Origin of the sequence: Planosporangium mesophilum (assembly GCF_016863255.1) — a bacterium.
Taxonomy (GTDB): domain Bacteria; phylum Actinomycetota; class Actinomycetes; order Mycobacteriales; family Micromonosporaceae; genus Planosporangium; species Planosporangium mesophilum.
Genome location: NZ_BOON01000064.1, coordinates 1 through 48,865, shown reverse-complemented (window position 1 = coordinate 48,865; position 48,865 = coordinate 1). Strand labels below are relative to the sequence as shown.

46 protein-coding genes are annotated in these 48,865 nt (G+C 71.6%); 22 read left to right on the top strand and 24 right to left on the bottom strand.

Going from position 1 to position 48,865, the window contains the following annotated elements:
- On the top strand, window positions 1-681 hold a 681-nt coding region (locus tag Pme01_RS28025; RefSeq protein WP_444544229.1), incomplete at its 5' end, for a fascin domain-containing protein.
- A gap of 64 nt (window positions 682-745) precedes the next feature.
- On the opposite strand, the gene Pme01_RS28020 is transcribed toward Pme01_RS28025, so the two are convergent.
- The 7 genes from Pme01_RS28020 to Pme01_RS27990 form a co-directional block, all read right to left on the bottom strand.
- Window positions 746-1,687: a sensor histidine kinase gene (locus Pme01_RS28020; protein ID WP_168113858.1), complete on the bottom strand. Its 942-nt coding sequence runs from the start codon at window positions 1,685-1,687 to the stop codon at window positions 746-748.
- Window positions 1,677-2,423: a response regulator transcription factor gene (locus tag Pme01_RS28015; protein WP_168114091.1), complete on the bottom strand. Its 747-nt coding sequence runs from the start codon at window positions 2,421-2,423 to the stop codon at window positions 1,677-1,679. Before Pme01_RS28015 ends, Pme01_RS28020 begins: the two co-directional genes overlap by 11 nt.
- Window positions 2,424-2,518: 95 nt before the next feature.
- Window positions 2,519-3,928, bottom strand: a complete 1,410-nt coding sequence (locus Pme01_RS28010; RefSeq protein WP_168113859.1) for an NADP-dependent succinic semialdehyde dehydrogenase — start codon at window positions 3,926-3,928, stop codon at window positions 2,519-2,521.
- A 36-nt stretch (window positions 3,929-3,964) separates the two neighbouring features.
- Window positions 3,965-4,720 (bottom strand): NRDE family protein, encoded by a 756-nt coding sequence (locus tag Pme01_RS28005; RefSeq protein WP_168113860.1) that lies wholly within the window; start codon window positions 4,718-4,720, stop codon window positions 3,965-3,967.
- A gap of 76 nt (window positions 4,721-4,796) precedes the next feature.
- A complete protein-coding gene (locus tag Pme01_RS28000; protein WP_168113861.1) occupies window positions 4,797-6,002 on the bottom strand; it encodes an alanine racemase in 1,206 nt (401 codons plus the stop codon).
- Window positions 5,999-6,370 (bottom strand): RidA family protein, encoded by a 372-nt coding sequence (locus Pme01_RS27995; RefSeq protein ID WP_203935930.1) that lies wholly within the window; start codon window positions 6,368-6,370, stop codon window positions 5,999-6,001. The genes Pme01_RS28000 and Pme01_RS27995 overlap by 4 nt, the downstream gene beginning before the upstream one ends.
- 13 nt (window positions 6,371-6,383) lie before the next feature.
- Window positions 6,384-7,340, bottom strand: coding sequence for an acyl-CoA dehydrogenase family protein (locus Pme01_RS27990; protein WP_168113863.1), 957 nt, complete (start codon window positions 7,338-7,340; stop codon window positions 6,384-6,386).
- A gap of 129 nt (window positions 7,341-7,469) precedes the next feature.
- On the opposite strand from Pme01_RS27990, the gene Pme01_RS27985 reads away from it, so the two are divergent.
- Window positions 7,470-8,183, top strand: a complete 714-nt coding sequence (locus Pme01_RS27985) for a class I SAM-dependent methyltransferase (protein ID WP_168114092.1) — start codon at window positions 7,470-7,472, stop codon at window positions 8,181-8,183.
- A gap of 45 nt (window positions 8,184-8,228) precedes the next feature.
- Here Pme01_RS27985 and Pme01_RS27980 read toward each other — a convergent pair whose 3' ends face one another.
- Window positions 8,229-9,137, bottom strand: coding sequence for a GAF domain-containing protein (locus Pme01_RS27980; protein ID WP_239088508.1), 909 nt, complete (start codon window positions 9,135-9,137; stop codon window positions 8,229-8,231).
- A 97-nt stretch (window positions 9,138-9,234) separates the two neighbouring features.
- Entirely contained in the window at window positions 9,235-12,636 is a 3,402-nt protein-coding gene (locus tag Pme01_RS31285; protein WP_239088507.1) for an ATP-binding protein, read from the bottom strand.
- A 123-nt stretch (window positions 12,637-12,759) separates the two neighbouring features.
- Here Pme01_RS31285 and Pme01_RS27975 point away from each other — a divergent pair, with 123 nt between their 5' ends.
- The gene (locus Pme01_RS27975; RefSeq protein WP_168113865.1) at window positions 12,760-13,557 is read left to right on the top strand and encodes an SAM-dependent methyltransferase; all 798 of its coding nucleotides are present in this window, start codon (window positions 12,760-12,762) and stop codon (window positions 13,555-13,557) included.
- 100 nt (window positions 13,558-13,657) lie between these two features.
- Here Pme01_RS27975 and Pme01_RS27970 read toward each other — a convergent pair whose 3' ends face one another.
- A complete protein-coding gene (locus Pme01_RS27970) occupies window positions 13,658-14,326 on the bottom strand; it encodes a hypothetical protein (protein ID WP_168113866.1) in 669 nt (222 codons plus the stop codon).
- 148 nt (window positions 14,327-14,474) lie between these two features.
- Here Pme01_RS27970 and Pme01_RS27965 point away from each other — a divergent pair, with 148 nt between their 5' ends.
- Window positions 14,475-14,990 (top strand): DUF1360 domain-containing protein, encoded by a 516-nt coding sequence (locus tag Pme01_RS27965; RefSeq protein ID WP_168113867.1) that lies wholly within the window; start codon window positions 14,475-14,477, stop codon window positions 14,988-14,990.
- Window positions 14,991-15,127: 137 nt separating this feature from the next.
- The gene (locus Pme01_RS27960) at window positions 15,128-16,084 is read left to right on the top strand and encodes a threonine ammonia-lyase (RefSeq protein ID WP_168113868.1); all 957 of its coding nucleotides are present in this window, start codon (window positions 15,128-15,130) and stop codon (window positions 16,082-16,084) included.
- A 73-nt stretch (window positions 16,085-16,157) separates the two neighbouring features.
- Here the strand turns inward: Pme01_RS27960 and Pme01_RS27955 are convergent, their stop codons facing one another.
- The gene (locus Pme01_RS27955; RefSeq protein WP_168113869.1) at window positions 16,158-18,239 is read right to left on the bottom strand and encodes a S9 family peptidase; all 2,082 of its coding nucleotides are present in this window, start codon (window positions 18,237-18,239) and stop codon (window positions 16,158-16,160) included.
- A 38-nt stretch (window positions 18,240-18,277) separates the two neighbouring features.
- Window positions 18,278-19,288 carry an FAD-dependent oxidoreductase gene (locus Pme01_RS27950; RefSeq protein WP_168113870.1) on the bottom strand — a complete coding sequence of 337 codons (1,011 nt, stop codon included), beginning with the start codon at window positions 19,286-19,288 and terminating at the stop codon, window positions 18,278-18,280.
- Window positions 19,289-19,401: 113 nt separating this feature from the next.
- Between Pme01_RS27950 and Pme01_RS27945 the strand changes: the two genes are divergently transcribed.
- The gene (locus tag Pme01_RS27945) at window positions 19,402-19,842 is read left to right on the top strand and encodes a protease inhibitor I42 family protein (protein ID WP_168113871.1); all 441 of its coding nucleotides are present in this window, start codon (window positions 19,402-19,404) and stop codon (window positions 19,840-19,842) included.
- A gap of 49 nt (window positions 19,843-19,891) precedes the next feature.
- Here the strand turns inward: Pme01_RS27945 and Pme01_RS27940 are convergent, their stop codons facing one another.
- From Pme01_RS27940 to Pme01_RS27920, 5 genes are all read right to left on the bottom strand, one after another.
- Window positions 19,892-20,293: a hypothetical protein gene (locus tag Pme01_RS27940; protein ID WP_203935929.1), complete on the bottom strand. Its 402-nt coding sequence runs from the start codon at window positions 20,291-20,293 to the stop codon at window positions 19,892-19,894.
- A gap of 24 nt (window positions 20,294-20,317) precedes the next feature.
- Window positions 20,318-21,733, bottom strand: coding sequence for a hypothetical protein (locus Pme01_RS27935; RefSeq protein ID WP_168113873.1), 1,416 nt, complete (start codon window positions 21,731-21,733; stop codon window positions 20,318-20,320).
- A 182-nt stretch (window positions 21,734-21,915) separates the two neighbouring features.
- Window positions 21,916-22,221, bottom strand: a complete 306-nt coding sequence (locus tag Pme01_RS27930; RefSeq protein WP_168113874.1) for a hypothetical protein — start codon at window positions 22,219-22,221, stop codon at window positions 21,916-21,918.
- Window positions 22,222-22,290: 69 nt separating this feature from the next.
- On the bottom strand, window positions 22,291-23,172 hold the full coding sequence (locus Pme01_RS27925; protein ID WP_168113875.1) for a MaoC/PaaZ C-terminal domain-containing protein: 882 nt from the start codon (window positions 23,170-23,172) through the stop codon (window positions 22,291-22,293).
- A 1-nt stretch (window position 23,173) separates the two neighbouring features.
- Window positions 23,174-24,493, bottom strand: a complete 1,320-nt coding sequence (locus tag Pme01_RS27920; RefSeq protein WP_168113876.1) for a 3-oxoacyl-ACP reductase — start codon at window positions 24,491-24,493, stop codon at window positions 23,174-23,176.
- A gap of 77 nt (window positions 24,494-24,570) precedes the next feature.
- Between Pme01_RS27920 and Pme01_RS27915 the strand changes: the two genes are divergently transcribed.
- Entirely contained in the window at window positions 24,571-25,854 is a 1,284-nt protein-coding gene (locus Pme01_RS27915) for an acetyl-CoA C-acetyltransferase (protein ID WP_168113877.1), read from the top strand.
- 260 nt (window positions 25,855-26,114) lie between these two features.
- Window positions 26,115-27,548: an adenylosuccinate lyase gene (gene purB, locus Pme01_RS27910; protein WP_203935928.1), complete on the top strand. Its 1,434-nt coding sequence runs from the start codon at window positions 26,115-26,117 to the stop codon at window positions 27,546-27,548.
- Between the two features lie 61 nt (window positions 27,549-27,609).
- On the opposite strand, the gene Pme01_RS27905 is transcribed toward purB, so the two are convergent.
- Complete coding sequence (locus Pme01_RS27905) at window positions 27,610-28,287, bottom strand: S1 family peptidase (protein ID WP_168113878.1); 678 nt, start codon at window positions 28,285-28,287, stop codon at window positions 27,610-27,612.
- A 361-nt stretch (window positions 28,288-28,648) separates the two neighbouring features.
- Between Pme01_RS27905 and purS the strand changes: the two genes are divergently transcribed.
- The 3 genes from purS to purL are packed head-to-tail and all read left to right on the top strand — an operon-like array spanning window position 28,649 to window position 32,117.
- Complete coding sequence (gene purS / locus Pme01_RS27900) at window positions 28,649-28,903, top strand: phosphoribosylformylglycinamidine synthase subunit PurS (RefSeq protein ID WP_168113879.1); 255 nt, start codon at window positions 28,649-28,651, stop codon at window positions 28,901-28,903.
- Window positions 28,900-29,580 (top strand): phosphoribosylformylglycinamidine synthase subunit PurQ, encoded by a 681-nt coding sequence (purQ, locus tag Pme01_RS27895; RefSeq protein ID WP_168113880.1) that lies wholly within the window; start codon window positions 28,900-28,902, stop codon window positions 29,578-29,580. Before purS ends, purQ begins: the two co-directional genes overlap by 4 nt.
- Window positions 29,577-32,117 carry a phosphoribosylformylglycinamidine synthase subunit PurL gene (purL, locus tag Pme01_RS27890; RefSeq protein WP_168113881.1) on the top strand — a complete coding sequence of 847 codons (2,541 nt, stop codon included), beginning with the start codon at window positions 29,577-29,579 and terminating at the stop codon, window positions 32,115-32,117. Before purQ ends, purL begins: the two co-directional genes overlap by 4 nt.
- Window positions 32,118-32,197: 80 nt before the next feature.
- Here the strand turns inward: purL and Pme01_RS27885 are convergent, their stop codons facing one another.
- Window positions 32,198-34,048 carry a peptidase associated/transthyretin-like domain-containing protein gene (locus Pme01_RS27885; protein WP_168113882.1) on the bottom strand — a complete coding sequence of 617 codons (1,851 nt, stop codon included), beginning with the start codon at window positions 34,046-34,048 and terminating at the stop codon, window positions 32,198-32,200.
- A gap of 228 nt (window positions 34,049-34,276) precedes the next feature.
- Between Pme01_RS27885 and Pme01_RS27880 the strand changes: the two genes are divergently transcribed.
- The 5 genes from Pme01_RS27880 (at window position 34,277) to amcA (ending at window position 39,034) form a co-directional block, all read left to right on the top strand.
- Window positions 34,277-34,588, top strand: coding sequence for a sterol carrier family protein (locus Pme01_RS27880; protein WP_203935931.1), 312 nt, complete (start codon window positions 34,277-34,279; stop codon window positions 34,586-34,588).
- A gap of 155 nt (window positions 34,589-34,743) precedes the next feature.
- Window positions 34,744-36,372, top strand: coding sequence for an amidophosphoribosyltransferase (purF, locus tag Pme01_RS27875; RefSeq protein ID WP_168113884.1), 1,629 nt, complete (start codon window positions 34,744-34,746; stop codon window positions 36,370-36,372).
- A 165-nt stretch (window positions 36,373-36,537) separates the two neighbouring features.
- The gene (gene purM, locus Pme01_RS27870; protein ID WP_168114094.1) at window positions 36,538-37,662 is read left to right on the top strand and encodes a phosphoribosylformylglycinamidine cyclo-ligase; all 1,125 of its coding nucleotides are present in this window, start codon (window positions 36,538-36,540) and stop codon (window positions 37,660-37,662) included.
- Between the two features lie 99 nt (window positions 37,663-37,761).
- Complete coding sequence (gene amcB, locus Pme01_RS27865) at window positions 37,762-38,853, top strand: cyclophane-forming radical SAM peptide maturase AmcB (protein ID WP_168113885.1); 1,092 nt, start codon at window positions 37,762-37,764, stop codon at window positions 38,851-38,853.
- A complete protein-coding gene (amcA, locus tag Pme01_RS27860; RefSeq protein ID WP_168113886.1) occupies window positions 38,837-39,034 on the top strand; it encodes a multiple cyclophane-containing RiPP AmcA in 198 nt (65 codons plus the stop codon). The genes amcB and amcA overlap by 17 nt, the downstream gene beginning before the upstream one ends.
- Window positions 39,035-39,184: 150 nt before the next feature.
- Here amcA and Pme01_RS27855 read toward each other — a convergent pair whose 3' ends face one another.
- Both Pme01_RS27855 and Pme01_RS27850 read right to left on the bottom strand, forming a co-directional pair.
- Complete coding sequence (locus Pme01_RS27855; protein ID WP_168113887.1) at window positions 39,185-39,403, bottom strand: DUF3073 domain-containing protein; 219 nt, start codon at window positions 39,401-39,403, stop codon at window positions 39,185-39,187.
- A gap of 240 nt (window positions 39,404-39,643) precedes the next feature.
- Window positions 39,644-40,735 carry a Leu/Phe/Val dehydrogenase gene (locus Pme01_RS27850; RefSeq protein WP_168113888.1) on the bottom strand — a complete coding sequence of 364 codons (1,092 nt, stop codon included), beginning with the start codon at window positions 40,733-40,735 and terminating at the stop codon, window positions 39,644-39,646.
- A 195-nt stretch (window positions 40,736-40,930) separates the two neighbouring features.
- Between Pme01_RS27850 and Pme01_RS27845 the strand changes: the two genes are divergently transcribed.
- The 3 genes from Pme01_RS27845 to Pme01_RS27835 all read left to right on the top strand — a co-directional run bounded on the left by Pme01_RS27845 (window position 40,931) and on the right by Pme01_RS27835 (window position 43,385).
- On the top strand, window positions 40,931-41,770 hold the full coding sequence (locus Pme01_RS27845) for a DUF8083 family protein (protein ID WP_168113889.1): 840 nt from the start codon (window positions 40,931-40,933) through the stop codon (window positions 41,768-41,770).
- A gap of 319 nt (window positions 41,771-42,089) precedes the next feature.
- The gene (locus Pme01_RS27840) at window positions 42,090-42,299 is read left to right on the top strand and encodes a BldC family transcriptional regulator (RefSeq protein ID WP_167923941.1); all 210 of its coding nucleotides are present in this window, start codon (window positions 42,090-42,092) and stop codon (window positions 42,297-42,299) included.
- A gap of 159 nt (window positions 42,300-42,458) precedes the next feature.
- Window positions 42,459-43,385, top strand: coding sequence for a serine hydrolase (locus Pme01_RS27835; RefSeq protein ID WP_168113890.1), 927 nt, complete (start codon window positions 42,459-42,461; stop codon window positions 43,383-43,385).
- Here the strand turns inward: Pme01_RS27835 and Pme01_RS27830 are convergent.
- Together Pme01_RS27830 and Pme01_RS27825 are read right to left on the bottom strand one after the other, a co-directional pair.
- Entirely contained in the window at window positions 43,372-44,286 is a 915-nt protein-coding gene (locus Pme01_RS27830) for a transketolase family protein (RefSeq protein ID WP_168113891.1), read from the bottom strand. The genes Pme01_RS27835 and Pme01_RS27830 overlap by 14 nt on opposite strands.
- 2 nt (window positions 44,287-44,288) lie before the next feature.
- On the bottom strand, window positions 44,289-44,954 hold the full coding sequence (locus Pme01_RS27825) for a thiamine pyrophosphate-binding protein (protein ID WP_168114095.1): 666 nt from the start codon (window positions 44,952-44,954) through the stop codon (window positions 44,289-44,291).
- A gap of 91 nt (window positions 44,955-45,045) precedes the next feature.
- Here Pme01_RS27825 and soxR point away from each other — a divergent pair, with 91 nt between their 5' ends.
- Window positions 45,046-45,486: a redox-sensitive transcriptional activator SoxR gene (soxR, locus tag Pme01_RS27820; RefSeq protein WP_168113892.1), complete on the top strand. Its 441-nt coding sequence runs from the start codon at window positions 45,046-45,048 to the stop codon at window positions 45,484-45,486.
- 35 nt (window positions 45,487-45,521) lie between these two features.
- On the opposite strand, the gene Pme01_RS27815 is transcribed toward soxR, so the two are convergent.
- Window positions 45,522-46,502 carry an NAD(P)H-quinone oxidoreductase gene (locus tag Pme01_RS27815; RefSeq protein ID WP_168113893.1) on the bottom strand — a complete coding sequence of 327 codons (981 nt, stop codon included), beginning with the start codon at window positions 46,500-46,502 and terminating at the stop codon, window positions 45,522-45,524.
- Between the two features lie 176 nt (window positions 46,503-46,678).
- Here Pme01_RS27815 and Pme01_RS27810 point away from each other — a divergent pair, with 176 nt between their 5' ends.
- Together Pme01_RS27810 and Pme01_RS27805 are read left to right on the top strand one after the other, a co-directional pair.
- Window positions 46,679-47,137, top strand: a complete 459-nt coding sequence (locus Pme01_RS27810; protein ID WP_168113894.1) for a hypothetical protein — start codon at window positions 46,679-46,681, stop codon at window positions 47,135-47,137.
- Between the two features lie 537 nt (window positions 47,138-47,674).
- On the top strand, window positions 47,675-48,865 hold a 1,191-nt coding region (locus tag Pme01_RS27805), incomplete at its 3' end, for a methyl-accepting chemotaxis protein (protein ID WP_203935926.1).

Below are 48,865 nucleotides of genomic sequence, written 5' to 3'. Positions count from 1 at the left end.
GTCCCGTCCGGCGACGGCGACGGCTCGGTGGGCCTGCGGTCGCACGCCAACGGCAGGTACGTGACCGCCGAGAGCGGCGGCACCGCCCCGCTGGTCGCCCGCGGCACCCAGATCTCGCTCTGGGAGAAGTTCATCCTCAGCAACACCAACGGCGTGATCACGCTGAAGGCGGTCGTCAACGGCAAGTACGTCAGTGCCGAGAGCGCCGGCGGCCGGCCGCTGATCGCCAACCGCACCTCGGCCGGCGCGTGGGAGCAGTTCACGGTCGCGGCGGCGTCGTCGGTGGTCAGCATGGTCTCGTACGCCAACGGCCTCCTCGTCACGGCCGAGAGCGGCGGCGGCAGGCCGCTGATCGCCCGGGGCGGGGCGTTCGGCCCGTGGGAGAAGTACGACGCCGTCGACCTCGGTAACGGCTACATCGCCCTGCGCTCGTACGCCAACGGTCGCTACGTCACGGCCGAGAGCGCCGGCGGCTCGCCGCTGATCGCCAACCGCACGGGGGTCGGTGCCTGGGAGATGTTCAAGGTCGTCTACAACGACGACAACAGTGTGAGCCTGCTGGCCAACGCCAACGGCCGCTACGTCACCGCGGAGAGCGGCGGCGGCTCGCCGCTGATCGCCCGGGGCGCCGTGCCGGGGCTCTGGGAGCAGTACGAGTTCCTGAGCGACCCCGACGCCTGATCCATCGCACTCTCCTCCGGCCCCGGGTACGTGTCACGTACCCGGGGCCGGAGTCGTTTCCGGGTCAGTCGCCGGGCGGTTGCCACGCCGGCAGCAGGACCCGGAACCGGGCGCCCGCACCGGGTCTGGTGTACAGCTCCACCCGGCCGCCGTGCGCCCGCACGATGGCGGCCACGATCGCCAGGCCCAGGCCGGCGCCGCCGTCACGGCCCGACCGGCCGAGGTCGACGCGGTACAGCCGTTCGAAGACGTGCCGGGCTGCGTCGGTACCCATCCCCGGGCCGGTGTCAACGACCTCCACGACCGCGGCCGATCCGTCCATGACCGGGGCAGCGCCGACCGCGGCGACCGGATCGCCGTCGGCGGGCACGTCGCCCGACCGGCCCACCCGTACCGTCACCGCGGCGTGCTCCGGCGTGTACCGCAGCGCATTGGTGACGAGGTTGTTCACCACCTGCCGGATGCGTGGTTCGTCGCCGGAGACGGTGACCGGCTCGAAGGTGTCGCGGGCGTCGTCGAGCGCGGCGAGGTGGACGAACCGGCTGGGTACCCGTACGTGGGCGTCGCGGACCGCGTCGGCGGCGACGGCGAGCAGGTCGACGGGGTGGCGTTGCAGCGGGCGCTCCTCGTCCAGGCTGGCCAGGAGCAGCAGGTCGTTGACGAGCAGCCGCATCCGGCCGACCTCGGCTTCGATGCGCCTCATGGCCTCGTCGAGGACGGGCCCGGGCGGGGCGCCGCCGCGGCGGTACAGCTCGGCGAAGCCCTGGATGGAGGTGAGCGGGGTGCGCAGTTCGTGGGAGGCGTCGGCGAGGAGTTGGCGCAGGCGTCGTTCCGAGGCGGTGCGGTGGGCCAGGGCGGCGGCGAGCGCGATCAGCAGCAGGACCAGCCCGGTGATCGCCGCGTCGATGAGCAGCGTTCCGGTGGCCAACGCGGCCAGCGTGGCGAGCGTCAGCACCGTCCGGTGCCGCGGCGTCCACCACCGCCGGCCCCGGAGGCTACGAGTCATCGTCGCGCGGCAGGCGCAGGGCGTACCCGACGCCGCGGACGGTGTGCAGCAGCGGCGGCCCGGTTCGATCGATCTTGCGGCGGAGGTAGTAGACGTACGACTCGACGATCCGGCCGTCACCGCCGAAGTCGTAGTGCCACACGCGCTCCAGGATCTGCGCCTTGCTGACCACCCGTCCGGCGTTGCTGAGCAGGTACTTCAGCAGGTTGAACTCGGTGGGCGACAGGTCGACCAGCTTGCCGGCCCGGCGCACCTCGTGCGCCTCCTCGTCGAGTTGGAGGTCGGCGTAGCGCAGGACGCGGCGCGGCCGGCCGGTCTCGGGCGCCCGCTGCGCAGGGCTGCGCCGCAGGATCGCCCGGATCCGAAGGACGACCTCCTCCAGGCTGAACGGCTTCGTGACGTAGTCGTCGCCACCCATCGCGAGCCCCGAGATCCGGTCCTCCACCGCGCACCTCGCGGTCAGGAACAGCACGGGTACGGGCCGGTCGCTCGCCCGCAGCCGGGAGGCGACCTCCAGGCCGTCGAGGTCGGGCAGCATCACGTCGAGGACGACGAGATCCGGTTCGAACTCGGCGGCCGCGACAAGCGCCTGCCGCCCGTCGCAGGCGACCCGGACGTCGAAGCCGGCCAGGTGCAGGGCCGCCGACAGCAGGGCCCGGATGTTCGCCTCGTCGTCCACGACGAGCAGCCGACCGGCCGCACCGGCCGCACCGGCCGCACCGGCCCCGGACGGCATGGCTACAGTCACATGCGTTGCGCCTGACACCCCGGACCTCTACCGGTGGAAGCTCGACGCAAACTGGCAAGAAGCTGTGAATCGGCGGGCCTGGCCTACTCCACCTGCGCGCCGGGCCTGCCCGCGGCGCCCTCGCCGACCCAGACCGTCTTCATGTTGCAGAACTCCCGGATACCGACCTCGGCCAGCTCACGGCCGTACCCGGAGTGCTTCACGCCGCCGAACGGCAACTGCGGGTACGAGGTGGTCATGCCGTTGACGAAGACCATGCCGGCGTCCAGGTCGTTCGCGAACCGCTCCTGCTCCGCCGGGTCGGTGGTCCAGGCGTTGGAGCCCAGCCCGTACGGGCTGTCGTTGGCGATCTCGATGGCCTCCTCATAGGAGGACGCCCGGTAGAGCCCGGCGACCGGGGCGAAGACCTCCTCGTGCCACATCCGCATCTGGGGGGTGATGTCGGTGACCACGGTCGGCGGGTACCACCAGCCGGGCCGGTCCAGGCGCTTGCCGCCCAGCAGCACCTTGGCGCCCTTCTCGACCGCCTCCCGGACCTGCTCCTCGGCGTCGTGCAGGCCCTGCTCGGTGGCGAGCGGGCCGACGTCGGTGTCGTCGTCCATCGGGTCGCCCACGGTCAGCGCCCTCATCTTCTCGATGAACCGCTCGGCGAACGCGTCGTACACGTCGGTGTGCACGATGAACCGCTTCGCGGCGATGCAGGACTGCCCGTTGTTCTGGCACCGGGCGACCACGCCCACCTCGGCGGCCTTGTCCAGGTCCGCCGACGGCATCACGACGAACGGGTCGTTGCCGCCCAGCTCGAGGACCGTCTTCTTCAGGTACCGGCCGGCGATCTCGGCGACCGAGCGGCCGGCGGCCTCGCTGCCGGTCAGCGTCGCGGCCCGGACCCGGTGATCGGCCAGTACCGCCTCGACCTTGTCGGAGCCGATCAGCAGGGTGGTGAACGCGCCGTCGGGGAAGCCGGCCCGGGTGAACAGCTCACCCAGGTACAGGGCGGTCTGCGGCACGTTCGAGGCGTGCTTGAGCAGGCCGACGTTGCCGGCCATCAGCGCCGGAGCGGCGAACCGGATCGCCTGCCACAGCGGGAAGTTCCACGGCATGATCGCGAGTACCGGGCCGAGCGGCTGGTAGCGCGTGTACGCCCGGACGGCGTTGACGGCCTTCGCGTCGCGCGGTTCGTCGGCCAGGAAACCCTCGGCGTGGTCGGCGTAGTACCGGCAGCCGGTGGCGCACTTGGTCACCTCGGCCTTGGAGGCCGCGAGCGTCTTGCCCATCTCGGTGGTCATCAGGGCCGCGAGCTTGTCCCGATCGGCCTCCAGGAGATCGGCGGCCGCGCGCATCCAGGCCGCCCGCTGCGCGAACGACGTGCGTTTCACGGCGGTGAAGCCGTTCACGGCGGCCCGCAGGCACAGCTCGATCTGCTCTGCCGGCATGGGGTCGAAGGTCTTCAGTACCTCACCCGTCGCCGGGTTGATCGTCGCGATCGGCACGGTGATCCCTCACTTCGATGGTGTCCTACCGTGGGCTTACCCGTGACCGGCGGCTCCAACCGGCACCTCGTACCAGAATTCGTCACCACCCGGCCGGGGGGTGAAGTCGTACCGGGCGCCGCCGCGGGACAGCCCCACCAGGCTGGCCGAGGTGGAGCCGTAGCCGCGCCCCGCCACGGACCGGCGTACCACCAGCGCCCGCGGATCGCCTCCGTCGAGATCGCCGGGGCCCAGCAGATCGACCCACCCCTCCCAGGCCTGCGCCGTCGGGCCGCCGGGTACCGGGTCGACGGGCGGGATCTTCTCCATCGCCGGGAGCAGCCGGTCGACCAGCGGCGTGTCGGCGTCGACCCCGGCGTTGACGATGACGTGGTCACCGGGTTCGAGGCTGCGGTGCGCCAGGTCGGCGCCGTCCCAGGTCCAGACGTCGACCCGCTGGGTGGTGGCGCGCAGGAGGTGGAAGCCGTTGTAACGGGCGAGTTCGGCGCCGTCGGGAAGCGGCTCGCCGGTGAGCGCGGCCAGAGCCAGGGTGCCCCGGGTGGGCCGGCGCCCGTCCGCGGGTACGGGCAGCGGCGGGCCGTTGAGCAGCGCCGCCACCGCCGGGGCTGCCGGATCGAGAGCGAGCCAGGTGCCCTCGGCGACCCGGTCCCGGCCGCCGTACAGGCGACCGGCAGCCCCGGTCCAGTACCGCCCCGGTGGATCCCAGTCGCGGTCGACGAACTCGTCGCGGACCGCGCCGAGGAGGACGGGCCACGCGGCCCCGGGGTCGAATCGGAGCAGCACCGTGCACACGCATTGAACGTTAGCCGACCGCGGCGGGGTGGGGACCGGGCGCGTCTCGTCGCCCGGTCCCGGGCGGCCCCGGCCGTCAGAAGAAGGTGCGGACCAGGTCGGTCACCCGGTCGTCGGCGTCGACCACGGGCAGGGCGCGCCAGCGTTCGAACATCGTGCACGGGTGGGAGATGCCGCACACCACCCAGTCGCCCACCTCGACCTCACCGTCCGGATCGGACAGGTACGCGTGCTGGTCGTTGAGGCCGGTCACGGTGAGGCGCTCGGCCGGCCGCCGCTCACCCGCGCGGAGCACGGCCAGCGGTACCGGAAGGTCGAGATCGTACGAGACGTCGCGCTTACCCAGGTTGAGAAAGGCGAGGCCGGGCTCTGGTGTGGACACCACCGTCGCCCACACCCGCAGGGCCGGCCGCAGCGGGAACGGAGACAGGCCGGCGTAGTGGACGTCGTCGTGCGCCACGTACGCCCCGGAGCGCAGGACCGGCCGGCGACCGCCGCCGAGGCCGGCGAACGCCTCGGCCACCAGATCCGGGTACGCGCTGCCGCCGGCCGTCACGGCCTCGGCGTCCACCGCGTCCGCGAGGCGCACCAACTCGTCCAGATGGCGGCGCACCGACGACACCGAGCCGGCCGAGCGGTCGTGCCCGTACGAGCCCTCGTACCCGGCGACCCCGGCCAGCCGCAGCCCGGACGCCTTCTCCACGGCCCGGGCCACCTCGGCGGCGGCGCTCACGCCGCGTGCACCCGTACGCCCGCCGGGCAGCCCGAGTTCGACGAAGACCGGGACCGGACGGTCGGGTGCCGCCCGGCCCTCCAGCGCCGCCACCGCCGCGGGGGAGTCCACCCAGCAGTAGATCTCGGCGTGCTCCTGCTGGGCGGCCACCCAGGAGACCGACGCGGCATCGACCACCCCGTGGGCGATCAGCAGGCGCCGGGCGCCGAACGCCCGCAGTACCCGGGCCTGTGCCACGTTGGCCACCGTGAAGGCCCACGCCCCCCGGCGGGCCTGCTCGGCCGCGAGCGCGGGGGCCATGGTCGTCTTCACGTGCGGCGCGAAGGAGAGGCCGCGCTCGGCGCAGAAGGCCGCGTACCGGTCGAGGTTGCCGGTCATCGCGGGCCCGTCCAGCACGGCGACCGGCGCGGGGAACCCGTCGACCGGCACCCGCCGGCCGATCAGGTCCTCGACGCTCGTCACGTCCGGTGGCAGCCCCTTGTACCGCCAGTCCAGCGGCTCCGCGCGCAGCCGGTCGACCGCGTCGTAGTCGATCAGTGGCTCGGTCATTGCGGCAGGGCGGCGACGACGTCGATCTCGACCAGGAAACCGGACAGCTGGGAGCCGACCGTGGTGCGCACCGGGTACGGGGCCGGGAACATCCGTTCGTACACCCGGTTGTACGCCGCGAAGTCGGCCAGGTCCGCGAGGTGGGCCGTCACCTTCACCACGGAGGACAGGTCCAGGTTCACCGCGGCCAGGGCGCGCTCGACGTTGCGGATCACCGCTTCGGTCTGCGCCTCGATCCCGTCGGGCAGCTCACCGGTAACCGGGTCGTGCGGCCCGAAGCCGGCGGTGAACGCGAAGCCGTTCGCCACCACGACGTGGGAGTACGGTCCGGCCGGCCGGGGCAGCTCGTTGCTCGTCAGTTTCTCCACACCGGCGATCCTGTCAGCTTCGCCGTACCCGGTGCAGCAGGTCGGTCCGGATCGCCGGACGGGAGCCGAAGACCAGCAGGAACGTCGCCTCGCGGACCAGCCGTTGCCCATGGGCGCCGGCGAGCACGGCCCGGCTGCCGGTCGTCACCGTGACCGTCGCCGCGGCGCGCAGGGCCAGCTCCGAGGCTGCCGCGCGGGCCGCCGGGAGGGTCTGTCCGGTACCGGTGTCGAGAGCGGCCCGTACCGCGTCCAGCTCGGCGTTCAGCTGGCTCGGGCCCATCAGCCGGCAGCAGCGGGCCGCGACCCCGAGCGCGAGGGAGCCGTTGAGCCCCAGGTTGGCGGCGTCCCAACCGGCCCAGTCGGAGAGCGGGAGGGTACCGGTGACCCGCTCCTCGGGTACGAAGTGGCGGTCGAACCGGACGTGCACGGTGCCGCTGGCCTGCACGGCCACCAGGTCGAGCGGAGTGATCCGCAGCGTGGGCCCGGCCGCGGCGTCGAGCAGCGCCCACACGATCGTGTCACCGTCGCGGGCCGCCACCCGCAGGGTGTCGATCATGCCCCAGCCGGTCACCCAGGGCGCCTCGCCGTCGAGCACGTAGCCGCCGTCGACCCGCTGCGCGGTCAGCGGGCTCGGGCCCGGCCGTACGCCCGCCTGGCTGATCCCGGCCCGGCGCCGTCCCGCCCGCAGCGGCTCCAGCCACTCCTCGCGTACGCCCGGGGTGTTCGCTGCGGCCGTGACGGCGGCATGGTGCTGCAGCCAGACGAAGGCCGTCGCCAGGCAGCCGCCGGCCAGGGCCTCCACGATCCGCGCGAACGTGGTCCGGTCGACGTCCTCGCGCGCCGCCAGTCCGTAGAAGCCCTCGGCGGCCAGGAGGTCGAGGTGCTCCGCCGGGATCTGACCGGTCACGTCGACGCGGCCGGCGGCCGGGAAGAGTACCTCGTCGGCGATGCGGCGAGCCTTGTCGAGCATGGGTCCGACCCTAGACCCCTCTTGTCGAGGTCTTTGATCGATCCCTGACGGTGAGTGCGCGATGAAATCGGCGACGAGTTCGGGTACGTTGTCCGGGACTGTCAGGCACCTATAGAAATGACCGTGCTGATGCCGGAGATAGCGGGCGATACTCACCTCCAGTCGCGGGTCCTCGAGGATCTGAGCGACGCCGTCAACTACCAGCGGTGGCTTGCCGACCTCGCGCGCCCCTACCTGGGGGAGAACCCGATCGAGCTGGGCAGCGGCATCGGCGACTACGCGGCGGCCTGGCTCAGTACGGTGTCGCGGATCACTGTGACCGAAGCCGACCAGAGCCGGCTGAAGGGCCTCGTCGAACGGTTCGCAGACGATTCCCGGGTCGATGTGCGCACGCTGTTCCTGCCGACCGAGGAGCGCGCCGAGCACAGCGCGGCGGTCGCGCTCAACGTGCTCGAACACGTCGAGGACGACGTGGCGGGCCTGCGGTCGATCGGTGGGCTGCTGCGGCCGGGCGGTGCTGTCGTGCTGATCGTGCCGGCCTTCCCCTCGGCGATGAGCCGGTTCGACCGCACCATCGGGCACTACCGCCGATACACGGTGGCCTCGCTGGGCGCCGCGCTGACCGGGGCCGGCCTGCGGGTCGAGCAGCTCCGGTACATCAACCCGGTCGGTCTGCTCGGCTGGTACGTGGCCTGCCGCACGCTGGGGCTGGCGCCGCACAACGGGCCGCTGGTCCGGCTGTACGACCGGACGGTGGTGCCGCTGGCACGGCGCCTGGAGCGGCACGGGCGGGCGCCGTTCGGCCAGTCGGTCTTCGCGGTCGCCCGTACGCCGGGCGAGTGAACCGCTGCCCGGCTACCCCGCCGGGGCTGAGCGGCCCGATCCCGGCTACCCCGCCGGGGATACCAGGACCGTCACGCCGACCAGGGCACCGGCCTCGTCGCGCAGCGGGATCGCCGAGGTCGACAGCCGTAGCCGCTCGCCGTGCGGGGTGAGGATCACGATCTCGCGGTTGATCGGGTCCGACCGGTCCGCCACCGTCGCGAAGCCCGGCTCGTAGCGGTACGCCTGGTCGGTCATGTCGGCCGGCGTCAGTACGTCGAAGAGATCCACCAGCGGGGTGCCCGGTGCGATCGGCAGCCCCATGATCTCGACCGCCTGTGGTGAGGCCCGCCGCACGGTCAGGTCGGGGCCGAGCAGCACCAGACCGACCGGCATGCGGTCGAACGTGGCGTCCAGGATGCGGTTCGCCTCGATCAGCCGCGCGTGGACCGTCGCGTTCTCCAGCGCGATCGCGGCCTGGTTGCTGAACAGGTCGAGCAGGTGGCGGTACGAGCTGGAGAACGTCGACCCGAGCCGCCGGTGCTCCAGGTACAGCACGGCGAGCAGGTTGTCGCGCCGCACGATGGGGACGCAGAGCACCGACCGGGGCCGCACGCTCGCCAGGTACGGGTCGGTGACGAACGCGGTCAGCTCGTCCGGCCCGCCCGCGATGACCTCGCGGTTCCGCCCGGCCTGGATGATCACCTGCAGCGGTACCCGGTCCTCCAGCGGCCCGTCGACCCGGGTGCTGACCCGGATCCGGTCGCGCTCGACCTCCGCCTCGGCGGCGGGCTCCAGCGTCTTCCCGTTGGCGAGCAGCAGGTACCCCCGCTCGGCCTGGGAGTGCCGGACGAGCAGCTCGAGCAGGACGCCGACGAGCCGGTCCAGCCGCAGCTCGCTGGAGATCGACTGGAACGCCTGCACCACCGTGAGCAGGTCGAGCTGGTCGAGCGGGCGGGACGCACCGGCCGGCATGGTGGCGGTCGCCAGCAGGTCGTCGAGCTGGTCGAGCTTGGCCTCGGCGCCCCACCGCTGGTAGCAGGTACGCGCCCGGCGCAGGTACGCGACCGCGTCACCGGTCTGCCCGCATGCCAGGGCGTGCAGGCCACCCCGCTCGGCGGCGAACGCTTCGGTACGGATGAAGTCGGAGTCCCGGGCGGCGGCGATGGCCCGGTCGAACCCGACCCTGGCCTGCTCCGCCGCGCCGGCCAGCCGGGCCCGCTCGGCGGCGAGCAGCAGCGCGCGGGCGCGCAACAGGCCGGGGCCGCGCGCCGCGAGGTCGTCCAGCCTGCTCTGCAACGTCTCCAGCTCGGCGCACAGCGCCTCCCGCTCCTCGGCCGAGGCGGCCTCCCCCCCGGCTGAGCAGCGAGAACGCGTTCCAGAACGCCGTCTCGGCGGTCAGGAAGGTCATCGGCGACCGCTCCACGATCGCCGCGACCAGATCGCTCATCCCCGCCAGGTCGGCGGCGTCGTCGAAGACGTGCGCCGGGGCGAGGAGCGGGGAGAGGCCGACGACGGAGTAGGGGCCGAACTCGCCCCGCAGGATCCGCTGCCGGGCCCGCTCCTCCTGTTCGGTGGGCGGGGAGGCGTCGCCGGGCACGCCGCGCAGCCGGCTCACCGCCTCGTCCAGCAGCTGGATGACCGCACCGGCCCGCCCGTCGGCACCGTGGCGGCGGGCGAACCGCCGCCGCGCCTCGATGTCCGCCGCCACCTGGTCCAGCGGGGTGCCCACGGCGAACCGGTGCACCGAGTAGACGGCTCCGATGCGCTGCGCCAGCCGGACCTCACCCTCCTCCACCGCGGCGCGGTACGCGGCGTACAGCTCGCGGATCATCGGGGCGGGATCGCGGAGCCAGTACGGGCCCACCACGGCTGCCACTGCGCGGGTGACGGCCGGACGGCGGGTACCGGGCCGGTCCAGCAGGCGCTGCCCCGCCTCCGCGGCCAGGGAGGCCGCCGCCTCATGACGGTCGCGAGCGAACATCAGGGCCAGCCGGGCCAGGGTGGAGCCGGTCGCGGCGGTCGGTCCGTGCTCGATCGCCAGTTCGACGCCGAGCACCGTCAGCAGGTCGCGGCCGGATCCGTCCGGCCAGATGGGCTGGGCGAGGTCGCAGATCAGGTCCGCGGCGAGCACCACGCGGGGCTCGGTACAGCCCGGCCGGGAGCCGAGCCGGTCGAGCGCGCTCCGGTCGAGGGCGCGCCGGATCCGCTTCGTGGCGTCGGCGGCGGCCGCCGGCCACGCGTGCGGGTCGATCGGTACCGGCATCCCGAGCAGCCGCAGGGCCTCGACGCCGAGGCGTAGCGCCCCGGTGCCGTCACCCGCGTGGTGGCGCAGCGTGGCCTGCGCGCAGAGCAGGCGCGCCCGGTCGAGGTCGGTGACGACGTGCGGGCCGGCCGCCGCCAGCAGCCGGTCGGCCTCCACGGGCCGGCCGGCGGCCAGTTCGGCCGAGGCCGCGGCGAGGTACAGGCGGAGCGCCAGGTCGGGCGTCTCCCGCCAGGCGTCGGGGCCGAGCCGGTCGAGGCCCGCCGCGAAGTACCCGCTCGCCGCCGCCGCGGCGCCGACCCGGTAGGCCCGGGTGCCGGCGGCGAGGTTCAGCTCGGCCAGCTCGTCCACCCGTAGCGTCCGGGCCGCGGCGTTGAGGTGCGTCACCGCCTCGAACAGGCGATCGGGGTGCGGCCTCAGGGCCTCGCCGACGGCCAGGCGCAGCCGCGCGAGGCGCTCGTCGGAGACGCCGGCGAGTACCACGTGGCGTACCTGCTCGTGTCGCCACCGGTAACCGCCCGGCGCCGGGCCCGCGGTCACCAGATCCGCGCGCACCGCCGGGCGGAGCCGCTCGACGATCTCAGTAGCGTTGCTCGCGGAGGTAGTGGCGAGGGTCGGCGCGTCGAAGTGCGGGCCGAGCACGGCGGCCAGTTCGAGCGCCTCCCGGGTGTCGGGGCCGAAGCGTCGCAGCCGGGCCTCGACCAGCGCGCTCAGCTCCGTGTCCGCCGGCTCGTTGTCGACGAGCCGCTGCTGCCACTGCCAGTTCGCGCCGTCGTCGGCGTACCTGAGCAGCTCCCGGTCGGCCAGGCCGCGCAGGAAGTGCTCCACCAGCAGTGGGTTGGAGCCGGTACGCGACGCGACCGCGCGGGACAGTCGCGCGGAGTCGCGCTGGCCGGCGCCCAACGTGTCACCCAGCAGTTCGGCCAGCGCGCTGTCCGGCAACGGCCGGAGGGCCAGCGGGGCGCTGGTCACCCGCTCGTCGGTCAGCAGCGCCTGCAGCGGGTGGCCGGTACCGACGTCGGCCGTCCGGTAGGTCAGGACGACCAGTACCGCCGGGGCGTCCGGTACGGCCAGGACGTACCGGAGCAGCTCGACGGTCAGTTCGTCGGCCCACTGGACGTCCCGGATCGCGATCACCAGGGGACGGCCGGGAGTGCTCACGGCGCCGAGCAGCCGCCGGGCCGCGAGGTGTACGCGGTGCCCGGCGGCGGCGATCGTGCGGTCGGACGGCGGCGTCCGTTGGCCGAACACGCCGCGCAGCGCCGGTACCAGCTCGGCGAGCGTGGCGCCGCAGGCTCCCACGGCGTCGGCGATCCGGGCCCGGTGCTCGGCGGGCGCGTCGGCCAGCTGCGCGGCGAGGTCGGCGAGCAGCCGGCCGAGGGCCGCGTACGGACCGGCGTCGTCCGACCGGCAGAAGCTCCGCAGGGTGAGGCCGCCGCCGGTCACCACCGAGTCGGCGAAGCGCGTCACGGTCGCCCACTTGCCCAGACCCGTGTCGGCGGTCACCGCGACCAGTTCGGCCGGCCCACCGGCCGCGACCCGGTCGTACGCCGACTGCAACCGGCTCAGCTTCCGCTCCCGCCCGTACAGCCGGCCGAAGACGAGCCGGTCGGGCAGGTCACGGGTACGCAGCAGGAGCGGGGTCGCGGCCCCACCGGCCAGCGCGTCGCGGCAGCGCTCGAGGTCGACGACGAGCCCCCGGGCGGTCTGGTACCGGTCGTCCGGCGACTTCTGCAGCAGCAGCGCGACGATCTCGTTCAGCGCGGGCGGCAGCCGGGGGACGAGCTCCGACACGAGCTCCGACAGGGGCGTCGGCGGCTCGGACAGGTGGCATCGCCGCCACTGCTCCGCGGTGTCGGCCAGGAACGGCGGCCGGCCGCCGAGCAGGTGGTGGTACAGGGCGCCCAGCGCGTACAGGTCGGTGCGCTCGTCCACGCCGGGCTCCAGCCGGCCGCTCTGTTCGGGGGCGGCGTAGGCGGCCGGGGGCGCCGTGCCGGCGCCGTCCCGCAGGTGGACGCCGCCGTCCGCGGCGAGGCGTACGGTGTCGGGGCCAAGCGCGCCGTGCGGCCCCCGGCGGGCGTGCCATCCGTCGAGCGCCCGGGCGAGGTCGATCGCGAGCGGCAGGAACTCGGTGACGCCGAACGGCCCGGCCGCCGTCAACGGTCGGGTCGCGTCGGGGATATCCGCGGCAGAGTCGTCCGGGCCGCGCATCCCACCCCCTCGACTGGAGCCGGCACCGCATCGATTATGCGTCGCCCGTACCGAGCGGCCGGCTCGGAGGGGATCCGGACGACATCTTGACGGTCATGGTGACCGATATGAGAACGTAACGCGGTGGAACGACCACGCTGGGCACCTGCCGACATCGACCTCACCCGCCCGAGTCCTGCGCGGGTCTACGACTATTTCCTCGGCGGTACCCACAACTTCGCCGTGGATCGGGAGATCGCCGAGCGGGCCATCGCGGCGTCGCCCGAGATCCCGTACGGGGCCCGTAGCAACCGGGCTTTCCTCGGCCGTGCCGTCCGGCACATGGCAGAGCAGGGCGTGACGCAGTTCCTCGACCTGGGCTCGGGGATACCCACCCAGGACCCCACCCACGAGGTGGCGGCGCGCAGCCACCCGGACGCGCGGGTGGTGTACGTCGACAGCGACCCGGTCGCGGTCGCGCACAGCCGGGCCCTGCTGGCAGATGACGGCCGCGGCGCGGTGCTGCAGGCCGACATCCGCGACCCCAAGGCGATCCTCGACTCCGACGCCGTGACCTCGACGATCGACTTTTCCCGGCCGGTCGGCCTGTTGCTGCTGGCGCTGCTGCACTTCCTGTCCGAAGACGACGACCCCGGGGGGGTCGTGGCCACGCTCGCTGACGCGGTCGTACCCGGCAGTTACCTGGCCATCTCCCACGTCTGCGCGCCGCCGGGCGCCGACGTCGGGCGGCTGGAGCGGGAGATGCGAAAGCCGCCCCAGCTGGCGTACCTGCGCAACCGCGACCAGATCGCCAGGTTCTTCGACGGCTGGGACGTGGTCGAGCCCGGTCTGGTCCCGCCGGCGCTGTGGCGGCCGGAGGGCGTGCCCGGGCAGCAGGCCTACCAGGTACCCGCGCTGGCGGGTGTGGGTCGTCGGCGCTAGCCGTCGGACGGGGCCGGCCTGAGGCCCGCCTACTCGCGGATCTTCGCCAGGTAGCGGGCCGGACGGCCGGCTCCTCACCGAGGGCGAGGAGCCGGCCCGACTAGGCCACGTCCCACATGGTGGCGAACGCGGCGGCCTCGCCGGCGAGCCACTGCTCCACCTGCTCCGGCTTGGTACCCGGGTCGGGGCGGTGCACCTGCCCCCGGCGTACGTCGACGACGACCGCCTCGGCCCCCGGCAGGATGTCGTCCATGTGCCTCTGCATCAGGTGCAGGGTCGCCAGGATCGCCTCCTGGGGTGGGGGCTGCTCGTCGAAGACGAGCCGGACCGCCTCGGCGCGGCCGTCGGCGTACCGCAGCCCGAACTGGGGGTTGATCTTGACGGGCAGGTTGCTGACGAACGCGATCACGTCGCGGGTTCGTACCAACTGGCACTCGTTGAGGTCGCCGAGCGAGGCCAGGTAGTCCTTGGTCGCGGGTACGAGGATGTCGTGGAGCGGGCGCCAGCGCGGCTTGACGGCGGTGCGCACCTGCTCGAGGTGGCTGCCGCCGCTACGGAACTGGATGTCCGCCTTGAGCGCCTTGAGCAGTGAGCTGTGCGGGTTGAAGCCGGAGTGGCTGGCGCGCTGGCGGCGCAGCCCCTGGACGAACGACGCCCGGGACGGGCCGGTACGCCCGACATAGCGGGCGAAGCCCAGCAGGGTCACGTACGGAGCAAGGGTGGTGGTGGGGGTAGTCACGGAGGCCCTCCGTCTCTGTCTTTCGAACATACATTCTAATCGACATCGGGCCTCGTGACCACGACGAGTCAGCGTCCGGATACGGCTCGCAGTCGCCCTTCCAGGCTGAGGACGACGGGGACCACCAGCCCCGGGGCCGGTGTTTTGCTCGGAGCGCCCGAGGGTAGCCCTGGTTGGCATGGGACACACCGATACGGCGCTGCGTGCGGTACAGGGCTACGCGGAGAAGGCAACCGATGAGAGACCCCTGCGCGGGTACGCGACCGTCATGGCGATCTACGCGGCCGGCGCGGCCGCCGTCGCCGGCCTGGCCCGGCTCACCGGCAAGCGGCTCCCCGAGCGCCCGTCCGCCGGTGATCTCGCGCTGCTGGCCGTGTCCACGCACAAGGTGTCCCGGCTGCTGACCAAGGACGCGGTCACCAGCCCGCTCCGGGCGCCCGTGACGAGGTTCGAGGGCGCCGCCGGTGAGGCCGAGCTCAACGAGAGCCCGCGCGGCACCGGCGCGCAGCACGCCCTGGGTGAGCTGTTGACCTGCCCATTCTGTACCGCTGTCTGGGTGGCGAGCGGCCTCGCCGCCGGTCTGGTGTTCGCGCCCAGGCTGACCCGGTTCGGGATGGGGGTCGCGACCGCGATCGCGGGCGCCGACTTCCTGCACCTGGGGTACGACACGGCGAAGCACGTGGCGGAGGGCTGACCCCGTCGACACGATCGACGCGCCGATGACGGTCGGCGCCGCCGCGGGCGACGGAAGGCCCGGCGAGCCGTGTACCCGGCGGAGTTTGGCATCGTGAGCAGGGCACTCTCTCCAGGATTCACATGAGGCGGTACTGAATGATCACTATTGAGGACGTGCGCGCCGCCGCGAAGAGTATCGCCGGGATCGCGGTCCGTACCCCGTTGCTGGCGTCGTGGGCGATCGGGACGGACCTGTGGCTCAAACCGGAGAACCTCCAGCCGATCGGCGCGTTCAAGGTACGCGGTGCCGTGCACGCCCTGCTGTCGCTGCCCCTGGACGCGCAGGCCGCCGGCGTCATCACGCACTCCTCGGGCAACCACGGCCAGGCTCTCGCGTACGCGGGCCGGATGGTGGGCAGCCCGGTCGTCGTGGTCGTGCCCGAGGGCGCGCCGGCCGTCAAGGTCGACGCCATCCGGGCCCTCGGCGCCGAGGTCGTCACGGTCCCGCCCGCCGAGCGGGAGAGCCGCACCGCCGAGCTGGCCGCCGAGCGCGGGCTGACGATCATTCCGCCGTACGACCACCGCCACATCATCGCCGGCCAGGGCACGGTCGGCCTGGAGATCGTCGAGGACCTGCCCGAGGTCGACGTGGTCCTGGTACCGGTCGGGGGCGGCGGCCTCGCCTCCGGCGTGGCGACCGCGGTGAAGGCCCTGGCGCCGCGGGCGACGGTGATCGGCGTGGAGCCGGCGCTGGCCGCCGACGCGGCGGACAGCCTGGCCCACGGCGAGCTGCGGTCGTGGACCACCGAGGACCGGTACCGCACGATGGCCGACGGCCTGCGGACGCCCCTGTCGGAGTTGACCTTCGCGCACCTGCGCGAGCGGCTCGACGGCATCGTCACGGTCTCCGAGGAGGAGATCCTGACGACGGTGTCGCTGCTGGCCCGCGCGGCGCGGATCGTGGCCGAGCCCAGCGGCGCGGTCACCACGGCGGCGTACCTGCACCACCGCGAAGAGTTGCCGCCCGGCCGTACCGTGGCCGTGGTCAGCGGCGGGAACATCGACCCCGCCCTGCTGGCCGGCCTCCTCATCGCCGAGGAACTCGACGCCTGACCCGACCCTCCCATGATCACGGAGAGTCGAGGCCGCCATGGCGACCCGAACTCTCCGTGATCATGGGATCAGGTCAGGAGGCGCGGCCGAGCAGGTCGAGCACCCAGGCGTTGACGAGCGCCTCTTCCTTCCAGGCGTCGTACCGGCCGCTCGGTCCGCCGTGCCCGGCGCCCATCTCCGTCTTCATCAGCACCTTCGTGTCCGGTGCGGTGGCGCGCAGGCGCGCGACCCACTTGGCCGGCTCGTGGTAGAGCACTCGGGTGTCGTTGAGACTGGTCAGGGCCAGGATCGCGGGGTACGCGCGGTCGGCCACGTTCTCGTACGGCGTGTAGGACTTCATGTACGCGTACACGTCGGGGTCGTCGAGCGGGTTACCCCACTCCTCCCACTCGGTGACCGTGAGCGGCAGCGACGGGTCGAGGATCGAGTTGAGCGCGTCCACGAACGGCACCTGCGCCACGATGCCGGCGAAGGCGTCCGGCGCCATGTTGGCGACCGCGCCCATGAGCAGGCCACCGGCGGACCCGCCGCGCGCCACGAGCCGGTCGGTGCCGGTCCAACCGACCTTCACCAGGTGCTCCGCGCAGGCGATGAAGTCGGTGAAGGTGTTCTTCTTGGCCAGCAGTTTGCCGTCCTCATACCAGCGGCGCCCCATCTCACCGCCGCCGCGGATGTGCGCCACGGCGAACACCACGCCCCGGTCGAGCAGCGACAACCGGGCGATCGAGAACCACGGGTCGATCGCGTGCTCGTACGAGCCGTACCCGTACAGCAGCAGCGGTGCCGAGCCGTCGCGCGGCGTGTCACGCAGGCAGACCAGCGAGATCGGTACCCGGGTGCCGTCCTCGGCGATCGCCCACTCGCGGTGCTGCTCGTACCGCTCCGGGTCGTACCCGCCGAGCACCGGCTTCCGCTTGCGCAGCGTCAGTTCGCCGGTCTCCAGGTTGCAGTCGTAGACCGACTCGGGCGTCACCAGCGAGCCGTAGTGCAGCCGGAACGTGGCGGTGTCGTACTCCGGGTTGGCGTCCGGACCGACCGAGTAGATCGGCTCGGGGAACTCGATGTCGTACGAGGAGCCGCCGTCGAACGGCATCACCCGCAGGCCGGTGAGGCCGTTACGGCGCAACGAGATCACCATGTGCCGGGCGAACGCGTCGACCTGCAACAGGCGGGTACCCGGCTCGTGCTCCAGCAGCGGCGTCCAGTCCGCGCCCGGCGTGTCCACAGAGGTGTACGCCAGCGCGAAGTCCTCCGCCCCCCTGTTGTGCAGGATCAGGAACCGGTGGCCGTGGTGCTCGACCGAGTACTCGACGCCCTGCTCCCGCGGCGCGATCACGCGGGGCGGCGAGGCCGGCTGGTCGGCCGGGATGACGTGCACCTCGCTGGTGATCTTGCTGTGCACGTCGACGACGATGAACTTCTCCGACCGGGTCAGGTCGACGCCGACCCAGAACCGCTCGTCGGGCTCCTCGAACACCACCTGGTCCTCGGCGGCCGTCGTGCCGCGGACGTGGCGCCAGACCCGGTACGGCCGCCACGCCTCGTCGACGGTGATGTAGAACAGCGTCGAGCCGTCGGCCGACCAGGCCGAGCCGTAGAACGTGTTCGGGATCTCGTCGGCCAGCACCTCGCCGGTGAGCAGGTCCTTGATCCGCAGCGTGAACCGCTCGTCGCCGTCGAAGTCGCACGAGTAGGCGAGCCACCGGGCGTCCGGGCTGATGTCGAAGGTACCGAGGGCGAAGAACTCCTTGCCGGCGGCGAGTTCGTTGCCGTCGAGCAGCACCTCCTCACCCGCCAGCGGAGCACCGTGCTGTGTGGACGGCGGGTCGACCTCGCCGATCGCGACGGCCCGACGGCAGTGGACGCCGTACTGCTTGCCCTCGATGGTCCGGGTGTAGTACCAGAAACCGCCCTTGCGGGTCGGTACCGACAGGTCGGTCTCCTGGGTGCGGAGCTTGATCTCGTCGAACAGCGTTTCGCGCAGCGTGCCGAGGTGCGCGGTCGCGCCCTCGGTGTACGCGTTCTCGGCCTCGAGGTAGGCGATCGTTTCCGGGTCGTCCTTGTTCTGCAGCCACGCGTACTCGTCGACCACGGTGTCCCCGTGGTGTACGCGCTCGGACGGTACTCGCTTGGCGATGGGCGGCTGGCTCGTCACGTTCGCCCACGTTACCCGGCGCAACGCCGTTGTAGGGCTTAGCCGGGCTCGACCGGGCTGGGATGCACCGTCGGCGGGCCGGCGCCGCCGGACCAGCCGGTGACCAGCAGTGCCGCCGCCTCGCGGGCGCAGCCCCAGGACATCGAGACCCCGACGCCCCCGTGACCGTAGTTGTGCGCGCACCGCGCCGCACCGATCTCCTCGACCTCCAGCCGTACCGTCGGGCGGGCCGGCCGCAGGCCGACGCGGTGGGCCAGTACCCGCGCGCCCAGCAGCCGGGGCTCGATCTCGCCGCACCGGTTCTGGATCTCCCGGGCGATCGCGGGGTCGGCGGCCAGGTTCCAGTCGTCGACCGACGCCGTACCGCCGAGGACGACGTGGTCGTCGTGCGGGAAGTAGCCGGCCCACGCGCTGCCGATCGGCGCCTCCAGGAAGAACGTCTCCAGCCCCGGGTTCTCCACGACCACGTGCTGGCCGCGTACCGGGTGCACCTCGGGATCGGGTACGAGCGCGTGCGCGCCGACCCCGGTGCAGTTGGCGATCAGCGGAGCGTCCCGCGCAACCTCGGCGAGCGACTCGGCCGGCGCGACGTCCACCCGCCCACCGGCCCTGGCCAGCCGGTCGGTGAGGTACGCCAGGTAGACCGGCATGTCGACCAGCGGCAGGGTCGCCCGGAACCCGTACTCGAAGCCGGCCGGCAGTTCGTCCGGGTCGGCCGGTTCCAGGCCCGCGGTGAACTCGGAGTTCGGCGGCGGGGGCAGGCCCGGGCGGGCGGCCAGCAGGCCGCTGCGGATCCGCACCCCGGTGTGGGGCACCTCGGCGAGCGCCGTGAACTCGACGAGCGTCACCCGCTCCCAGTCGGACGCAGCGTGACCGGGCGGGAAGGAGAGCGGCCCGACCAGGGCGGCCGCCGCGGCGGACGTGGTACGGGCCGGCAGGGCCTCGGTGCGGACCAGGACGCGCAGGCCCGCTTCGGCCAGGCAGATGGCGGTGCTCAGCCCGATGACCCCCGCTCCGAGCACGATCGCGTCCGGGCCCGCTTGCGTCATTCGCTGAGGTTATGCCAGCCGTACCCGTCCTGCCGCCGGGCCCGGATTCGGGCGCCCCGGCCTCGCGCGCACCTCGTACATTGGCGGGGCAGTCGGGCGATGGAGGGCGAGCGATGCGCCAACGGTGGTGGCTGGTGACCCTCGCGGCCGTGGTGGTGGCCGCGCTGGCCGGGATGGCCGCGATCAACGGTGTGCGGCGGGCGCGTTACGGCGACGTCCACCCTCAGGGCGACAGCGCGGTGGTCGTGGGCCACGGCCACCGGTTCTCCCTGGCCGTTCCGGACCGGGGGTCTTCGGTGGGTGACCACTGGACCGCCGCCGCCACGCCGGACGGCGTCGTCGCGCTCGTCCGCAGCGAGCAGGTCGACGGCAACATCGCCGACCGGGTGTTCGGCCCGGCGATCGGCGGAGGGGCCGGCACCCGGTACTTCGTGTTCGACGCGCGGCGCACCGGCTCGGTCGCCATCACGCTGCACAACTGCTTCCAGGGCTGTGGGACCGACCGGACCACGGCCGAGTCACGCGACGCCGTCTGGACCGTGACGGTGCGCTGAGGGGCCGGACGCCGTCGCCGCACGGCGCGCCGGCGGCGCCGGTGACCGATCAGCGCACCTCTGGCGGCGGCGCGGTGTGTTGGCGTACACCCAGGATGACGGCGACCGCGTCGAGCCAGCGGGCGAACTCCTCGTCGGCGCGCCTGTCAGCCGGCACGGTACTCGCCGCCTCCAGCCAGTCGCGGGCCAACGCGGTGCGCGCCGCACCGGGCAGCGGCTCGGGCAGCCCGGCCGCGTACCCGATGCCGCCTCGCCGGGCCACCTCGGCCAGGAACGTCAGCGATCGGGGCTGCACGCCGAGCCGGTCGGCCGCGACGGCAGCGGCGATCCGCGCATCGCCGAACAGTTCGTGGTGGGTGGGGCCGGCGGTGGCCAGCCCGTCGCGGAGCAGCGCCGGCACGTCGATTTCGGCCAGGTCCCGGTCGGTGCGGCGGCCATGGGGTTCGGGCACGGATCCTCCTGACATCGCCGCCTCCTAGCGCCGCGGCACGTTGACGGCGTGCACGTTCGCCGGAACGCCGTCCTCGATGACGTTCATGCGGCCGTTCACGAAGTCGTCCTCGCTGACCCAGACGGTGTACCCCCACGGGTTGTACACCTCCAGCATGTCGCCCTGGCGGCCCACGATCGCCATCTCGTGGGCGCGGTCGCCGTCCCGGACTGTGAACGTGACCGGCAACCCCTGGTCGACCGCCATCTCCACGTCAGGGAGGACACCGCGGCGGTCACCGGCCGAGTCGACCTCCACCTTGTGGTAGCTCGCCCCGGTGCGTGAGGCCACCTGCTCGTTGGCGATGTCGCGCGCTTGTCCCTCGGTCATGCCGTCCTGGCCGAACAGGTCCTGCAGCCAGGTGCGACCGTCGTCGTAGATCCGGTGCTGCTCGTCGTGCAACCGCCGGGCGAAGGCGTCCGGGTTGTCGTAGGCCGGGTCGCCGGGGTGGTCGCCGGTCGTCAACTGCAGCGCGTACAGCGGATCGATCTCTGCCCGGGCCATCACGGTCGACATCGCGACACATGTCGGGTCGTTGCCCTGGGTCCAGTCCCGGCCGTCGAAATCGACCGACCGGTGGCTGTTGAACTTGTCGGGCCCGGAGTCGTCGACGATCGGGGTCAGGTGCTGCCGCAGCCACATCGGGTCCTCGGCGTGCAGGTGGATCTTGGCGTCGAAGTCCCGGATCTGGTCCAGGCTGTAACCGGCCGCGAGCGCCTGCAGTACGTACGCCTCCTCCTGTGGGGAGTCGCAGGCGTGCAGCATCCCGGTGAAGCGCTCGCGGTCCCGGGCGTTCATCTGGCCGAGCCGGTCGTTGGCGCGGCGCGCCGCGTCGGCGGTGAGGATCAGGTTGGCGTCGTGCGGACCTCCCGGGACGGCGGCGTCCGCGATGACCAGCGGATCGGTCAGGTCGCTGAGGAAGTCCGGTTGCAGCCGGCTGCCCAGCAGGGCGGCGCGCGCGCGGGACGACAGTTCGCTGAACTTCCGTTCCAGCACCTGGCTCGCGTCCCGGAGGTGATGCGCCGCCGAGACCATCGTCGCGATGCCGTCCTTCGCCGCGTTGTGGGCCTGCTCCCGCAAGCCGTCGTCCTCCAGTTGATCGGGGAGGCTGGACGAGCATATTTCGGCGAGGATGTGCTCCGCCTGCTCAAGATCGCTGCGGCCGTAACCGTCCGCCTTCCGAGCATCCTCGACCGCCTGGCTGAGCGTGCGGAGCGCGATCAAGGCTTCGACGAAGACCTCCCCGGCGCGCTCCAGCGTGTGGTCGAGAGCCGCGGTGCCGGCTTTGGCGCTCTCCGCCGCCGCTCCGGTCCAGGCGGCGCACAGCCGGTCGCCAACCTGCGTGTTGAGGAACTTCTGTTGCTCGGCGCATTCGTGGCCGGCGTCCTGAAGCACGTTCACGCGATTGGTGAGTTCCTCTGCCGACCCGCGTGGGGACGGCTCCGCCAGCGCCTGACGCACGAGGCGGAGCATGTCCCCCTGCGTCAGGAGGTTCATCGATCCGCCGATTTCCTTTTGAAGCCGCTCCAGACGCTCAAGGGCGGTCCTGCCCACCGACGCCTCCCCGTTTTCCGTCCGGCTGGTCAGCCATTACCCAGGCGCTGGGCGCTGTCGGCGTCGCTGCGCCGGTAGTGCTCGATCGCCACCCGTAACCTGTCGTCCCAGTGGCTTGCGGTCCTGCTCGCGCACCGCAGCTCTTCGGTCCACAGCGTGAGCAGCTTGGTCCACGCCTGGGCGGCCCCGTACTCGCCGAAGACGGCGTCGTCACCCTGGGCCCACGGCTTCAGCTGTCGATCCGCCGTTTCCATGAGGTCGTCACGGAGCCTGCGCATGTTGTCCGCGACGGGCTGCAGTTGCGCCGGGTCGACGCTGAATGACGGATGGGTCACTGCTGGTCCTCCCCGGGCTGACGTATCGCCGCGAGTCTACGGAGCGACCGCCAGCCCGGGGAGCCCCAACTACGGCCTGTGGATAACTTCCCCCGACAGGTGCGGCTTGCCGGACTTCGCGCCGTGCAGCCCGAACCGCCAGCCGTCGGTCCCGGCCCGGGTGGCTGAGAACGCCACCGTCGACGGCAGCGGTACCGGCAGCTTGAACGACACGTCCACGGTGTACCGCTCCGGCAGCCGGCCCTCCAGCGCGGCCAGGCAGCGGGCCTTGCTCCACATGCCGTGCGCGATGGGCGTCGGGAAGCCGAGTACCCGTGCGCCCAGGCGGGAGGTGTGGATCGGGTTCTGGTCACCGGAGACGTCGGCGTACTCGCTACCCACCCGCGGGGTGACCCGCCACAGCGCACCGCCGTCGGGCGCGGGCGTCCGGTCACCGGAGCGGCGATCGCCGCCACCGGAGCCGCCGGGCTTGGACTCCCGGCGCAGGTACACCGACCGCCCGGTCCACACGATCTCGCCGTCGACCAGCGCCTCCGCGACCAGGTCGACCTGCCGGCCGCGCTCGTGCTCACGCAGGTCCTCGGCCCGTACCCGCAGCTCGAAGCGGTCGTCGGCGGTCAGTGGCCGGTGCACCTCGATGCGGTTGGCCACGTGGACCAGGCCGACCAGCGCGAGCGGGAAGTCGGGCCGCGCCATCAGGGACACCGCGAGCGGGAACGCGAGGATGTGCGGGTACGTGGCCGGTAGCTCGTCGGTCAGCCGGAACCCGCACACCCGGTCGTACGCGGCCAGGTGCGCCCGGTCCACGGCGACCTCGCGTACCCGTACCTCGGTGTCCGGAAGCGTCGCGGCGCCGCGGCCGCCGACGGCCTTGCGCCGCACGGCCGTCAGCGCCGCGCTGCGGTAGAGCGGCCCCAGTCGCGGGGCCGCGCCCAGTTCGACGACGGCCATCTCACGCCCCCAGCAGGCTCTGGCCGCAGACCCGGACCACGTTGCCGGTCAGGCCGGCCGAGCCGGGGCTGGCGAACCACGCGATCGTCTCGGCGACGTCGACCGGCTGCCCGCCCTGCGACATGCTGTTCATACGCCGGCCGCCCTCGCGGACCACCATCGGCATCGCCGCGGTCATCTGGGTCTCGATGAAGCCGGGCGCCACGGCGTTGATGGTCACGCCCTTGGAGGCCAGTACCGGGGCGTTGAACTGCACCAGGCCGATGACGCCGGCCTTGGACGCGGCGTAGTTGGTCTGGCCGCGGTTGCCGGCGATGCCGGACATCGAGGAGACCGCGACGATCCGGCCGCCGGACGGCAGCAGGTCGGCGGCGAGCAGTGCGTCGTTGACCCGCTCCTGACTGGACAGGTTGATGTCCATCAGCACGTCCCACTTGTCCTCCGACATCCGCGCGAGCGTCTTGTCGCGGGTGATGCCGGCGTTGTGGACGACGATGTCGACCCGGCCGTTGCGCTCGGAGAAGTACTCGACCAGCCGCTGCGGCGCGTCGGTCGAGGTGAGGTCGAGCTGGAGCGCGCTGCCCTTGATGTCGTTGGCGACGGCCGACAGCGGCTGGCCGGCCGCCGGGACGTCCAGGCAGACGACGTGCGCGCCGTCGCGGGCCAGCACCCGGGCGATCGCCTCGCCGATGCCCCGGGCCGCGCCGGTGACCAGGGCGACCTTGCCCTCCAGCGGCCTGGTCCAGTTGGCGGGTGCGGTCACGTCCGCCGCGCCGACCCGGACGACCTGGCCCGACACGTACGCGGATTTCGGCGAGAGCAGGAACCGCAGGGTCGACTCGACGGCGTCCTCGGCGCCGGGCGCGACGTACACCAGCTGCGCGGTGGTGCCCCGGCCGAACTCCTTGGCGACCGAGCGCACGAACCCTTCGAGCGCGCGCTGCGCGGTGGCCTCGCGCGGGTTGCCGCACTCCTCCGGCGGGGTGCCGAGCACGACGACCCGTCCGCACGGGCGCAGCGACCGGGCGACGGGGTGGAAGAAGTCGTAGAGCGCGCGCAGCCCGGTCGAGTCGGCGATACCGGTCGCATCGAAGACCAGCCCCGTGTACGGGCCTTCGCCCTCGGTGCTGGCGCCCCCTTCCCGGAGCAGCTTGCGTACCGGTTCGGCGAGCCGCCCGGCCCCTCCGACCAGGACGGTGCCCTCGATGTCGGGGTCGCCGGCCCGGTATCGGCGCAACCGCACCGGTTCCGGCAGACCCAGTCGCTTGACCATGGCCCGGCCGGCGGTGGTGTTGGCGAAGCTGGTGTAGCGATCGGACATGTCAGCCGCTCCTCCCTCAACTTCTTACTCGCCCGTAATCTTACTCATGAGTAAGGTTCGTTGGTATGGTATCTGTCATGCAGTCAGCTCCCCGCCGCGTGGCGATCCTCGGAGGCAACCGGATCCCGTTCGCGCGCTCCAACGGCCCCTACGCCCGAGCGTCCAACCAGGACATGCTGACCGCCGCGCTGGACGGCCTCGTCGCCCGGTTCGGCCTGGCCGGCGAGCGGCTCGGCGAGGTGGCGGCCGGTGCCGTGCTCAAGCACAGCCGCGACTTCAACCTCACCCGCGAGTGCGTCCTCGGCTCCCGTCTCGACCCGCACACCCCCGCGTACGACGTCCAGCAGGCCTGCGGCACCGGCCTGGAGGCGATCACCCTGGTCGCCAACAAGATCGCACTCGGCCAGATCGACGCCGGTATCGCCGGTGGCGTCGATACCACCTCGGACGCGCCGCTCGGTGTGAACGAGGACATGCGCCAGGCGTTCCTGGAGCTCAACCGCGCGCGCTCCCTGGGCGGCCGGCTCAAGGCGCTGTCCAAGCTGCGCCCGACCCAGCTCGTCCCGGACATCCCGCGCAACGGCGAGCCCCGCACCGGCCTGTCCATGGGCGAACACGCGGCCGTCACCGCCAAGGAGTGGAGCGTCACCCGCGAGGAGCAGGACGAACTGACGCTCACCTCGCACCAGCACCTCGCCGAGGCGTACCAGCGCGGGTTCATGGACGACCTGGTCACGCCGTACCTCGGCCTGAACCGCGACCAGAACCTCCGCGCGGACACCACGCTGGAGAAGCTCGGCTCGCTGAAGCCGGTCTTCGGCAAGGGCGAGGGTGCCACGATGACCGCCGGCAACTCGACCCCGCTCTCCGACGGCGCGGCCGTCGTGCTGCTGGCCAGCGAGGAGTGGGCCGCCGCGCACAACATCCCGGTCCTGGCGTACTTCGAGACCGCCGAGACCGCCGCGGTCGACTTCGTGCACGGCGGGGAGGGCCTGCTGATGGCCCCGACGTACGCGGTGCCGCGGATGCTGGCGCGGTCCGGCCTGAAGCTGGGCGACTTCGACTTCTACGAGATCCACGAGGCGTTCGCCTCGCAGGTGCTGGCCACGCTCAAGGCGTGGGAGGACCCGGCGTACTGCAAGGGCCGCCTCGGCCTGGACGGGCCGCTCGGCTCGATCGACCGGTCGAAGCTGAACGTCGCCGGCTCGTCGCTGGCGGCCGGGCACCCGTTCGCCGCGACCGGCGGCCGGATCGTCGCGACCCTCGCCAAGCTGCTGCACGAGAAGGGGTCGGGCCGGGGCCTGATCTCGATCTGCGCCGCGGGTGGGCAGGGCGTGACCGCGATCCTGTCCGCGAAGTAGCCGGCTTACGGAGACGTCATCTTGCGATCCACCATCCGCCTGTCGTCCGACTGCGGATGGTGGGTCACTTCCGGCCTAACGTCCCGTAGTCCGGCGAACGCCCGGCGACTGCTCTCCTCGATCGAGGAGCTGGAGAGCGGCGGCGGGACGGTTTGAGGGCTGACCGAGTGAAGGCAGCTTTCGCGTGGCGCGAGATCCGGATAGCCCAGTTCCGGTACCACTACGAGTAGGGCCGGATCGCCGGCTGGGATACTGGCCGGGTGACGGAAAAGCCGCTGGTCCCTGACGTTCTCGCCGCCCGCTACGCCTCTGCCGAGCTGGTCACCCTCTGGTCGCCCGAGGAGAAGGTACGCGCGGAGCGCCGCCTCTGGCTGGCGGTCCTCAAAGCGCAGCGCGACCTCGGGGTCGAGGTCCCCGACGACGTCATCCCCGCCTACGAGCGGGTTCTCGACCAGGTCGACCTCGCGTCGATCGCCGACCGCGAGCGGGTCACCCGGCACGACGTGAAGGCGCGCATCGAGGAGTTCTCGGCCCTCGCCGGGCACGAGCACATCCACAAGGGCATGACCTCGCGCGACCTGACCGAGAACGTCGAGCAGATGCAGATCAGGGCGTCGCTGGAGCTGGTACGTGACCGCATGGTCGCAGCCCTGGGTCGCCTGGCGCGCCTCTCGCTCGAGTACCAGGGCCTCGTCATGGCCGGCCGGTCGCACAACGTACCCGCGCAGGCCACCACGCTGGGCAAGCGCTTCGCCAGCGCCACGGAGGAGCTGCTGATCGCGTACGAGCGGGTCGACGAGCTGATCGCCCGGTACCCGCTGCGCGGGATCAAGGGCCCCGTCGGCACCGCCGCCGACCAGCTGGACCTCTTCGAGGGTGACGCGGCGAAGCTGACCGAGCTGGAGCAGCGGGTGGCGGAGCACCTGGGCTTCCAGCGCGTCCTGCACAGCGTCGGGCAGGTGTACCCCCGCTCGCTCGACTTCGACGTGCTCTCGGCCCTGGCCCAGGCGGTGGCCGCGCCGTCGAGCCTCGCCACCACGATCCGGCTGATGGTCGGGCAGGAGCTGGTGACCGAGGGCTTCAAGCCGGGCCAGGTCGGCTCCAGCGCCATGCCGCACAAGATGAACACCCGGTCGTCCGAGCGGATCAACGGGCTGGCCGTGATCGTACGCGGCTACCTGCACATGGTCGGTGAGCTGGCCGGCGACCAGTGGAACGAGGGTGACGTCTCCTGTTCGGTCGTACGCCGGGTCGCCCTGCCCGATGCGTTCTTCGCCGTGGACGGGCTGTTCCAGACGCTGCTGACCGTGCTCGACGAGTTCGGCGCGTACCCCGCCGTCATCGGCCGGGAGCTGGACCGCTACCTGCCGTTCCTCGCCACGACCAAGGTGCTCGTGGCCGCCGTCCGCAAGGGCGTCGGGCGGGAGACCGCCCACGAGGCGATCAAGGAGCACGCGGTCGGGGTCGCGCTCGCGATGCGGGAGAAGGGCCTGGCCGAGAACGACCTGTACGAGCGGCTGGCCGCCGACTCCCGGCTACGCCTGTCGCGAGCCGAGATCGAATCGTTGGTCTCCGACCCGACCGCGTTCACCGGGGCCGCGTCAGAGCAGGTGCGGGCGGTGGCCGACCGGGTCGCCGAGGTGATCGCCCGGCGTCCGGAGGCGGCGGCGTACGCGCCCGCCCCGATCCTGTAATTTTTGGATCTTGGGCACTTGGCGGTGCCACCGGGCGGCCAAGTGCCCAAGATCGCAAAAATCAGACGCCGCTGACGGACCGGATCCAGCTGCGGTTCACCGCGACGCTGCCGTAGTTCTGCGTGCTCGAGCCGTCGGCTGTGGAGGCCACGCCGACCTGCAGGCCGTTGTAGAACTCCGGTCCGCCCGAGTCGCCCTTCCAGGCGTTGCCGTTGACCGCCGTGCTCCGGATGGCGCGGCCGCCGTACGCGTCGGTGGTGAAGCCGGTCACACGCACCGTCGCGGTCTTGAGCTGGCTTGCCGGCTGGCAGCCGCTGTAGCAGGTCATTCCCCAGCCGTAGATCGAGTTGTTCGAGCCGACCGGCGGGTCGCTGCTGGCCAGCGGGGAGTACGAGGTGCTGATCGCGGTACCCAGGCGGAGCAGTGCGAGATCGTTCTGCGCGTACGTGGCGGTCACCGAGGCGGCGGTGCCGGATCCGCGGTACACGCTGCCGACGCGGACCGACATGCTCGACGAGAGGCAGTGGCGGGCGGTGAGCACCCACTGGGACGCGATGATCGTGCCCGAGCAGGTGAAACTGCCGCTGGCGTAGACCTGGGCCGCCCACGGGGCCGACGAGACGGTGCCGCCGCCGATGATGGTGGGCGACGGGTCACTCGCCTGCGCGGCGGTGGGTGCGATGGCGAGCACGGCGACCGCTGCGGTGCCGAGGGACGTCAGCGCGAGTCGGATGCGCATCTGGACTCCTTCCGGGGGGACGGCCCGGGGTCGCCGGCCCGTCGAACCACGCTGAGCGGCGGTTATTCCGCCGCTCGACGCGGGACAGTAGCCGTTCGGCCAGGTGCGCGGAATATTCAGAAACCCCTGTCGAGACAAGGCAAGGGTATCGGTAGGGATCGATGTTCGTCGGTAACGGGTGCCGGTTCGGTGCCGGACTTCACTGTGCTTGAAGGGTTACTCAGCGTGATATCCGTCACTGCAAATCGCCGCTGGCAGGCCGGTGCACGGTGTCGATCGAGCACGGGCGATGACGGGTGTACGCCGGGTAGCCGGTAGGCTGGGCGCCTCGCCAAGCTGCGCCGAAAGTCAGGAGTGCTCCGTGGCCCGCGTCGTGGTGGACGTCATGCTCAAGCCCGAAATCCTCGACCCGCAGGGTCAGGCCGTCGCCGGTGCCCTGCCGCGGTTGGGTATCGGGGATGTGCGCTCGGTCCGCATCGGCAGACACATCGAGATCGAGTTCGAGGGCGAGCCGGACCTCGACCGCGCTCGCGAGATCGCGGACAAGTTGCTGGCCAACCCCGTGATCGAAGACTTCACCGTGCGTGTCGAAGAGTACGAAGAGGCAGATCAGTGAGCATGCGCATCGGTGTCGTCACCTTCCCCGGCTCGCTCGACGACCGGGACGCGCAGCGCGCCGTGCGTATCGCCGGCGCCGAGCCGGTCGCGCTCTGGCACGCCGACTCGGACCTGCGCGGCGTCGACGGGGTGATCCTGCCGGGCGGCTTCTCGTACGGTGACTACCTCCGCTGCGGCGCGATCGCCCGCTTCTCGGCCGTGATGGACTCGGTCGTCAAGGCGGCCGGCGACGGCATGCCCGTCCTCGGCATCTGCAACGGCTTCCAGATCCTGTGTGAGGCGCACCTGCTGCCGGGTGCGCTGACCCGTAACGAACACCTGCACTTCCGCAACCGCGACCAGTGGCTGCGGATCGAGTCGACCGGCTCGGCCTGGACCGCGGGCTACGAGGCCGGACAGGAGATCCTCATTCCGGTCAAGAACGGTGAGGGTCGCTACGTCGCCGACGGACGTACCCTTGACGAGCTCGAGGGTTCCGGCCGGATCGTCGCCCGCTACGTGCGAGGCAACCCCAACGGCTCGCAGCGCGACATCGCGGCAATCAGTAATGAGGCCGGCAACGTTGTCGGCATCATGCCGCACCCCGAGCACGCCGTCGAGGCGCTGACCGGTCCGTCCGTCGACGGGCTGGGCTTCTTCACCTCCGTGCTCGCACACCTCGGAGCGCACGCATGACCGCGACACCACAGACCAACGAGACCTCCGTGGCCCCGGACCTCGACGCGACCGCCGTCGAGGCCGGACGTCCGGCGGTTGATGACGACATCGTTCCCTACTACGAAGAAGGCCCCGACACGGTGGCCCGCGCCGCCGAGAGCTCGGACGCCGACCAGCCGTACGCTGAGCTGGGGCTGCGCGACGACGAGTACGCCAAGATCAAGCAGATCCTGGAGCGCCGGCCCACCCAGGCCGAGCTGGCGATGTACTCGATCATGTGGAGTGAGCACTGCTCGTACAAGTCGAGCAAGGTTCACCTGCGCCAGTTCGGTGAGAAGGCGCCGGAGTCCGACCGGATGCTGGCCGGCATCGGCGAGAACGCCGGCGTGGTGCGGATCTCCGACACCCTCGCCGTGACGTTCAAGGCCGAGTCGCACAACCACCCCAGCTTCGTCGAGCCGTACCAGGGTGCGGCGACCGGCGTCGGCGGCATCGTGCGCGACATCCTCGCCATGGGCGCCCGTCCGATCGCGGTGATGGACTCGCTCCGCTTCGGCGCCGCGGACCACGCCGACACCAAGCGCGTACTGCCCGGCATCGTCGCGGGCGTCGGCGGCTACGGAAACTGCCTGGGCCTGCCCAACGTCGGCGGCGAGGTCGTCTTCGACCCCTGCTACCAGGGCAACCCTCTGGTCAACGCGCTCAGCGTCGGCGTGCTGCCGGTCGACCGGCTGCAGAACAAGGCCGCCGCGGGCACCGGCAACGTCGTGATCCTGCTCGGCGCGAAGACCGGGCGCGACGGCATCGGCGGCGTGTCCGTACTGGCCAGCGCCACCTTCGACGCCGAGAGCGAGACTCGCCGGCCGTCGGTGCAGGTGGGCGACCCGTTCATGGAGAAGCTGCTCATCGAGGCGTGCCTCGAGGTGTACGACGCCGGCCTGATCGTCGGCATCCAGGACCTCGGTGGCGCCGGCCTGACCTGCGCGCTCAGCGAGACCGCGGCGGCTGCCGGCACCGGTATGGAGATCGACCTTGGTCTCGTACCGCTACGGGAGCCCTCGATGGAGCCGCACGAGATCCTCGCCAGCGAGTCGCAGGAGCGGATGCTCCTGATCGTCGAGCCGACCAAGGTCGACGGCGTGCTCGCCGTGGCCGAGAAGTGGGGCGTGCTCGCGACCGCGCTCGGTACGGTCACGGACACCGGCCGCCTGGTGATCAACTGGCGTGGCGAGACCGTGGTCGACGTGCCGCCGGAGTCCCTGGCCGACGACGGCCCGGTGTACCACCGGCCGATGCGTGAGCCGGCCGACCTGATCCTGCTCAACGCGGACCGGGCCGAGACCCTGCCCCGGCCGAAGACCGGCGACCAGCTGCGCGAGACCGTCCTGCGGCTCGTCGCCAGCCCGAACCTGTGCGACAAGACGTGGGTCACCGAGCAGTACGACCGGTACGTGCTCGGCAACACGGTGCTCGCGCAGCCCGAGAATTCCGGCGTGATCCGTATCGACGAGTCCAGCGGGCTCGGCATCGCGCTGTCGTTGGACGGCAACGGCCGGTTCGCCCGGCTCGACCCGTACAACGGCGCCAAGCTGGCGCTCGCGGAGGCGTACCGCAACGTCGCGGTCACCGGCGCGACCCCGGTCGCGGTGACCGACTGCCTCAACTTCGGCTCGCCCGAGGACCCGACCGTCATGTGGCAGTTCGCCGAGGCGGTACGCGGCCTCGCCGACGGCTGCCAGGAGTTGGGCATCCCGGTCACCGGCGGCAACGTCAGCTTCTACAACCAGACCGGTGCCGCCCCGATCAACCCCACGCCGGTCGTGGGCGTGCTCGGGGTGCTCGAGGACGTCACGTACCGGGTGCCGATGGGCTTCTCGGCCGACGGTGACGTGCTGATCCTGCTCGGCCAGACCCGGCCGGAGCTGTCCGGCTCGGAGTGGGCCTGGGTCGAGCACGGGCACCTCGGCGGTCGCCCGCCTCTGGTCGACCTCGCCGCCGAGAAGCTGCTCGCATCCGTCCTCGCGACGGCCGCCGAGCGGGGCCACCTCGGCGCGGCCCACGACCTCTCCGACGGGGGACTCGCCCAGGTACTGGTCGAGTCGTGCCTGCGGCACAACCTCGGCGCGACGATCTCGCTGCCCGCCGACGTCGACCCGTTCGTGCTGCTCTTCTCCGAGTCGGCGGGCCGGGCGCTCGTCGCCGTGCCGCGCGGGCACGAGGAGGCGTTCCTGGCGCTCTGCACGGAGATGAACCTGGCTCACGCCCGGGTGGGTGTGGTCGACGGCCGCAGCGGGGCGCTGGAGGTCGGCGACCAGTTCCGCATTCCGCTGGCGGAGCTGCGGCAGGCGTACTCGGCGACGCTGCCGGACCTGTTCGGCGACGCCCAGGCGGACGGGGACGCTCCGGCCGACGCGGTCGAGGTCGAACTGGCGATCCGGGCCGACCAGGCCGCGCAGGCGGAGGTGGCCGCCGAGGCGGTCGTCGCCGCCGACGCCGACCCGGAAGGCGCCGACCCGGAGGACGACGCCGACGACGCTGCCGACCCGAAGAGCTGACGCCGGTCGGCCCCAGGACGACGAAAAAGCCGGCGCGGTCCGTACGGACCGCGCCGGCTTTTCATCTGCCTGGCGACAGCTCAGTCGTCGAGCCAGTCGAGTCGCTGGCGGTCACCGCCGCGACCCTGAGGTGGTCCGGGACGCCGCGGCCCCGCGGGGCCCTGCTGCTGCTGCGGCGGTGGGGGCGGAGGCTCCTCCTGCTGGTAGTACGGGTCCTGCGCCGGCGGGTAGCCGCCCTGGTCGTACCCGCCGTGCTGCTGCCCGTAGCCGGGGTCGTAGCCGCCCTGCTGGGGGTGCCCACCCTGCTGGGGGTGCCCACCGCCGGGCGGATAGCCCTCGGCGTTGCCGTCCCAGTGGCGCGTCGCCTCGTCGTAGCGGGGCCCCTGGCCGCCGGGGGCGCCGCCGTAGCCGGGCTCTCCGCCGTAGCCGGGCTCGCCACCGTAACCGGCCGGGGCGCCGCCGTAGCCCTGCTGCTCTCCGCCGTAGCCGCCGTAGCCGGACTCCCCGCCGTAGCCGCCGTAGCCCTGCTGCTCGCCGCCGTAACCGGCCTGGTTGCCGTACTCGCCGCCCTGGCCGCCCTGGCCGTACACCGTCGTCGGTGCGCCGCCGTAGCCCTGCTGCTCCCCGCCGTAGCCCTGCTCGCCGTAGCCCTGCTGCTCGCCGTAACCGGGCTGGGCGCCGTACTGGCTGCCGTAGCCGCCGGGGCCGTACCCGTTGCCCGCCGGCGGGTAGCCCGCCTGGTTCGTCGGGTACGGGGCGGCATACGGGTCGGGGAACTCGTCCTCGGGGCGGGCCGGGCGGAGGATCGCGGTCGCATCCCCGGCTCCGGGCGCCGCCATGCCGTGGTGGGCCATCATCGTCGGATCCGAGCCGCCGTACACCCCGGGGGCGCCCGACACGGGCGCGCCGCCACGCGGGTCCCGGTCGTCGGCCTGGTCGGCGTCCTCGGCCTCACGCTTCCTGCGGTTGAGGAACATCATCACGAAGACGCCGCCGCCCGCCAGGACCAGCAGAATCGCCAGGATCAGGATGATCCACGAGAACGTGCTCAGGCCGGAGGAGCTGCTCGCCTTCTGGCCGGTGTTGGCGCCGGTCGGGGCCACCCCCTCCGCGGTCGGCTCCTGCCCCTCCTGGGTGGGCAGCGCCTCGGCCGTGGCCGTGGCGCTCGCGCCGGTGGCCTTGAGGGAGAAGGAGATGTTGCTGATCGACTGCCCGGCCTGGGCCTCCAGGCTGCGGGTGAGGTTCTCGTACCCGGCCCTCGACACGCCGATGTTGACGGTGCCCGGCGTGATGGTCTTTCCGGCCTGCGGGAACCTGAAGGCGCCGCTGTTGTCGGTACCGGTCTGGCACACCGGCTTGTTCGCCGCGCAGCCGCCGCTGTCGACCAGTATCACCAGGGCGCCCTTGACCGGCGAGCCGGTGGCGGCGTCCTTGACGACACCGGAGATCGCGGCGACGGTCGGCGCCTGGGTCTGGCCCTTCACGGTGGCGTCGAAGTCGGCCGAGTCCCGGGCGCTCAGGAGGCCGGCGGAGGCGGTGACCGTGCCGCGCTCGGTCTTCGTCTGCCCGTCACCGACGCTTCCGGGGGCCTTGATGGTGAAGCTGATCTTCCGCTGCCCGCTGGCCCCGCCGAAGTCGATGCGGCACTGGGAGGCGCCGCCGCCGTCGCAACCGGTGGTGTCGACGACGCTGAAGCTGCTGAGCCCCGACACCGAGACGTCCACCCGGTTGGTGCCGGTGGGGCTGCCGTCGTCGAGGGTGACCGTCACGCTCAGCGACTGCGTCTGGCCGGGACCGAAGTCGCTCAGCCTGCCGGCGATGTTCACTCCGACGGTGCCGGCGGCGTAGGCCGGGGCCGCGACGCCTAGCGTGCCGAGGACCACGGCGACCGCCACACCGGCACGGGCCAGTGTTTTTCGGCGTGCCGTCACGTCAGCCCTCCGGTTCCATACCCGGCCGAACGTCATTGGAGCCCTTCCCCGTCGCCCGCGACTGCGCCATATCGAGCGGCGTTTCCGTAGCGTGCTGCACCGCAGCAAACTATGCCCTGTCCCTGCGCCCGCGCGAAAGGCAGGCTTGTGTTGCCATCTTGCTACGCGCGGCCATATCGTCCGGACGTGTCCGATGAGCCACGGTATTACCAGGCTGTCTCGGCCGTCATGGATGCGCTGGCAAACGGCCGTACTCCCGACCGCGCGGCGCTACGGGACGCCGTGCGGACATCGCTTTCCATGCTCGCGGCCAAGGTACCCGGTCGTTCGGTGGAGGTACGGGTTCCACCGTATGGCGCGGTTCAATGCGTGAGTGGTCCTCGCCACACTCGTGGCACTCCGCCGAACGTGGTGGAGATGGACCCGGCCACGTGGCTCGAACTGGCCACCGGCCGGACGAGTTGGGCCGAGGCGGTCGCCGCCGGCCGCGTGCGAGCCAGCGGCGTTCGAGCTGATTTATCGGCCTTTCTGCCGTTGTAGCGGGTAAATGGCTTCGAGCGCTTCGCTACATCGGGTGCCGGTTTTGTGGTTGTGGGTTGCAGTATGGAACTCGCGTACACTGGGTGTCCGCGAGGGCGACCACGATCCGGCGTCAACGCGTCCGACGGCCCCAAGGCGACTTTCAGGAGCGGCACGTGCCCCGAGGCGACGGTCGGCTTACCCACGACCTCGACCCCCAACAGCCCGGCCCACAGGACGCATGTGGCGTCTTCGGGGTCTGGGCTCCCGGCGAAGAGGTCGCCAAGCTCACCTACTTCGGGCTGTACTCGTTGCAGCACCGGGGTCAGGAGGCGGCTGGGATCGCGGTCTCCGACGGTACGGGCGTGGTGGTCTACAAGGACCTCGGCCTGGTGGCGCAGGTCTTCGACGAGCCGACGCTGGCCAGCCTGCGCGGCCACATCGCCATCGGTCACGCGCGCTACTCCACGACCGGCGCCTCGAACTGGGAGAACGCCCAGCCGACGCTGCGGGCGACCCAGCCGCGGGGTGAGGCCGGCGCCGACGGCGCGGCCACGACGATCGCGCTCGCCCACAACGGCAACCTGGTCAACACCGCGGAACTGGCCCGGCGGGTGGCCGAGCTGGGCATCCGCGACGCCACCACGACCTCCGACACCGCCCTGGTCACCGCGCTGCTCGTGGCCCGCCCCGACCTGTCGGTCGAGGCCGCGGCGCTCGAGGTGCTCCCGACCCTGCGGGGCGCCTTCAGCTTCGTGTTCATGGACGAGGACACGCTGTACGCGGCCCGCGACCCGCAGGGGGTACGGCCGCTCGTGCTGGGGCGCCTGGAGCGGGGCTGGGTGGTCGCGAGCGAGACCGCCGCGCTCGACATGGTGGGCGCCAGCGTCGTCCGCGAGATCGAGCCGGGCGAACTGCTGGCGATTGACGAGCACGGGCTGCGCTCCAGCCGGTTCGCCGCGCCAGAGCCCAAGGGCTGCCTGTTCGAGTACGTGTATCTGGCCCGGCCGGACACCACGATCAGCGGCCGGAACGTGTACGCGGCCCGGGTGGGTATCGGGCGGGCGCTCGCCCGCGAGCACCCGGCCGAGGCGGATCTCGTGATCCCGGTGCCCGAGTCGGGCACCCCGGCCGCGATCGGCTACGCCGAGGAGTCCGGCATCCCGTACGGGATGGGCCTGGTGAAGAACGCGTACGTGGGGCGCACCTTCATCCAGCCCTCGCAGACCATCCGCCAGCTCGGCATCCGGCTCAAGCTGAACCCGCTGCGCGACGTGGTGCGGGGCAAGCGGGTGGTGGTGGTCGACGACTCGATCGTCCGCGGCAACACGCAGCGGGCGATCGTACGGATGCTGCGCGAGGCGGGGGCGGTCGAGGTACACGTCCGTATCTCGTCGCCGCCGGTGAAGTGGCCGTGCTTCTACGGCATCGACTTCGCAACCCGCGCCGAACTGCTGGCCAACGGCCTGGACGCCGACGGCATCCGGCGGTCGATCGGCGCCGACTCGCTGGGCTACGTATCGCTGCCGGGCCTGATCGCGGCCACCGAGCAGCCCAAAACCCGGCTGTGCCGGGCATGCTTCGACGGGGAGTACCCGATCGACCTGCCCGCCGACAACGTGATCGGTAAGCACGTACTGGAGGGCCTGGCCAAGACCGCGAACTCGGGCGGTCACGCCCGGCGCCGCGGGACCGACCAGCCGCACCACGCCGACAACGGTCGCCGTACCGGTACGGGCGAGATCGCCGGCGACGAGCCTCTCGCCGCCAGCCCTGGCGGTGCGGATGCGCTGTCGCGCCCGTGACGCAAAGCTTGATCCGGCGGCTTCGAGCAATCGATCCGGCGGTAATCGCGGCGGCAGCCGCGACGCATATGGGGAGAAAGTGACGCAGTGACTGAGCGCACCAACCAGACGGGCGCCGACGCCAACGGCGCACCCGGAACCGCCGACAACGGACACCACACGGACATTCCTGAGCAGGGCAAGAAGGCCGACAAGCAGCTCTGGTCGGCCGGCAGCAACGGCCGCGACCGGCGCCGCCGTACCGTCACCTACTCCGACGCGGGGGTCTCGATCCACGCCGGCGAGCAGGCGGTGGAGCTGCTCAAGAGCAAGGTCCACCGGACCTGGCGACCGGAGGTCGTCGGTGACATCGGAGGCTTCGCCGGGCTCTTCCGCCTCGACACCAAGAAGTACCGCAAGCCGATCCTCGCCTCGTCCACCGACGGGGTGGGCACCAAGCTGGTGATCGCGCAGGCGATGGACATCCACGACACCATCGGCATCGACCTGGTCGCCATGGTCGTCGACGACCTGGTGGCCTGCGGCGCCGAGCCGCTGTTCCTGCTCGACTACATCGCCTGCGGCGAGGTCGTGCCGGACCGGGTCGCCGAGATCGGCGCGGGCATCGCCGACGGCTGCCGGTACGCCGGCTGCTCGCTGCTGGGCGGCGAGACCGCCGAGCACCCCGGCGTGATGCGGCCCGACGAGTACGACATCTCCGGTACCGGCGTGGGCGTGGTCGAGGAGGACGACATCCTGGGCCGGGAGAGGGTCGAGGTCGGCGACGTCGTGATCGCGATGCGCTCCTCCGGCCTGCACTCCAACGGGTACTCGCTGGTCCGCCACGTCCTGCTGGGCGCGGGCCGGATGCGGCTGGACAGCGTGGTGGAGGAGTTCGGCCGCCAGCGCACGCTCGGCGAGGAGCTGCTCACCCCGACCCGCATCTACGCGCGGGACTGCCTGGATCTGATCACCGAGTGCGAGGTGCACGCGCTGGCCCACGTGACCGGCGGTGGCATCCCCGGCAACCTGGTACGGGTGCTGCCCGACCACGTCGACGCGGTCGTCGACCGCTCGACCTGGCGGCCGCAGCCCATCTTCGAGCTGGTGCGCACCAAGGGGCGCATCGACGACATGGAGATGGAGAGCACCTTCAACATGGGTATCGGGATGCTGGCGGTCGTCACGGCTGAGGACGCCGACCGTACGCTCGCCTTCCTCACCGGCCGCGGCATCGAGGCCTGGCAGGTCGGCGAGATCATCGAGGGCAGCGGCAACGTCCAGATGGTCGGCTCGCACACCAGCGGCTGATTCCACGAGTCGGTAGAAGGATCTAGAACCAGCCAACGACACCGCATACTCTGAATCTTCCTGAGGCGCGAGCCCGAGGAGGACGGTTTGTGGACGGGCATGCAAGGCATCGCCCCGGTACCGGGGTACGTCGTCATGCAACCCACGACCTTGTGCAACCTTGACTGCGCGTACTGCTACCTGCCGCACCGTGCCCTCGACCGGCGTATGCCGGTCGAGGTGGCGCGGGCGGTAGCCGACTCGGTCAACCCGTGGGCGGCCACCGACACCCGGTTCTCGGTGGTCTGGCACGGTGGTGAGCCGCTCGCCGCCGGGCGGGCGGCTCTGGCCGGGCTGATGGCGCCGTTCGCCCGCGTCGAGCACCACGTGCAGACCAACGCCACGCTCGTCGACGACGCCTGGTGCGAGTTCTTCGGTACGCACGGCGTGCGGGTGAGCGTCAGTGTGGACGGGCCGGCCGAGCTCAACGCCGCCCGGATCACGCGCGGCGGCGCGCCGGCCTACGACCGGATCATGCGCGGCATCGGTGCGCTGCGCCGCCACGGCATCGGGTTCTCCGCCCTCTGCGTGGTGGCGCGGCCGTACCCGGGCCTGGCGGCGCGGCTCTACGCGTACTTTCTCGACCTTGGTTGTGATGTGCTCGGCATCAACATCGAGGAGCAGGAGGGCGTCAACACCCGGTCGAACGACTTCGGTGTCGACGCCGTCCGTGGCTTCTGGGCGGAGCTGGTCGAGGCGTGGCGGGCCGACCCCCGCATCCACGTCCGGGAGATCGAGTGGACGCTGCGGTACGCCGGCGCGGTCCTGGACGGGGCCGCCGACGAGGTGCTCCCCCGCGCGCTCGACCCGATCCCGACCGTCGCCAGCGACGGCCGGGTCTTCCTGCTCTCGCCCGAGCTGGCCGGCTTCACCGATCCCCGCTACGGCGACTTCAGCAGCGGGAACGTGCTGGCCACGCCGCTGCGCGAGATCCTCGCCGGGGCCCACGGATCCGCGGCCTGGGTACCGGAGTACCTCGCCGGGGTCGAGGCCTGCCGGTCGACCTGCCCGTACTTCGGTTTCTGCGGAGGAGCGCACGCCGCGAACCGGTACTTCGAGCACGGGCGGTTCGACGGCACCCAGACCAACCACTGCCGCAACAGCAAGATCCAGCTACTGGAGGGGGTGCTCGACCATGCCCGAGCTCACTGACCCGGTCTCGGACCGGGTACGCGCGGCCGCCGCCGGCCTCGAGCGGTTGATCGCCGAGGGCCGGGAGGCACGCGCCGCGCGTACTGAGGCTCCCGGTGGCGACGGTGACAGCGCGGTGTGCGCCTGGAACCACTTCGAGAACATCCCGACGTTCTACAACTGGAACAACCGGCCCCGGTGATCCGGGAACGTCGGGTTGGATGCAGGCACCCGTAACGGGGCAAGCGCGTGCGTGAAGTAGCCCCGACAGGTGGTCTGCGGCCCGCGTGAAGCGGCCCGGACAGAGCGCGGCACGCGGATCATGTCCACGTGCCCGGAACGAGTAGCGAGGTCAGCGACGACCGGGAGGAGAACTACCGGCGTCGCCGTCGTTCTCGTCGTCGTCTTCTTCGTCGTCCACGTACTCGCCGTACTCGTCGACGTCGTCGTCAGACTTCCGGCTGCTGCCACCCAGTTCCCGCTGCAACGCGGCGAGGTCGGTGTTCGGGGAGTGGTACTTCAACTCCCGGGCCACCCTCGTCTGCTTGGCCTTAGCACGGCCGCGCCCCATGGCTCGACCCCCTCGCACGAAATTACGGGGCAGCCGTCACCGGCGAGCCCCACACGTCAGGCATCTCTCGTGGCTCTTACGGTACATGTCGTGACGCGGTTTCGGCATCTCGCCCTCCCCGACGTTCCGGTGGCGTTCAGCACCTGTCCGGATTACAGGGTAAGGGCCGGCCGGACCTCACGGTCGTAACCGTAGATCGACCCGGCGGTGCCGGGTCGATCTACGGTGAGCTGGAAACGCTCAGCGCTCGTGCCGCAGCCGGATCGTGCGGAGCCGGCCGACCTCGGCCATCCGGCGATCGGCCATCCGGTCGGCGGCGACCGCGGGCGGTACGCCCTCCTCCTGGGCGAGCAGCAGGATCTGGCGGGTGGTGTCGTAGATCTTCCCCGCCCGCAGCTTGGCCCGCTCGAAGTTGAAGCCCTCGATCTCGTCGGCGACCTGGATCACGCCGCCCGAGTTGATCACGTAGTCGGGGGCGTACAGGACGCCCCGCTCGTCCAGCAGCTTCTCGACCCCGGGGTGCGCGAGCTGGTTGTTGGCAGCACCCGCGACGACGGTCGCGCGCAGCACCGGCACCGTGTCGTCGTTCAGGGCGCCGCCGAGCGCGCACGGGGCGTACACGTCGATGTCGGACGTGATCAGCGCGGTGACGTCGTCGACGAGGTCGACCTGCGGGTACGTCTCGCGGGCCCACTCGAACGCGCGCTGGGACACATCGGTGGCGACCACCTGGGCGCCGTCGGAGAGCAGGTGCCGGGTCAGGTGCTTGCCGACCTTGCCCAGGCCGGCGATGCCGACCCGCCTGCCGGCCAGCGAGGGGCTGCCCCAGCGGTGCTCGGCCGCGGCCCGCATGCCCTGGAACACGCCGTACGCGGTGAGCACCGACGAGTCGCCGGCGCCGCCGTGGGCCTCGGAGCGGCCGGTCACGAACCGGGTCTCGCGCGCCACCATGTCCATGTCCTGCACGTACGTGCCCACGTCGCAGGCGGTGTAGTAGCGCCCGCCGAGCGACTCCACGAACCGCCCGTACGCCCGCAGCAGCGGCTCGGACTTGTCGCGGTCGGGATCGCCCCAGATGACCGCCTTGCCGCCACCAAGGTCGAGGCCGGCCATGGCGTTCTTGTACGCCATCCCACGGGACAGTTCGAGGACGTCGTGGATCGCGTCCTCTTCGTTCGCGTACGGGTAGAACCGGGTACCGCCGAGCGCTGGGCCGAGGGCGGTGGAGTAGATCGCGATGATCGCTCGGAGGCCGCTCTGCTGGTCGGAGCAGAAGACGACCTGCTCGTGGCCGGTGGGCTCGGTACCGCCCGCCGTGCTGAATACGCCCATGGGATCTCCTTGTGGGGCCGGGGCATCAAGCGCCGGCGGGGTGGTGCCGGCACGAGCCTGAGCCTAGTGGGCCGCCTCCGGCGTCGTCGTCGATGCCCGCATAACAGCCCGCTATGCGGACCTGTTGTCCAAATCGATGTCTATCACCCCGCGAGGAAAGTGCGGCGGCGAGGCGAAACGTGGCACGATCGCGGCGTGCCGTCACTGTTCGCTTCGTATCTCCGCGTGTACGAGCCGTTGACCGCCTTCGACCGGGAACGGCAGGAGTACTGGCGCCGCTACGTCAAGGAGGGGCGTGCGGTGGCCCCCGCCGAGGGCCCCGGGCGTCAGCGCGCGACCGTACTGGAGGCGCTCGGTGCGGGCTGGACCCGGCTGCCGGAGCTGCCCGACGAGGCGTACGTGCTCGAATCCGACGAGACGTTGCTGATCTGCCCCTGGAACCTGCGGGTCCGGGTGGCCGAGGCCGCGCTGACCGCCCGTGACGGCGTACCGGGCGTCCTCGCCGACGCGTTCGTACCACCCTTGTTCGCCGGGCTCGCCAGGAGCGTGATCGAGGACTGGCGCAACGGCTCACGGGTACTCGAACGCGGCCTTCCGCGCGTACACGAGCAGGTGGCCACGTGGGGCGTGCCGCTGCGCTGGTTCGTGTTCGTGGACCTGTCCGAGCGCGAGCTGACGCTGCGCCCCGAACGGCGGGTGCTGCGGTACCGCACGGAGATCTCCAAGGCCCGGCGGCGGGCGCACCGGGCGCACTCGGTCCTGCGGCGGTCGCTGGGGGACGCTCCGATCACGGCCGCCGTAGAGGAGACGGCGCGGTGGTTGGAGGAGTTCCATCCACGCTCCGTGGTCGAGTTGGACTACGGCGGACTTGTCAATCTGCTATCCGACGACTCCCTCAACGCGGACGACTCGCCGGGGCTCGTCGCGGCGGGTCTCGCGGCCGTCGGCCGGGGGGAGGCGGACTCCGCCACCTCGGCATATGAGCGGTTGGTGGAGCGCTGGCGAGCGGTTCAACTGCTCGAACGCTGCAACTGACGTCGGTTCGTCGGTGGACGCCGGCCGTACCATACGGGGCGGTCCGTTTCGGTGCTTTTTATCTTATGAGTGAATTTTGGGGCCCGCCAAACGCGAGCGGATTTCGCGTTTTGACGGTCACTTCGGGTAGCGTGACGCCCGTTTTATGCACTAGGATCCGGTTAAAAGGCCAAAAACTGGCCGATTCATCATCCATCTATACAGGGACCTTCAACCGTTCGGCCCATGTCGGACATCGCGGACTAGCCGGACCATGAGAAACGCGTCGACCGGCGGGACACCGGCAGACGTCAATGGGGTACCTGTGGAGGAGTGACCGATGGCATCGCGTACGCATGAACCTGAGCCGCTGCTTACACCGGCGGAGGTTGCGTCGATGTTCCGTGTCGACCCGAAGACCGTGACCCGGTGGGCGAAGGCGGGCAAACTAAGTGCGATTCGCACTTTGGGTGGCCACCGGCGTTACCGTGAGTCGGAGGTCCGAGCCCTGCTGCAGGGACAGATTCCCTCGCAGCGGGTGGGCGACTGACGTAACACCCGGCGCACCCGGCCATGATCGAGGTGGCGAGACGACTGCACCCGCAGCCGTCTCGCCACCTCGATCATGAGGCTGCTGGCCTGTTACCTTGGTGACCTTGGATCCCGGCCGGACGGGTCAGGATCCACACCGGGTCAGGAAGCCACGACGATGCACCGCAGTCCACTGATGATCGCCGCTGGAGTCCTCGTGCTCACGGTCTCGTCGGTGGTCGTGGTGCGGTACGTGCACACCTACGCGTCGCCAGCCGCAGCCGGGACACCACCCGCGAGCGTGCAGACGGTCGCCGACGGGCCGCCCGCGGTACCGGTGGACCCCGCGCAGCAGCAGCGCTTCCAGGCCGCGACGGAGCTCGTCAGCAAGGCCGGCGGCAACCTGGCGATGATCGTCCGCGACCGGACGACCGGCGTCGAGTGGCGGGCCGGCGGGGTCGCGCGCCCCTTTCGGGCCTCCTCGACGGTGAAGCTCGCGATCGCGGCCAACCTGCTCGAGCGCTCGCGCAGCGGCGAGATCAAGCTCGACCCGACGGCGCGCAGGAACCTCGCCGACATGCTGGAGACCTCGTCCGACCGGGCGGCCGACGCGCTGTGGGACCGGTACGGCAGGGAGACCATGGTGCCGTGGCTCCAGCAGCGGTACGGGATGGCGGGGCTGGAGTTCTCGCCCGGTGCTCTCCGGCGCTGGAACAACCTCAGATGCGTACCGGACGACCTGCTGCACCTCGTCACATACCTGCTCGACCACGCCGTACCGGCCGACCGTGACTACCTGACCGCCGCGATGCGCCGCACCGGCGCTGTCCAGCACTGGGGGGTGTGGGCCGCCGGCGCGCCCAACCAGCCCGGCGTCGCGAACGGCTGGACGCTCGCGACCGACGGCAACGTCAAGCACTGGGTCACCCACAGCATCGGCTTCGCCGGCCCGGACGGCCGGTACGCCGTGGTGGTCATGTACGACCAGCCCGGGGGCGGCACGCTCGACGCCGGGGTACACACCGTCAGCGACGTCGTCGCCACCGTGTTCGGTGCGACGACGCCCGCCGACGTGACCGTGCCCGGGCGGGCTACCGGTCGATGAACGTGCCGATCTTCTCGCGGAGCGTCGCGGGATCGAGGCCGTGCCACCGCTCGTGATCGTCGGGCGACCCGTAGCGGCGGAGGTCGGTACGGCCGACGCCGAGGCTCAGCAGCCGGTGGGGTACGTCTGACAGCGCGTCCGTCACGAACCGGGCCGACGTGCCGGCGAGGTACGGCTCGACGAGCACGACGTTGTTGCCGGTGGTCGCGCCGTCGCCGGTGATCGCGTTGTCGCCCACGATCACCCGCAGCCCGGCGGCGTCGAACGGGCGCGGCGTGTGCGTGTACGCCACCGTCACGTCGAGCCCGTCGGTGGCCGCCAGGACCCGGTCCAGCATCGGGCCGACCGCTACCACTGACCCTTTGTCTCCCCGGCGAAGCACCGACAGCCTGTCCGCGTCCGGGTGGGCGACGCTGTTGCTCCGGGCCGACAGCCGCACGTACACCGGGTCGTCGTGGCCGGCGGCGGCGCGAAGGAGATCGGGTACCTCGTCGGAGTGGCCCGGTACGTGGACCGTCCACGTGCTGTCGAGCGTGTCGATCAGCGAGACGTCGCCCGGCGACTGGTGCGTGCGCCCCTCCTCCGAGGCGTCGTAGGAGGCGCCGACGCTGACCAGGACCGCGCCGGCCCGCTGGTGGTCGAGGTCGAGCTTGATCTGCTCGTACGCCCTGTCGATCAGGAACGTCGCGTAGGAGTGCACGTACGGCCGCAGGCCGGTCAGGGCCAGCCCGCCGGCCACGCCGACCATCAGCTGCTCGCGGATGCCGACGTTGACCACCCGGTCCGGGTGCCGCTCCGCGGCCGGGGCGAAACGCTCGGCTGAGATGTCGGCGAGGACCACGGCGGTACGGGGGTCGTCGTCGAGCAGCGCGGTGGTCGTACGGATGAAGTCCTCACGCATTATCAGGCTCCCTCGAACTTGGGCTCGACGCGGGCCACGACCACGTGCGGCCGGTGGGGTATCCGTTGACGCAAGCCGGTGGCGATGGCGTCGTGGTCGCGACCGTCCACGTCCGCGGTGGTCCAGCCGTTGACCGCGAAGCGGCTCGCGATGCCGCCCGGCCAGCCGTGGGTGGCCGACCGGTTGTCGATCACGATGGCGGTCAGGTTGTCCAGGCCGGTCGCCCCCGCGTACGCGACCGCCTCGTGGTTGGAGCCCTCGTCCAGTTCGGCGTCGCCGACCAGCACGTACACGTGCGGCGAGGTCAGTCCCTGGGCGCGCAGCCCGAGCGCGGTGCCGACCGAGAGCCCCAGGCCGTGGCCGAGCGAGCCCGAGCTGATCTCCGTCCCGGGTACCAGGGTGCGGTCCGGGTGGTGGCCGAGGCGGCTGGCCGGACCGGCCAGGTCGTCCAGCCAGTCGGCGGGGAAGAAGCCCTTGGTCGCGAGTACGGCGTAGTACGCGGCCGGCCCGTGCCCCTTGGACAGGAGGAACCGGTCCCGCTCCGGCGCGTCGGGGCGCGTCGGGTCCACTCGCAGGATCCGGTCGTAGAGCACCCAGAGCACGTCCAGAGTGGAGAGTGCGGCGGGCGCGTGCTTCACGTCGCCGGTCACCCGGCGTAGCGCGGTCATCAGCTCGGGTGGCCGGGTCGATCGGGTAGTCGTCGCTGCGGTCATGTCCCTACACTGCAAGTTGAAGTGAGCTTCAACTCAAGGGACTGTGATGCACGATCTGCTGACGATCGGCGAGCTGTCCGCGCGCAGCGGCGTTGCTCCGTCCGCGCTGCGGTACTACGAGCGCCTCGGCCTGATCTCGTCCACCCGTACCGGGGGCAACCAGCGCCGGTACGAGCGCTCGATGCTGCGGCGGGTGGCGTTCATCCGGGTGTCGGCGCAGGTCGGCGTGCCCCTTGAGGAGATCGGCGCGGCGCTGGCTGATCTGCCGGCCGGGCGTACGCCCACCAGGACTGACTGGACCAGGCTGTCCCGCGCCTGGCGCAGCCGCCTGGACGAGCAGATCGCGCTCATGGAGCGGCTGCGCGACCGGCTCGACGGCTGCATCGGCTGCGGGTGCCTGTCGTTGAAGACGTGCGGGCTCTACAACCACGGAGACGAGCTGGCCGAGCAGGGGCCGGGCCCGGTCAGGCTGATGCGTCGGGGCTGACCGCGCTGCGCTTCGTCACGCCCCGCTGCGCTTCGTCACGCCCCGCTGATCGCGTCGGGGTTGACCAGCACGATCTTGCCGATGTGCTCGCTCGACTCGAGCAGCCGGTGTGCCTCGGCGGCCTCCGTCATCGGCAGCTTCCGGTAGATGATCGGCCGGATCCGGCCCGCATCGATCAGCGGCCAGACCTGCTGGTGCACCCCCCGGACGATGGCGGCCTTCTCGTCGGCCGGCCGGGCCCGAAGGGTGTTGGCGGCGACCAGGCCACGCTTCGCCAACAGCGCGCCGAGATCCAGCTCGCCCTTGCGGCCGCCCTGGGTGGCGATCACCACCAGCCGGCCGTAGGTAGCCAGTACCGTGACGTTCTTGCCGAGGTAGGAGCCGCCCATGATGTCGAGGACGACGTCGACCTGGCCCTTCAGCAGCTCCGCGAAGTCCTGCGTCGAGTAGTCGATGGTGACGTCGGCGCCCAGCTCCTTGAGCGCGTCGTGCTTGGACCGGCGGGCCGTGGTGACGACCCTCGCCCCCAGCGCCTTCGTGTACTGGATGGCGAACGTACCGATCCCGCTGCCGCCGCCGTGGACCAGGAACGTCTCGCCCCGCTTGAGCTTCGCCAGATCGGTCACGTTGGACCACACGGTGCAGGCGACCTCGGGCAGGGCGGCCGCGTCGTCGAGGCTCACCGTCCTCGGCTTCGGCAGGAGCTGCGTGGCCGCGACGGCGACCTTCTGCGCGTACCCTCCACCGCCGAGCAGGGCGCAGACCTCGTCGCCGGGCGTCCAGCCCTCGACGCCCTCGGCGACCCGCTCGATGGTCCCGGAGCACTCCAGGCCCGGGTACGGCGGCGCGCCCGGCGGCGGCGGGTACTGGCCCTGGCGCTGCATCACGTCCGCGCGGTTGACCGCGGTGGCGGTCACGTTGATCAGAACCTCGCCCGGCTGTGGCTCGGGATCGGGCACCTCGGTCCATTGCAGAACCTCGGGGCCGCCCGGCTCAGTGATCGTCACCGCGTACACGTTGATGACGTTAGTCGGTGCCTTGGCGCCCCGCGACGCGACCTGCCCGGACGGGTGATCAGGACCCGGTCGGCAGGATCTCCACGGGTCCGTCCTCGCCGTCGCCGCGTTTGCGGAGTACCAGGCCGGCCAGTAGCCCGGCGCCGATGATCGTCAAGGCCATCACGACAATGGCGATGACCGTACCGGTGGAGCTTCCGCCGGACGAGGACTTCACCACGGCCTGGGGGATCGTCGACGTCGACTCGGTCGGCACGCCGGCCGCTTCGGTACTCGCGCTCGGGGTCGCGCTGGGCGACGCGCTCGCCGACGGGCGGGCGGACGGCTTGGTGGTCGACTGGGGGCGGGCGGCGGCCGTCGGGGTGGCCGACCGCGCCGGCGGCGTGGGAGCGGCGGTGCCGGTGATCGTGAAGGTGGCGTTCACCGGGTTCTTGTGGCCCTTGCCTTCGCCGCGCACCACGTGCCGGCCTGGCGCGTTCAATCCGTTGGGCGGCGTCAAGGTCAGCCGCGCCAGGCAGTACCCCTGGCTCGAGCCGCCGGAGCGAGTGACCGGTGCTTCGCCGACCGCGCGCCCGTCCCAGGTGAAGGCAACGCTCGGAAAGCCGCACTGGCCGTTGCTCGCCGAAAATATGTAGTTGGCCGTAATCTGCGTCGTACTAGGGCCCCAACTGGGTGAAAGGGTCATGAAGAAGCTCTCGAAGGCCAAGGCTTCGCGCTGGCCCACGAGTACCGCTGCCGTGGCGGCCAGACCGACCAGAGCCAGTCGAAGGATTCGCATCGGGCAATAATGGCTGGTCCGCCGGGCGACTGTCACGGCCGGTCCCCATCATTACGCTTCGCATCTGTATCGATGCGTGGGGCTCAGAATTCTTGGGCTGTTTAGGCTTGAAGTGGCCGGTTTTTCCGATGTTCTTCCGACGCGCGACGCGACGGACGTCTGATCAGACCGAATGTCGCGAAATTCCTATACCGGGCGTATTGGGTGCCGATGGGTGGAGGAGCAGAGGTCCCTGCACGTCTCCGATGCGGTGCAGCCGGCTTCTGTCCCGAGCGGTGTGAGCCGTCTTGACAGCAGCCCGGAGCGCTGACCCGCGGTCCGTCATCTGCACGTCGCGAACTGGCTCACGCGGCCCGGACCATGGCCATGCGGCAGCGACGTAGACAGGAGAATCGTGAGCACCAGCATCACTTCGGGAGGTGGCCGGCGCTCACTTCGCCAGCGCTACGCCGACACCCGCATCGGCACCAAGTTCATCGCGACAGTGGTAGCCCTGGCCCTCGGTGTCATCGCCGTGGCCGGCGTCGGCATCTGGGGCTCATCCCGGCAGGCCGCCGCCCGCAATCAGATCACCAACCTCACTGTGGTGGCGGGCGAGACCAAGCTGCTCGCCTGGTACAACCTCGACATCATCGCCTGGCAGGCCTGGTACATCCTGGACGGCTACGCCAAGAGCCCGGCGGCCGCGGTCGACCCGAACAACGCCAACCGCAAGGGCTACCTCGATGCGGTACAGAGCCTGCATGGCGTGCTCGACGGCGTGCACGAACAGTGGATGAGCCCCGAGCAGAAGGCGCTCATGGCCGAGATCCGCACGGAGTGGCAGGCCGTCTTCGCCACCGACGACAAGATCGTCACTGCGTTGAAGAAGAACACGCCCGCCGGCACCGCCGAGGCCGTCGCGATCCTGAACGGCGACTCCAACGACCTCTTCGGCAAGCTGGTCACCTCGACCGACAAGCTCGTCGCGTCGGTGAACAAAGACCGGGCGGCGGCGAACAAGGATGCCGAGAACACCGCGCGCACCGTCCTGGTCCTGACGATCGTGGCGGCCGCGGTCGGCCTCGTGCTGGGCGGCGTCGTCGCGCTGTGGACCTACCGCCTCATCGTCTCCCCCGTACGCCGGGTGCGGGACGTGCTCGGCAAGATGGCCGACGGTGACCTCGGCGAGGCCGTCACGATCGACAGCCGCGACGAGGTCGGCGAGATGGCCGCCGCGCTGGAGCGGATGCGGATGTCGATGCGCGACACCGTGTCGCGCATCGTCGACACCTCCGGGGCGCTGAGCACCAATTCGCAGCACCTCAACGAGGTGAGCGGCTCGATGGCCGCGTCCGCACAGCAGATGTCGGCGCAGGCCAACGTGGTCGCCGAAACCGCCGAAGAGGTGTCGCGCAACGTGCAGACGGTCGCGTCCGGTTCGGAGGAGATGGGCTCCTCGATCGGGGAGATCTCGCACAACGCCAACGAGGCGGTCAAGGTGGCCGCCCAGGCCGTCCACGTCGCCGCCAACACCACGGAGACGATGAGCAAGCTCGGCGAGTCGTCCGCCCAGATCGCCGACGTGGTCAAGGTGATCACCTCG

Bases quoted from the DNA above. Each gene is read 5' to 3' on its own strand.
- Pme01_RS27850 (WP_168113888.1), bottom strand. From the start codon at position 40,735: ATGGGCGTATTCAGCACGGCGGGCGGTACCGAGCCCACCGGCCACGAG.
- Pme01_RS27810 (WP_168113894.1), top strand. From the start codon at position 46,679: ATGACCGTACCGGTGGAGCTTCCGCCGGACGAGGACTTCACCACGGCC.
- Pme01_RS27925 (WP_168113875.1), bottom strand. From the start codon at position 23,172: ATGGCCGTCGTCGAACTGGGCGCGGCCCCGCGACTGGGGCCGCTCTAC.
- Pme01_RS27835 (WP_168113890.1), top strand. From the start codon at position 42,459: ATGCACCGCAGTCCACTGATGATCGCCGCTGGAGTCCTCGTGCTCACG.
- Pme01_RS31285 (WP_239088507.1), bottom strand. From the start codon at position 12,636: ATGCGCGGCCCGGACGACTCTGCCGCGGATATCCCCGACGCGACCCGA.
- Pme01_RS27840 (WP_167923941.1), top strand. From the start codon at position 42,090: ATGGCATCGCGTACGCATGAACCTGAGCCGCTGCTTACACCGGCGGAG.
- purL (WP_168113881.1), top strand. From the start codon at position 29,577: ATGACCGCGACACCACAGACCAACGAGACCTCCGTGGCCCCGGACCTC.
- Pme01_RS27990 (WP_168113863.1), bottom strand. From the start codon at position 7,340: ATGCTCGACAAGGCTCGCCGCATCGCCGACGAGGTACTCTTCCCGGCC.
- Pme01_RS27970 (WP_168113866.1), bottom strand. From the start codon at position 14,326: ATGTTCGAAAGACAGAGACGGAGGGCCTCCGTGACTACCCCCACCACC.
- Pme01_RS27950 (WP_168113870.1), bottom strand. From the start codon at position 19,288: ATGACGCAAGCGGGCCCGGACGCGATCGTGCTCGGAGCGGGGGTCATC.
- Pme01_RS28000 (WP_168113861.1), bottom strand. From the start codon at position 6,002: ATGACCGAGCCACTGATCGACTACGACGCGGTCGACCGGCTGCGCGCG.
- Pme01_RS27905 (WP_168113878.1), bottom strand. From the start codon at position 28,287: ATGCGCATCCGACTCGCGCTGACGTCCCTCGGCACCGCAGCGGTCGCC.
- Pme01_RS27960 (WP_168113868.1), top strand. From the start codon at position 15,128: ATGATCACTATTGAGGACGTGCGCGCCGCCGCGAAGAGTATCGCCGGG.
- amcA (WP_168113886.1), top strand. From the start codon at position 38,837: ATGCCCGAGCTCACTGACCCGGTCTCGGACCGGGTACGCGCGGCCGCC.
- Pme01_RS27830 (WP_168113891.1), bottom strand. From the start codon at position 44,286: ATGCGTGAGGACTTCATCCGTACGACCACCGCGCTGCTCGACGACGAC.
- Pme01_RS27965 (WP_168113867.1), top strand. From the start codon at position 14,475: ATGGGACACACCGATACGGCGCTGCGTGCGGTACAGGGCTACGCGGAG.
- Pme01_RS27880 (WP_203935931.1), top strand. From the start codon at position 34,277: ATGGATGCGCTGGCAAACGGCCGTACTCCCGACCGCGCGGCGCTACGG.
- soxR (WP_168113892.1), top strand. From the start codon at position 45,046: ATGCACGATCTGCTGACGATCGGCGAGCTGTCCGCGCGCAGCGGCGTT.
- Pme01_RS27855 (WP_168113887.1), bottom strand. From the start codon at position 39,403: ATGGGGCGCGGCCGTGCTAAGGCCAAGCAGACGAGGGTGGCCCGGGAG.
- Pme01_RS27915 (WP_168113877.1), top strand. From the start codon at position 24,571: ATGCAGTCAGCTCCCCGCCGCGTGGCGATCCTCGGAGGCAACCGGATC.
- Pme01_RS27825 (WP_168114095.1), bottom strand. From the start codon at position 44,954: ATGACCGCGCTACGCCGGGTGACCGGCGACGTGAAGCACGCGCCCGCC.
- Pme01_RS28015 (WP_168114091.1), bottom strand. From the start codon at position 2,423: ATGCCGTCCGGGGCCGGTGCGGCCGGTGCGGCCGGTGCGGCCGGTCGG.
- Pme01_RS27985 (WP_168114092.1), top strand. From the start codon at position 7,470: ATGCCGGAGATAGCGGGCGATACTCACCTCCAGTCGCGGGTCCTCGAG.
- Pme01_RS28020 (WP_168113858.1), bottom strand. From the start codon at position 1,687: ATGACTCGTAGCCTCCGGGGCCGGCGGTGGTGGACGCCGCGGCACCGG.
- Pme01_RS27920 (WP_168113876.1), bottom strand. From the start codon at position 24,493: ATGTCCGATCGCTACACCAGCTTCGCCAACACCACCGCCGGCCGGGCC.
- Pme01_RS27945 (WP_168113871.1), top strand. From the start codon at position 19,402: ATGCGCCAACGGTGGTGGCTGGTGACCCTCGCGGCCGTGGTGGTGGCC.
- amcB (WP_168113885.1), top strand. From the start codon at position 37,762: ATGCAAGGCATCGCCCCGGTACCGGGGTACGTCGTCATGCAACCCACG.
- Pme01_RS27980 (WP_239088508.1), bottom strand. From the start codon at position 9,137: ATGCCGGCCGGTGCGTCCCGCCCGCTCGACCAGCTCGACCTGCTCACG.